This window comes from Halomonas sp. SpR8 (assembly GCF_031010195.1).
GTDB lineage: Bacteria > Pseudomonadota > Gammaproteobacteria > Pseudomonadales > Halomonadaceae > Vreelandella.
In genome coordinates this window covers 518,447-576,117 of sequence record NZ_JAUAMC010000001.1, presented here as the reverse complement: position 1 = coordinate 576,117, position 57,671 = coordinate 518,447, and the positions used below count along the sequence as shown (strand labels likewise).

Genomic DNA, 57,671 nt, shown 5'->3' with positions numbered 1-57,671 from the left:
AGCGCTCGGCAAGCTCTCGCAGCATTCCAAGCTGCTGAGAGCCCTGCCCGGGAAAAATGAGGGCAAGGGGTTGAGACATGTCGTTCACCTTTGCTCTTGTAGGCATTTGCTCATATGAGCGATAGGCGAGATTATTGGCACATCCTGATGCCACCTATAACCCGCAAACAAAATCCAATTGCTTATTATCTACTTATGGCTGATCCGCACCATCACTTTCATATGATGGCGCTCGCCAGCGGCCTGCGATCCGCGCAGGTAAGTCATGCTCCACTTCTTGTAGAGCGCGTTGAATAGCGTAATAGAAACCATCGGCATGGGTACTGCCATGACTCTTTACGACTATCCCGCGCAGCCCTAGCAAACTGGCCCCGTTATAGCGTACGGGATCAAGCTCTTGCTTTAATCGCTTTAACACAGGTTTGGCCAGTAGGCTTGCCAAACGGCCGCTAAGGCGTGACTCAAATGCCATCTGCACCCGCTCAACCAACATACTTGTCAAACCTTCGCTTGCCTTGAGAACAGCGTTGCCTACAAAGCCGTCGCATACCACCACATCAAACTGACCTTTAAAAAGATCCCCCCCCTCCGCGTAGCCCTGATAAGCGAAAGCACTACCACTGGCGTACTCGCGCAGCAGACGATCAGCCTCACGCACGCTAGCACTGCCCTTAGTGGCCTCTGCGCCAACATTAAGCAGTGCCACACGCGGCACCGCCGTGCCATCGACACACTGCGCCATCGCTGCCCCCATCTGCGCAAAATCGACCAACCGGTGGGCAGGCGAATCCACATTGGCGCCTAAATCCAATAGATAACAGCGGCGCCCTTGCCGCGCGGGGATTGCGGTGCTGATCGCCGGGCGAGAGATCCCCTCGACCATACCCAGCTCGCGCCTGGCCAAAGCCACAAGCGCCGCCGTATTGCCCGCGCTTACACCAGCCACTGCTTCGCCCTGGGCGACACAACGCAGCATGCGCGCCATACTGGTCGCCTGGCCTCTACGCAACGCCCAGGCAGCCGTTGCCCCTGGCAACACACTATCGGGGGAATCACGCGCCACCAAACGTGACGCTGCCGCAGCCAGAGGCTGCGGCAAGCGCGAAAGCTCAGCAGTAATCTGCTGACGCGGGCCAAACAGAATCAGTTCAAGGCTGGGGTGTTCTACCACTGCCCTAGCAGAGCCTGCGATAATCGCATGAGGGCCTTGGTCACCCCCCATCACATCAATCGCTAAGCGCATACCACACTGAGCCCGTTTAGCCGCTTAATAATGCAATTGAGGCTTATACCTCAACCACTTTACGGCCACGGTAAAAACCGTCTGGTGAAACGTGGTGACGCAGGTGAGTGGTACCTGTTTCTTTGTCCTGAGACAGCGTCGGAGCGGTCAGCGCATCGTGGCTACGACGCATGCCGCGCTTGGAACGGGTTTTACGGTTCTGTTGAACTGCCATGGGTGTTTACTCCAGGGTATGTAAGTAAAGGGTGCTATTTTTTGCCTTTTAAGACATTCAGCACCGCGAAAGGATTCGTCGCTGGCGTTGTTTCTGACACCGCGCCTTCTGTTTTGCTGACCAACTGCTCCGCCGAGACATGACATTCGGCTTCGTCGTGATAGACCACCTGGGGCAGGCTGAGAATCAATTCATCCTCAACCACCGTCAGAAGATCCAGCTGTTCCTTTTCCACCAGCACCGGTTCATGACTAGCAGGCAGCTCGGCCGCTAAAGCTTCGTCAGTGACCATTCCAAGCAAAAAGTCACTGCTTACCTCTTGAGGCAGCGGCACCAGGCAGCGTCGGCAGGCAAGCGCCAACGTCGCTTGCAAGTGGCCACGAATTTCACGACGGCCTTGAGAATCGACGCCAAACTCAAGCACGACATGACAGTCGCCGGTTTGGACACCCGCTTCTTCGGCAAGACGTGGCAACTTATCAAGCGCTACCAAGCCTTCGATTCGTTCGTGGCGGGCTGCAAGCTTATAAGGCTCAACCCGGCTGGGGAGTTGTGAGGTCAACATAGGCGCGCAATGATAGGCACTCCCCCTGCTGGTGTCAAAGCTGTCGGTGCATTTCTTCATATCTTCCTCGATAATTAAAACCCGCACGGGCCTTAATAAACAGCCAACATAGGCACTTCTACCCGCTTTCGCTACACTCTACTGCTTCTATTAGCCTCCAAGCCGTCAGGAGCTTTTGTGTCCTCATTATCAACGACCGAGCCATCAAACACTCAGTCATCAACCCCCCAGCCATCGACTAGCGAGCTGGTGCTTGCTTCCAGTTCACGTTCACGACGGGAGCTGCTGAATCGCCTACAGCTCCCCTACCAGTGTCATGCGCCGGATATTGATGAAACCCCTCATCCTGGCGAAACACCTAAAGCACTGGTGCATCGGCTAGCGCTTAGTAAAGCCAACGCCGTCGTGGCCCTCTTCCCCCATCACTGTATTATTGGCTCCGACCAAGTGGCGGTGTTTGAGGGCGATATTCTTGGCAAACCGCACACAGCTGAGAAAGCATGCGCCAACCTTGCCCGCTTTTCTGGTCAACGCGTCACTTTTTTGACCGGCTTAGCGTTATTGGATACACGCCACCAGCGCCATCAGGTTCACGTGGAGTCTTTTGAAGTGGTATTTCGAACGTTAAGCGCGCAAGAGATTGAGAACTACGTCGCTAAAGAGCAACCACTGGACAGCGCGGGCAGCTTTCGCATGGAAGGCTTAGGTATTGCGCTGTTTGAAAAACTAGAGGGGCGCGACCCCAATGCGCTCATTGGACTACCGCTGATTGCGCTCTGCGACATGCTGCGCCAAGTGGGCCTGGACCCACTCGGCGCAGGCTAGCCAAGAGAAGCGATAACCGACTAGAAACGCAGCGGGGTGTTGGGCGCACTAATGCCCAACACTTCGGCCGTAACCTGGGTAAAACGCCGCGTCAAGCGATCAAACGGGTCAAGACTCGGCGTATAGTCTACCCAGTCGGTGTTACCGACCCGATCTCGAGACAGCTGCTCGAGACTAGCCAATTGATCAACCAAACCTAGCTCGATGCTCTGTTCGCCACTCCAGATGAGCCCGGAGAAAATTTCCGAGCTATCGCTGAGCCTTTCGCCACGACCCGCGCGCACATCATCAATAAACTGACGATGGGTCTGGCTCAGCACGTTTTGCCAAAATGCCTCGGCGTCGTTATCCAAGGGTAGAAATGGGTCTAGAAAGGCTTTATTTTCACCCGCTGTGAGTACGCGCCTTTCAACGCCAATGCGCTCAATTGCCTCTTCGAAGCCAAACCCCGCATAGATCACGCCAATCGAGCCCACCAGACTCACTGGCGAGGCGACTATTTCATCGGCCGCTGCAGCAATATAGTAAGCACCGCTGGCACCGAGATCCTCAATGACCGCAATAATCGGCTTATCGCCCTGCTCACGCAGACGCATGATTTCTGCATAGATACGCTGAGACTGCACCGGGCTGCCGCCCGGGCTGTTAATGTGCAGCACCACTGCCGCCGTACTTTCCGCATCCCAGGCCCGATTCAAGCCCTGAATAATGCGCTCGGCGTTAGCCGGGGAGTCGCTGGCGATGACGCCATTAACCTCAACAAGCCCCAAGTGCTGTTGAGTGGGCGCTGCGCTGCCCTTATCATCCCAAAAAACGCTGTATAGCGTCGTTAGCACCAAGACCAGCGCAATCAGCAGCAGCATGAACCGGAAAAACAGCTTCCACCGGCGAGTGCGACGCTGCTCGGTCAACACGCCACCTATCCAGTGGTCCATCATTTCCATTTGGGCAAGGCGCTGGCGCTCGCGCAGCGTTTCGGCATCGTCACCTGGCGCGCCCGGCACGGGGTCGACGCTGCTTTCTGTCACTTCGGGCCCTTCTGTCCAGCGGTCGTCACTCATAACACATCCTTATATAGAGGCAGTCGAATCAACCATTCAACCCATCAAAAAGCTCATCGACGCTATGAGCTACCCACTTGGGCCGGCTCAACGCTAAACGCTCCGGCGTGTGAACGCCGTAGGTTACGCCGATACGATCCATACCAATCGCTCGCGCCATTTCAAGATCATACTCTGTATCGCCGACCATCACTGCCCGCTCGACGGGCACTTTAAGCTCCGTCAGCAGCTCAGACAACATCTGCGGATGCGGCTTGGAACGCGTTTCATCTGCCGTGCGACTAGCATGAAACCAGCCACCGCTGCCGGTCTCGGCAAAAATGCGATCCAGTCCGCGCCGGCTTTTACCCGTGGCTACCGCAAGTTGCTGCTGCGCATTTTCACGCAGACGCGCTAACCGAGCTTCAATGCCTGGGAAAAACAGCATCGGCGTGGTATCCACCGTCACAAAATGGTGTGAATAGCGCTCGCGAAGTCGTTCGGCCTGGGCGGGCAAAATACCCGGGCAGAGTTTGGCAATCGCTTCGGGCAGCCCCAGACCAATAATATCTGCTACCTCAGCCGCCGAAAGCTCGCCCCATTCGACTTCCAAAGCAGCCGCCTGCATACATGACACAATCCTCGGCACGGAGTCCATCAGAGTACCGTCCCAATCAAATATAATCAGCTCGTACTGCATGGCAGTTCCTTATTGAGAGGGCGTAAAGTGAAAGGCGCTTATCGTCGAGCGCGCTTAAGCGTCTCTTCCAAGGCTTCTGGCAGCGGCGCCTTGACGGTAACCGGACGGCCGTTACCAGGCTCTGGAAAAGTCAGCGCGCGGGCGTGCAGAAAAAGGCGCCCTAACCCTAGCTGCTTAGTCAGCAGGCCGCTTTCACGGGTAGCATATTTATCATCACCCAGTAGCGCGTGGCCTGCATGGGCAGCATGCACACGAATTTGATGGGTGCGCCCGGTGACCGGCTCGGCTTCGATCAGAGTGACTTTTTCGAAGGTTTCGACCACCGAAAAATGGGTGCGAGACACTTTCCCGTTGGGATCGACGCGTACACGGCGTTCGCCGTTACCCGCATCGAAGCGATCTAGCCGAGCACTTTCGTAGGTTTTTCGCGTTGGCCAACGCCCGCTCACCAGCGCTAAATAGCGCTTATCCATGCCGTGTTTTTTCAGCGACTCATTGAGCGTCACCAGCGCATCGCGAGACTTGGCTAGCAGCAGGCAGCCCGAAGTGTCGCGATCCAAGCGGTGAACCAGCTCCAGGAAGCTCAAATCGTCGCGCACCTGACGTAGTGCTTCGATCAAGCCAATTTTAACGCCGCTACCGCCATGAACCGCCAAGCCTGAGGGCTTATTAAGTACCATCCAATCGGGCCCTTCCATAATAACGCTGCCCACTAACACATCACGCAGATTATCGCTGACTTCCTTAACGGCTTCGCGGGGCGTCAAGCGTAACGGTGGAACGCGGACTAAATCGCCCGCCTGTAAGCGGTAATCGACCTTTACGCGCTTTTTATTAACGCGCACTTCGCCTTTACGCACGATGCGATAGATAAGCGCACGTGGCGCCCCCTTAAGACGCGTCATGAGAAAATTATCAATTCGCTGCCCAGCCTGTTCCGGGGCGATATCCACCCACTGCACTTCACGCCCTTCGGACATTACCGCTTACTCCTGCTCTGCTGTGACGCTAAAAACGGCATTCTAACGTAGACCCAAGGGCATTGCGTCAATTGCTGGTCGTACTCTTTACTGTTATATTCCAAGTTGTTCACCAGCTAAGCGCAAAAAGCTTCCTTGTCTAGCGCTAGTGACTAGCTGAATGATAGCTAATTGATTAAATTTGTTAGCAAAGAGCATCAACGCTGAGCTTGGTCAATGCGCCTGCCCGACTAACACGCAGGCCAGAACACAAAACGGCACCAGTGTACGCATTGGCCGTTTTCCAGGATTAAAAATTGATCTTAAAAATGCAGTAACTCTGCCGCCCGTTTTATGCCGGCAGATTAAAGTAAGCCTAGCCCTCAACGGCAGGCAGTAACTAAACAACGCCACTCCCTGAGCAGCCCCTCCTTATTCGTCACAAGGCGCTGGCTGACTCTGGGCGAAAAGTTCAACGCTGTGCCGGTGGCAGGCGTTGGTGAATCGATGAATGCCAGGTGTTGGCGGTGTCAGCAGGGCCGGATGGACGTGACAGAGCCACCGGAACACGTCCTGCCTCCGCCACGTACTCAACGCCCTATTGGCCGGGTCGGCGATGACGCCCTCCCGGCTTGACGCGTCAGCATAGCAATGCGCCGAGCACAAGCACGCAGCACCCAGCGGTTCGCCTACGTCACCCCATAGGCCGTTCGCCGGTACGCAACGCTATGCGAGACACTATGAAACGGATGCTTATTAATGCGACCCAGCCCGAAGAGCTGCGTGTCGCTTTAGTTGATGGACAACGCCTTTACGATTTAGACATCGAATCCGGCGCAAGAGAACAGAAAAAAGCCAATATCTATCGCGGTAAAATCACCCGCGTTGAGCCCTCCCTGGAAGCCGCCTTTGTTGATTACGGTGCGGATCGCCACGGCTTCTTGCCGCTGAAAGAAATTTCCCGTGAGTACTTTGTCAAAGACGTCTCCGGGCGCCCAAGCATTAAAGAAGTGCTTAAAGAGGGCCAAGAGGTCATCGTCCAGGTTGATAAAGAGGAGCGTGGCAATAAAGGCGCCGCGCTGACTACCTTTGTTAGTCTGGCGGGCCGATTTTTGGTGCTAATGCCCAACAATCCGCGGGCGGGTGGCATTTCGCGCCGTATCGAAGGCGATGAGCGCAGCCAGCTCAAAGACGCCATGAGCCAACTGACCGTGCCCGACAAAATGGGCCTGATCGTGCGCACCGCTGGCATCGGCCGTAACCCTGAAGAGCTGCAGTGGGATCTGGATTATCTGGTTCAGGTGTGGGAATCGATTACCACCGAGGCTGCCAAGCGCCCTGCCCCGTTCCTGATTTATCGTGAATCCAACGTCATTATTCGCGCCATGCGCGACTACCTGCGCCAGGATATCGGCGAAGTACTGATCGACAGCCCCGAGATTCATGCCGAGGCGCTGGGCTTTATTCGTCAGGTCATGCCCTCGTATCAGCAGAAGATCAAACTCTACGCGGACGAAGTGCCGCTATTTTCGCGCTTCCAGATTGAATCACAGATCGAGACTGCCTATCAGCGCGAAGTGAAGCTACCTTCTGGCGGCTCGATTGTGATCGATCACACCGAGGCGCTGGTCTCCATCGATATCAACTCCGCCCGCGCCACTCGTGGCAGCGATATCGAAGAGACGGCCTTGCAGACCAACTCTGAAGCCGCCGACGAGATTGCTCGCCAGCTACGCCTGCGCGATATCGGCGGCCTAGTGGTTATCGACTTTATCGATATGGGGCCCGCGCGCAACCAACGTGAAGTTGAAAACCGCATGCGCGACGCGCTTAAATTAGACCGTGCGCGGGTCCAGATTGGCCGCATCTCACGCTTCGGCCTAATGGAAATGTCCCGTCAGCGCCTGCGCCCCTCGCTGGGCGAAACCAGCGGCGTGGTTTGCCCGCGCTGTAATGGCCAGGGCACCATTCGCGATGTACGCTCGCTGTCGCTCTCCATCATGCGCCTGATTGAAGAAGAGGCCATGAAAGAGAACAGCGCGCAGATTCGCGCCATTCTGCCGGTACCGGTCGCCACCTACCTGCTGAACGAAAAACGCAGCGTCTTGGCTGATTTAGAGTCACGCCAGGGTGTACGCGTCGTATTGCTGCCTAACCCTGAAATGGATACGCCCCACTACGACGTTCAACGCTTGCGCGACGACCACTTGGATGAGGACGACACCCAGAGCCTATCGAGCTTTGAGCTATCGACCGATACCGAAGTGGGCAAAGAGCCGACCCCAAGCTTTGTACCACCCTCACTGCGGGCGGAAGCAGCAGTGAAAAGTGTTGCGCATAACGCGCCCGCGCCCGCCTCGCTGCAAACGGAAGAGAAAGCGCCAGCTGCGTCTCCAGCCCCTGCGGCTAAAGCAGCACCCGCGAGCAGCGAGCAGCCCAGCGTGATTGGTCGCTTTATCCGTGGCTTCGCCAAATTATTGGGTAGCGACGAAAGTGCCGCCGAAGCGACTCCTGCACCGAAGGCTGAAACGCCTACGCCACGCAGGATAAACGAGCGTAAAACTACTCAACGCAACAACGATTCGCGCCAGAAATCATCACGCGGTGAGCGCGGCGACAACGCCAGCCGTAACGAGTCGCGCGGCGCCAGAACGGAACAAAAAGCTGAACCAAGAACCGAGCAAAAGGCTGAACCCAAAGCCGAGCAGCGCAGCAGCACCCCGCGCGCCAACGGTGACGAGAGCAGCGACAAGCGCAGCGGCCCCAGCCGTACCCGCAACCGCCGTCGTCATCCTCAGCAAGAAGAGGCCAATGGACAAGATGTAGCCAACAAGGCGCCTCGCAAAGAGACCCAGGCTGATCGCTCTGCCAATGATAGCGCCAGCAAGGACAACTCAGCCAAAGAGAGCGCTAAAGATAACGCGAGAGATAGTGCTAAGGAGAGCAATCGCAACAAGGACACAGCGCCGAAAGCGTCGCGTGGCGACAATCAAAATGATGAAACGGCTAAACCGGATGACGGCACGCCGAAGCGTACCCGCAACAACCCGCGTAATCGCACCCGCACCCAGGCGATTAACCCCCAGGCAGAAGCCGAGCAGTTAAAACTGCAGGCTGAAGCACCGGTTGAAGCGCCAGAAACCTCAGCGCAACCAAACGAAACGGCGACTGCGGAAAGCCTAACGACTGAAGCTCCGGTTGCCGAGGCAGCGGCTGTTGAAAACGTTGAGCCAACCTCTGAAGCTGCTCAGCCAGATGTGGCGGAAGCGCCAAAAGCAGTTGAAACGACTAGCGCCACTGAAATTGCCAGCACTGTTGAAACCACTGGTAGCGATGCATTGGACACGCCTACTACGGCTGACCGGCCCGCGGAGACAAACGCCAAAGCGCGTAAGTCGACCCACCAGCGCAGGCAGCCCAAAGCGGCTCCATCTGAAGAGGCCAACACTGCCGAGCAGCAAACGGCCGCTGTGGCACCGGCAGAACCGGTAGTAGAAGCCGGCAACCAGCCAGCGCTGGCCATTGAAACGGCGGATACGAGCGAGGTTGAAGCCTCACAAAGCGAGAATCAGCCCGCGTTGTCCGAAGCTAAGCCTGAATCGGCAGAAGCAAATGTCGCCATTCAGTCAGAAGCTCAACCGGAAGTTCCGACAGAAACTCAACAGAAAGTTCAGCCAGCGCTAGACGACGAGTTCAAGCCCACTAGCGAACCGTCAAAAGCAAGCGACGATGCGCCAACCCCCGCTGCCGAAAGCGAGCTGCCCGTTTCAGCGGAGCCTACGGTTGCGGCTGATGTCGATCAAAGTAGCAACGAGCGCCAGCCCGCCGAGACACCTGAAGCGGATAAGTCAGTGCAAGCAGCTGCTACTGAAACAACAGCCGAACCCCAAGCGAGCCCTTCGTTTGAAGAGCCGCAACCTGTTGAGCCAGTCGTCAGTGAAGCACCTACTGAAGATGAGGCCCCGAAACCACGCCGCCGTACCCGGGCCCACAATGACCCGCGTGAAAAGCGTAAACAGGCGCAGCAAGACAGCCGCTCCGAGTAACAACGGACGTATGTTGTAACAGCAAAACCCCGCCTCGGCGGGGTTTTTGCGTTATAGCGCCAGCAAAACGGTAAGCAGCGTTATGGATTGATGAACCGCGGCTCCGGCTCCAGTCGAACGCCAAAGCGTGCCTCAACCTGGGAGGCGACATCATTCGCGGTTTTGGTAAGCCCCTGGCGATCCCCGCCACCAAAGTGAACCAGCACCAGCGCTTGATGCTGGTGTAAGCCAAAGGCGCCATCGCGCATACCCTTTAAGCCACATTGGTCTATCAACCAGCCTGCCGCGAGCTTGGTCTGTCCTTTTTGAAGTGGAAAATGTGGCATTTTAGGATGCGCAATCAATAGCTGTGCAGCCAAAGCGTCGCTGACAACGGGGTTTTTAAAGAAGCTCCCCGCATTAGCTAGCACTTGAGGGTCGGGCAGCTTCTCGCGACGAATGGCACATACCGCATCGGCAACCTCAAGCGGCGTGGGGGAGCCGGCTACTCGCTTAGATAAGTCGCCATACCCAAGCTTCGCTGCCGGCGTGCGCGACAGGCGCAATATCAGTTGAGTAATCACCACCTTATCGGCCAACTCACCTTTAAACACACTGTCACGGTAGCCGAAGGCACACTGCTGAGTGTTTAACCATTCAACACGGCCTGATGCAATCTCCATGATTTGCACCGCCTGCAGCGTATCGGCAAGTTCAACACCGTAGGCACCGATGTTCTGCACCGGCGCTGCGCCACAACTACCGGGGATCAGCGCTAGATTCTCGATACCCCAAAGTCCGCGAGCGGCACTCTCCATCACCAAGGCGTGCCAATTAACGCCCGCACCTACCTGGACAAATATCTGCTCTTTATGGGCCTGCTGTTGATGCCCGGCGGGGCGGCTTAGCCACCAATGATTCAACGCTGGCTGAACGACTAATCCCGGCAATTTTTCAGGCAGTAGTACGTTGCTACCGCCACCTAACAGCGTAACTGGCCACCCCTGAAGGCACGCATCTGCGAGAACAGCTCGCAGCGCTGACAATGTGCGCGGCGCTGAAAAGTACTCGGCTTGGCAAGGCAGTTGCAGTGTATTGGAGGTCGTCAAATCGACGTTGCTGAGAATATTCATCAGCTTAGCATCCCATCTGCGCCATCAGAGCTCACGCTTAAGGTGTTGAATCAGCCCTTCTGATGCCGCTTCGATCATATTCAGGACGTTCTCAAAGCCCTCTTCACCGCCATAGTAAGGATCGGGGACTTCGCCATCCGGAGTACCGGCAAACGCCAAAAAAAGGCCCACATGAGTCTGACTATTAGAGGGTTTCATAGCGCGAATGGCGCGTAAGTTGTCTTGATCCATGCCCAGCACATAGTCAAAGTCGCTGAAATCCTGCTTGCTTAGCTGGCGAGCACGCAGGCTACTTAAATCGATACCACGGCTAAGCGCTGCCTGCTGCGCCCTTGAATCCGGCGCTTCGCCCATATGCCAAACGCCCACACCGCACGAGTCAATCTCAACCTGATCAGCTATTCCAGCCCGCTCAAGAGCACGGCGGAAAACACCTTCTGCAGTAGGTGAACGACAAATATTGCCAAGACACACAAATAACACTTTCACCAAAGCTCTCCTTAACGTTTGGGCTTATTCTGTAGCACCCGCGCCAGCGCTAGTCATGAGCAGCGCCCTTACCCGCGCTATGTTAACAGCGCCCGAACCCGCGCTAGATCCTCAGCCGTATCGACACCGGCTGGATTTACTTCACAGGCTAAGGCCACTTGAATAATGTGGCCGTTCTGCAGTGCGCGCAGCTGTTCAAGCTGTTCGAGCTGCTCAAGACTTGAGGCTGGCCAGTCGCGGTAGGCGGCTAAAAAGCTTGCGCGGTAGGCATATAGGCCGATATGACGCAGCCAAGCATCCGTCGCCAGCAGCGTGGGCGGCTGCTTAAATTGCTCACGGTCCCAGGGAATTGGCGCCCGTGAAAAGTACAGCGCCCGGCCCTGAAGCGTGCGCACTACCTTAACCGCATTGGGATTGAACAGCGTTGCAACATCGTTAATCGGTTCAGCCAACGTGGCGATTGAAGCATCCTGATCTTCAGCCAGGCGGAGGGCCACTTGGTCAATCAGCGCGGGCGGGATTAACGGCTCGTCGCCCTGAACATTGACCAACAGCGCGTCATCCGCCAACGCCAAGATATCAGCCACTTCTGCTAAGCGGTCGGTGCCTGAAGGATGATCCGCGCGGGTCATGATCACTTCGGCACCGTATGGCAGCATGGCGTCGCGAATGCGGACATCGTCGGTGGCAACAACTACGCGACTTGCATGGCTTTGACAGGCGCGTCGCCACACGTGGGCGACCATCGGCTCCCCGGCGATTTCAAGCAGTGGTTTGCCCGGTAGTCGAGTGGAGCCATAGCGTGCAGGCACGACAACGGTAAATTCAGGGAAAGCCATTAAGCGCCTCCGGCACGTCCTGAAGAGCGTCCTGAAGAGCTGTGCAGTTTCTCATCTGCATCCATAACACGAGCCTCTTCAGGCAACATCACCGGAATTCCCTCTTGAATGGGATAGGCCAAGCCATCGTAGTGACAGCGCAGCTCTTGAGCCTCGCGGTCATATTTCAGCTTGCCGTTACACAACGGGCAGACCAGCATTGCCAGCAGTTCCTTATCCATGCGCGTATCTCCTTTGGGAAAGTGCCGACAGCCGTGCTGCCAGCCAATGCTCAAATTCGGATGGAAGCGTGGCTTCCACGTCTAATACCCAGCTATTAGTCGGCGCTATGGCGTAGCACTTAACAGCGTCTTTGGCGGTCATAATAACGGGGCGTATATCGGTAAAGCTTAGCGCGTCAGCGCTATATTGCTGGTGATCAGCGAGCGGGTGCCAGTCGCCTTCGACACCCAAAGTGGTCAGCGTGCGAAAAAAACGCTCAGGATGGCCGATACCCGCCACCGCGTGCACCGGCAACGTAAACGGCAGTGGCGTTAGCGGGAAGCGCTCGCCATCTTCAAGGCGGCGCCAGCACAACGGGGCTAACTGCATAGTGGTGGCAGAAGCAACAGGCAGCGTCTGCTGAGAGCCTCCATTGACGATCACCGCATCCACCCGCTGCAGGCGGCTGGGCGATTCGCGTAACGGCCCAGCGGGCAGACAGCGGCCATTGCCTAGCCCGCGAGCGCCATCGATAACCACCAGCTCAATATCCCGGGCCAGCGCTAGATGCTGCAAACCGTCGTCGCTAAGGATAATATCGCAGCCCGCCGCCACTAATGCCTGGGCACCCCGCGCACGCTGAGGGTCGGCTACCACCGGCAACCCCGTTTGCTGTGCCAGCATCAGCGGCTCATCGCCACTCTCGATAACGTTGGTGCTGGCGGTGACGAATAAGGGATAATACCGCGCTTTTCCGCCATAGCCACGGCTAACGATTCCCGGCGACCAGCCTTGGGCCACCAGCCAGTTGGCTAACCACGCCACCAGCGGCGACTTCCCGGTGCCGCCTAGCGTAATATTGCCTACTACGATAACCGGTACTGCTGCCTTCCAGGCGTCTTTTGTTCCGCTACGGTAGGCGTTTTCACGCCGCGCCATGCCCCACTGATACAGCGCGCCTAGGGGAGCCAACGGCGATAACCAACGGCTGCCTTGGTAAGCGCCCTTCAGCCAGCGCTGTGCCAGCGTCATAGCGCCTCTTGAAACTGAAGCTGATGCAGTGCTGCATAAGCGCCATTGGCATCCAGCAGCACTTGGTGCGGCCCTTCTTCGATAATGCACCCTTGATCCATCACCACAATTCGGTCGGCCCGCTCAATGGTCGACAGGCGGTGGGCAATTACCAGCGTGGTACGCCCTTCACAAACCCGCTCAAGGGCTTTTTGAATATAGCGCTCAGACTCTGTGTCCAGTGCAGAGGTGGCTTCATCCAACACCAGCAACGGGGCATCTTTAAATATCGCACGGGCAATCGCCAGTCGCTGGCGCTGACCTCCAGAGAGCATCACGCCGTTTTCGCCCACTATAGTGGCATAGCCATCTGGCAGTTTATCAATAAACTCATGGGCATAGGCGGCTTCAGCAGCGGCTTTGATGGCTTGAAGGTTTGCATTTTTCACGCCATAAGCAATATTATCGGCAATAGAGGCATTAAATAGCGTCACCTGCTGAGACACCAAGGCAATTTGTTGACGCAGCGGCCCAAGCGCGTACTCATCAACATTAATGCCATCAATGCTTATACTCCCTTCGCTGGGTCGATAAAAGCGCGGCAGCAGGCTGACCAGCGTTGACTTACCGCTTCCCGACCGACCCACAATAGCGACTAACTCTCCCGGCGCTAAGCGCAGATTAATGTTATGCAGCACTTCAGGCTGATCCTCTGCATAACGGAAACTGACATTATCGATCATCACATCACCGCTTAAGCGGTTGGCAACGTGCTTGCCGTTATTCTGTTCGGGCGTCATGTCCAGCAACCCAAAAAGCTCAGACGCTGCCGCCAGCCCCTTCTGAATTTCACCATTGATCTCGGTTAATTGGCGCACCGGTTTTATCATCAGAGCCGCAGCGGTGATAAAGGCGACAAACTCACCGGGCGTCATGTTCTCCATCAGCGAGGGCGCCATCGCCAGCCAGACCAGTATGGCCATGGAGATCGCTACCAGCATTAGAATCACCGGGGAACTGACGGCCCGGGTCATGGCTTCCTTCATGCTCTGACGGCGATTCTCTTCACTCACCCGCTCAAAACGCTGCTTTTCATACTCTTCAGCGCCGTGGGTACGCACCACGCGGTATCCCGACAGCGCTTCCGAAGCGATATGAGTCACATCGCCCATAGAGTGCTGAATGCGCTTTGAAATGCGCCTAAAACGCTTGCTGACGTAGCTAACCACCACGGCAATGATCGGCGTCACGCCCAAAAACAGCAGCGTTAGCATCCAGTTAGTCCAGAGCAGATAGAGTACCAGGCCGACCACGAACAGGCCTTCACGGAGAATAATCGTTACCGCCTTGGTAGCCGCCCCCGCGACTTGTTCAACGTGGTAGGTCACCCGCGACACCAGTTGACCGCTGGAGTGGTGGTCAAAAAACCAGCCGGGCAGATGGAGTAGATGGGCAAACACGTCGCAGCGCAGGGTATGAATCACGTAGCGGCCCACATAAGCCATAAAATAGGTGCTTAAAAAAGTACCTAGCCCCCGAGCGGAAAACATAATAATCACAAACAGCGGTAGAAATAGCCGAAAGGCCGCATCCGGGTTTTGAATGCCATCAATTAAACGCTTCATCATTTCTGCCAGCGCGGTACTCGATGCGGCGTAAACCACAAATCCCACCACTGCCAGCGCAAAAGCACGCCAATGCGGCTTTACATAGCCCAACAACCGTTTATAGATAACCCAACCTGAATCAGTCACACGCGCTCCTGGCCGAAGACCCAAGGGCCTATAGTATGCAATGCGGGGAATTCTACCTGATGGCGACGCGCTTCAACACTGGTTGCCTCGTCCTATCAGTGGGCGCGTCGTTTTAACGTTAATGGGTTGAGCCGCGTTGAGCCAAAAACGCAGCGCACCGTCGTGGGCCGTGCTCCATAGGCAACTGCCTTGTTGACGAAAACGTCGTACAACGGAGTCGACCGGATGCTGAAAGGGGTTATTCCGCCCGGCGCTAAAAATAACCTGCTCAGGCGCGCTGCGACGAACAAACTGAATACCCGAGCTAGTGCCGCTACCGTGATGCCCCGCCACAAGAACTGAAACAGGTGACTCAACGTCGCGCAAAAAGCGTCTTTCTATATCCGTGCTCACATCCCCGGTGATCAGCAGTCGCTGATCACCAACGCTTACCTCTAACACGCAGGAGCGATCATTCGCCGAGAGCGTATTTTCACCCGCAGGCGGCCATAAGATGCGATAGCTTATGCCATCACGCCGCCACGCTTGGCCGCGCTGGCAGGCAACGCTAGAAATGGGCAGCGTCTCACCTGCTGGTGCCATCCACTGGTCAACCTGATGATCAGTTTTTAAGGCGCTAACGCCACCCGCATGGTCATTATCGGCGTGGCTAACGATCACCTGATCAAACTGCTGGCCCGGCGACCATAGGGTTTCTAACGGCATAAAGCCGCCACGAAATCGCGGTCCGGTATCGTACAGAAGGCGGTAATTTTGGCTGCGCAGTTCTATTAACTGTCCCTGCCCCACATCGTACACGCTAACTTTGAGCGCATTCTGGGAAGTCGATGACGAAATCGTCCACCACGGCAGCGCTACAACCAGGGCAGTGGCAGCAAGCCGCAGCCCCGAAAGCACTGCAGGTAAACCCCAGCATAACGACAGCAGTAACAGTGCGAAGGCGAGCGGATACGTTAGCGGCCGATCAGGTTCCCATAATGGCCAGTGTTGAACGGCAAGCGTCAGCAACAGCTGGAAAACGCTAAGTGCCTGTTCAAACAGCCACCACACCAACTCTCCCACCAGGGGAACAGGAGACAGCAGCCACCCCAATAGCGCCGTGGGCACCATCACCGAGCTTACCCAGGGCACAGCAACTAAATTGATCAGCGGTGCAGCTGGTGCCACGCGACCAAAGGCGACGAGCACAGCAGCGGCCATCAGAGGTGCTAATAACAACTGCGATCTAACCAGCGCCCAGCACCAACCTTTTATCCCAGTTGGTCGCTGACGCCCCTGCCAAATAATGATTAACCACGCTACCGCTACAAATGACAGCCACATGCCGGGCCGCCATAACGCCAGTGGATCAACCATTAATACCAGCGCAAGCGCCAGCCACCACGCTTGCCAAGGCCCAGGCGCATGACGCCCGCTGAGCACCCACAGCCCAATCAGCGTCATCACCATCGCCCGCATGGCCGGCGGCGCCATCCCAGCAAGCGCGGCATATCCGATGCAGGCAACCGCCGCTGACCACCACGGCCAAGTGCGCATCCGCCAGTTGCTCGGCGTGGTTAATCGCGCAACCAGCTTGGCCAGCAGCAACACAAACGATGCCACCAGCCCCACATGCAGCCCTGAAATCACGACCAAGTGTGTCGTACCCGTTGCATTGAGCAGCGACCAATCGTCTTGGGTTAGCTGCTCGCTATCACCCAATGTCAACGCCGCCAACCAGCGTTTAGTCTGCTCTTCAAGCGCCTGGCGAGCTAGAAAGTCCAGCCCAAGCTGACGAAGCGAAGGGCCAGCCGAGGATAACCGGGCAGGAGCTGGGTCTTGACGCAGGTAGCCGGTGGCGTGAATACCTTCTCGCCATAGCCACTGTTCATAGTTAAAAGTATCAGGGTTGGCAAAGCCACTGGGTGGGCGTAGACGTAGCGTCAACTGCCACTGCTCGCCGGGCTTAAACACATCATCGCTATAGGCGGTGACGCGCACCTTACCAAGCGCTGAACAGCTGGGGCGTTGGGGAGGGTTAATGGAAACGCTATTTGAAGAACTCTTTAAATAGCTGTGGCAGTTGTTAACGGCTAACAGCAGACGCGTTGCATCGCCCACCGGCTGAGCGGTCAAAATAGTGGCCTCAACGGCAACATCTTCACCACTTAATCCTGCCGGTAAGCGGCTCGACCATTCACGTTGAACACCTGCAAACACCCACAGGCCAACCAAAAGCCAAATACTCAAGCGGGGCCGCCATGCTAATAGCAGTAACGCGGCCACCAAAACACCACCATATGTGTTTGAAGTTAACCCGGAGAGGTGGCTATACCACGCAAACAGCCCGCCCATGAGCGCCGCTATAGCGGCTGGCATAGCAACCCCTAAACGCATAGAACCCTCCTGGCGAATGTTCGTTGATGGCCTAAACCTACTCTGTATAGCCGAAGGGCAGCTCTATATGGATAATGGCCCCATCGATAGGTAAGAGTATCCGTAATGCCGCGCCGGTTCCTGCAGCGCTACATGCCCAAACCCGACACTATCAGGAAACAGCGCTCGCTTCGCTTTATGGCGCCGCTGATTGCCGATCCTGGTTTGTGGCTTCTAACACGCCGAAGCGTTTCGAATGCGTTTAGCGTAGGCGTATTCTGCGCCATGCTGCCCATCCCTTTTCAGATGGTGGTCGCCGCGCTGGGCGCTCGTCTAACCCGCTGCAACTTAGCCCTGTCCGTGGGTTTGGTATGGATCACTAACCCATTAACCATGCCACTGATCTTTTACGGTAACTACTGGCTTGGCACCGTTATACTGGGCAAGCCCGTGCGGGACGCGCCTTCGCGCATTTCGACGCACTGGATAGCCGAACAGATGCACGACATTATGCCGCCACTGATCGTCGGCTCGCTGGCTACGGCGATAGTGTTGGCCATCGTCGCCAATATTGCCATTCGTTTAATCTGGCGCTGGCACGTCTCCCATAACTGGAAACGCCGCAGCCAGAAACGTCGGCAGCGGCGCGCACAGGTTAAAGCAGAACTTGATGACTAAGTTTGATGACTCAGCTTGATGACCAAGTTTAAGAACCAAGCTTGATGAGTTAGCTGGTTAAGACAGCTTAACGAACAGGCATGTCGATTAAAGCGCTGGCGCTTGTTCTACCAACTTACCTGCATCCAGCTTAAGCACCCTGTCTTGATGGGCCGCCAGGCTAACGTCGTGAGTCACAATAACAAAGGCGCAGGCGCTCTGCTGGGCCAGTTCGTCCATCAGCGCCAAAATAGTCGCCGCCGTGGTCTGGTCAAGGTTACCCGTGGGCTCATCCATAAGCACCAGACTGGGATCGGTGACCAGCGCCCGCGCGATGGCCACGCGCTGGCGCTCCCCGCCGGAAAGCTCGCCCGGCTTATGATCCGCACGCGGCCGCATGCCTACCCGCTCGAGTATCTGCATCGCCCGCTGCTCGGCTGCCTTTTTCGACTGGCCGCGAATAATCAGCGGCAACGCTGCATTTTCGACAGCGGTAAATTCCGCCAACAGATGATGAAACTGATACACAAAACCAATGTAGCGGTTACGGAAGCTACCCAGCGCCGCTTCATTCAACCCTGACAACGGCTCACCGGCGATCACTACACTGCCTTCACTGGGACGATCTAGCCCCCCCAGCAAATTTAGCAGTGTCGTCTTACCCGACCCCGAGCTACCTACGATGGCCACCCGCTCCCCGGCCCGCACCTGCAAATTGAGCTTATCGAGTACAGTGAGATCCTGGGGACCTTCACTGTAGGTACGTGTCAACGCTTGGCAATCGAGCATCACCGCAGCGTTTTGCCCTGTATTCATCGACATCGTGTCATCCTTATTCCTGAAGCCGTTATTCATAGCGCAACACATCCGCTGGCTGAACTTTTGCCGCCCGCCAAGCGGGATAAAGTGTCGACAGGAACGTCAGGCCAAAGGCTGCCAAAACGATCCGAATAACATCGCCCCACTGCAACTGAGAGGGTAAATCGCTAATGAAATAGACCCCGGCATCCAAGAACTGGATACCCAGCGTGCCTTCCACCCAGCCAATCAAATCAGCAATCGTGAGCGCCAGTAACACACCCACAGCCACCCCGATGGCAATACCAATCAACCCAATGGCCATGCCCTGAACAATGAAAATGCCCATAATTGAGCTCGGCTTAGCGCCGATTGTACGCAGAATGGCAATATCCGCGCGCTTGTCGGTGACCACCATGACCAGCGTTGAGACGATATTAAACGCCGCCACGGCGATAATCACGGTTAACAGCAGCGCGATCATACGCTTTTCCATTTGTATCGCCTGGAAAAGATTGCCTTGGGAGAATGTCCAGTCACTGCCCCGATACTCCGGGCCAAGCTCATTAAGAATCGCCTGGGTTTCGCTGCTAGCGGCAAACAGATCATCCAACTCTAGGCGAAGTCCGCCGACCGCATCGCCAAGACGGGCAAGCGTTTGCATATCTTCAATATTGGCGTAGGCCAAATTAGCGTCTAGCTCGGCGCCGACGCTAAAAATACCGCTGACGGTGAAGCGCTTTAAACGCGGGAAGACGCCAGCGGGCGTAATGGATGCTTCGGGCACTAACAGCGTCACCCGATCTCCCACGCCAACGCCCAAGTTGCGTGCCAGCATCGACCCCAACACCACATTCCACTCACCGGGCACCAGATCGGCCAGCTCACCTTGGCGCATATGCTCGCCGACAATAGACACCCTACCTTCCCAGTCAGGGTTAATACCGTTGACCATAGCGCCCTGATTGCGTCCACCCACCGAGAACATGCCTTGCTGCTCAACGTAGGGTGCCGCACCGATGACGTGCTCGCGCTGCATTAACTCTTCAGCCAAGGACTCCCATTCGACCATCCCCACCCGGGACTCGATTTTAGCGTGGGGCACCATGCCTAAAATACGCGTGCGTAGCTCATGGTCGAAGCCGTTCATCACTGACAATACCAATATCAGGACAGCGACCCCCAGCATTAACCCCAGCATAGAGGTGAGCGAAATAAACGAAATAAAATGGTTCCGGCGTTTAGCGCGCACGTAGCGCAGCCCCACCAGAAAAGGCAAACGATCAAGCATGGCGTCATTCCTTATCAATAAGCGCTCATGGTACGGTTTTTTAAGTCTCTCTGCATGTTCAAACGGCCATTAGAGCGGTCTGCGCCATGAGCGTTCAGATTAAAACGTTACGCTTGCAACTTGCCCCGCCACGCCCTACATTGCGCCGATTTACTGTTGACCGTGGGGCTGCGCTTTTATGACTTTTCGTTTGCTACCCGAATGGTATCCCCAAGATGGGATACAACTGACCTGGCCACGCCATGACGGCGATTGGGCGCCACTGATCGAGCGCATCGAAGCCACTCTCGAGCGCATTGTGATGGCCACTACACGCTATCAACGCGTGCTTATTTGCGTACCCGACGAGGCCACCAAACGGCGCTTGGCCAATACGCTTGACGCCTACGGCGTGCCCGCTGAACGCCTGCAGCTTATTGTCGCACCCACTGACGATACCTGGGCACGGGATCATGGGCCGATCAGCGTGATCGATGAAGAGGGCCAATGTGTCATGCTCGATTACACCTTTACCGGCTGGGGCGGTAAATTTCCCGCCGAGCGCGACGATCGTCTCACTCAATGGCTTGCGGATGCGGGCGTATGGGCCTGCCCGGTGGCAAAGCGGGAGTTTGTACTGGAGGGCGGTGCCATCGAAACCGACGGTGAAGGCACCCTGCTGACCACCGAAGCATGCCTGCTAAACCCCAACCGTAATCCCACGCTATCCCGAGCAGAGGTGGAGGCGCAGCTAGCCCAAGATTTCGGCGTTGAGCGCATATTGTGGCTGACCAACGGCCATTTGGAAGGCGACGATACCGACAGCCATATTGATACCCTCGCACGCTTCTGCGATCCATCCACCATTGCCTACGTGCGCTGTGATGACCCCAACGACCCCCACTACCCGGCCTTGGCGGCCATGGAGCAGGAACTGCAAGCTTTCCGGCAGCGCAATGGCGAACCCTATCGGCTTATCGCCCTGCCCTGGCCCCAGGCTTGCTTTGACCCGGAAGATGGACACCGCCTGCCCGCCACCTACGCTAACTTTTTAATTATTAACCACGCTGTCCTGGTTCCCACCTACGGCGACCCGGCGGATCGGATCGCACTGCACTCGCTAGCGGCTGCTTTTCCCGAGCATACGCTTATCCCTATTGAGTGCGTCAGCGTTATTCGCCAGCATGGCAGCCTACACTGTTTAACCATGCAATTGCCCCAGGGAACGTTTGCTGCTGCCAATCATTCGCGTATTAAACCTGAGTAAAGGAGCCATTATGGCGAACACATTAACCGTGGGTATCGTGCAGCAGTCCGCCTGGCCGGATAAAGCCAAAAGCCTTGCCATCAGCGAAGAAGGCATTCGCCATGCGGTGAAACAAGGTGCGCAGTTGGTACTGCTCCAGGAACTGCACGCTACTCACTATTTCTGCCAGTTTGAGGATCCGGCTCTGTTTGACCTAGCGGAGCCGCTTGACGGCCCTACCGGCCAGCGATTGGCCGCGCTCGCTAAAGAGCTGGATATTGTATTGATCGGATCGCTGTTTGAGCGGCGTGCACCGGGGCTGTATCACAATACGGCGGTGGTCTATGACCGTACGAAGGGAAGGATTGGCCAGTATCGCAAAATGCACATTCCCGATGACCCCGGGTTCTATGAGAAGTTTTATTTTACCCCCGGTGATCACGATAGCGCTCGTGCAGAGGGCTTCACGCCCATCGACACCTCGGTGGGTCGCTTGGGTGTGCTGGTCTGCTGGGATCAGTGGTATCCCGAAGCTGCTCGCCTAATGGCGCTGGCCGGTGCCGATTTACTGCTCTATCCCACCGCGATTGGCTGGGATCCCAACGATGACAGCGCTGAAAAAGTTCGCCAAAAAGATGCTTGGACGGTGATCCAGCGCGCCCATGGCGTAGCGAATGGCTTACCCGTTCTGGTAGCCAATCGAGTAGGCTTTGAGACCGATCACTCTGGGGTCGGCGATGGCATTCAGTTTTGGGGCGGTAGTTTTGTCTGCGGGCCGCAAGGTGAACTACTAGCCCATGCGGGAGAAGAGACAGAACAGCTCGTTGTCAAACTTGATATGGCGCGCAGTGAAAATACCCGGCGCATCTGGCCCTATCTGCGCGACCGTAGAATTGATGCCTATGGGGACCTAACCCGCCGCTACCGCGACTAGATAGCCTTCGATTGCTTGCTAAACAAAAACACCTGCCTTGGATAACGACCCAGGCAGGCGTTTTTCATTACAAACTAATTAGCTGATTTATTTCCAGAAATCGCGGATTGAAGCGATCCCTTGAGCACCCACGGCACGGGCGTGATTGGCATCAAAGCGGGTCATACCACCAAGTGCGAATACAGGCATGCCTGCACGCTCGACCAGTTGCTGGAAATCGTGCCAGCCGAGCGGAAACACTTCAGGGTGCGACGGCGTGGTGCGCAGTGGTGAAAGGCTGACGAAATCGCAGCCTAATACCGCTGCTTGGGTAAGCTGCTTTTGGTTGTGTGTTGACGCCGAGAGCCACTTGTTTTCAGCAATTGGACGGCGTTCAAGTTGCATTAAACGCTCACTGGTCAAATGGATACCATCGGCATCAATGCGATCAAGCAGCGTTGGCTCACCATTTAACAATAGCCGCGCGCCATGCTCACGACACAGGCTTAGCGCTCGCTGGGCACGCGCAAGGTAAGCGGCCTCGTCCAGCTGTTTAGCACGCAGTTGCACCAGGCGAATGTGGTCTTCACGCAGCGCACGCTCCAAAAAAGCATCAAAGCGCGCCTCATCCAACTCTTCACCGGTGATTAGATACTCGGTGGGCAATCTCACCGCGCGTAAAATCGGTAAATTAGCTGCCGGAAAGGGGTAGTTGGAGAGCTCGCTCATGGGCACCCAGCGCACCGCTTGCCCTTCTCGGCCAAAGGGCTCGCCAGCAAACTCGTGCACCTGCCAGACGTCGAGCAGGATATGTTTATCGGGATACTCGTGATGCACGCGGATCAACGGCTGGGCGCAGACAATTTCTACGCCCAACTCTTCGTGCAGCTCACGTTTTAAACCTTCAAGACCGGTTTCATAAGGAGCCAGCTTACCGCCTGGAAACTCCCACAGTCCGCCTTGATCAACGTTCGACGGCCGACGAGCGATAAGTACCTGCTGTTGATCGGCGCTAATAATCGCAGCCGCCGCGACGTGAACCCGCCGTTTTACCTTTATGCTCATATACTCATCCACTCACTACGTCTTTATTCACTGTGTGCACACTGATATTGATGATGACGGTGCCATCTCGCTGCGTATGCCCTGTACTGCTGCCAGTTAAATGCTCCGTCGAGGGGGAACAACTGACTAGCTGCGGTAATCCGCGTTGATAGATACATAGTCATGGGAGAGATCAGAGGTCCACACCGTGGCGCTCTCTTCACCGCGTCCCAAGTTAATACGAATGGTAATGTCTGATTGCGCCATCACGGCGCTACCCGCTGCTTCGGTATAACCAGCGGCACGCCCGCCATGCTCGACTAAACGCACATCACCCAACTCAATCACCACGCGATTAACGTCAAAGTCACTCACGGGCGCCCGACCAACGGCTGCCAAAATACGCCCCCAATTAGCATCTGACGCATAGAGCGCGGTCTTAACCAGCGGTGAATGAGCAACGGTGAACGCTACATCAAGCGCTTCTTGACGGCTTTTTGCTTCGCCTACCTGAAGGGTTACGAACTTAGTCGCGCCTTCGCCGTCGCGAATAATCGCTTGCGCAAGCTCGGTCATCACCCGCTGCAACGCATTACGGAAAATCGATACCTGCTCTTCATCGACTATCTGCGGACCAGTGCCAGTCGCCGCTATCATGCAGGCGTCATTGGTCGAGGTATCGCTGTCCACCGTAATGCAGTTAAAAGAGCGATCCACGGTTTCCCGCAAGAGGCGATCTAGAAGTGGTGCCTCAATCGCCGCATCGGTGACGACAAATCCCAGCATGGTCGCCATGTTGGGTTTGATCATGCCTGACCCTTTAGCGATGCCGTTGATCGTCACCGTCTGGTCGCCAATGTCCAATGTGACGGTTGAGCCTTTGGCGCGGGTATCAGTGGTTAATATACCCAGCCCTGCGTGTTGCCACGCAGGGCCGTCGCTGGCCAGAGTTTCCAGCGCAGGCCCCAGTCCCGCCAATAGCCTTTCCATCGGTAGCAGCTCGCCAATCACGCCGGTTGAGAACGGCAACACGTCGTGCTCGTTTACCCCGGCTTGCTTGGCAAGCTCGGCACAGCTTGTGCGCGCATCGCGCAAGCCTGCTTCTCCCGTGCCTGCGTTGGCATTGCCGGTATTTATCAGCCAAAAGCGCGGTGCGCGGTTATCAGCACGGCACATCTCAAGGTGCTGCTTTGCCACTATCACCGGCGCGGCGCAAAACGCATTTTGGGTAAACACACCTGACACAGTGGCAGTTTCGGGCAGCTCAATGACCACCATATCGCGACGGTTAGGCTTCTTGATGCCTGCCATTGCTACACCCAGACGCACCCCGTCAAGGGGCGGCATATCTGGAAAAGACGTATTTCCTACCGCCATGTGTTTCTCCTTTTGGCAGACGCTATCTCAGCCGCTGTTTCAGAACTTGGCACCGTTAACTCAACTTTCCACAGCACTGCTTATACTTCTTACCCGAGCCACAAATACACGGATCATTACGGCCAACCTTCGGCCCTTCACGACGTACCGGACGACCATCAACGCTGGGCGCTTCCTCGGAGGTGCCCGACTGCTCGCTGGCTGGATCGTCGTGACGGCTGGCAGCAGCCGTAGCGGTTTCACGCTCCAACGCTTCACGGCGCTGACGCTCCAGGGCGTCGACTTCCTCAGGCTGACGTACTTGAACGTGGCTAAGAATACGCGTCACATCGGCCTTAATATGTTCGAGCAACTGCTGGAAGAGCGTAAAGGATTCACGCTTGTACTCCTGCTTGGGATTTTTCTGAGCATAGCCGCGCAGGTGGATGCCGCGACGTAGATGATCCATCGACTGAAGGTGCTCTTTCCAGCGCGTATCCAGCACTTGCAGCATTACCTGCTTTTCAAAACGGCGGATTAACTTCTCACCGGCAGCATCAATTTTGGCTGCATAGGCCTCGCGATGCATGGCTTGCAGCCGCTCGCGCAACTGCTCCTCGCTGAAACGATCATCTTCAGCGGCCCACTGAACGACAGGGGCATCAAGGTTAAATTCCGTCTTGAGATGCGCTTCCAAACCGGGCAAATCCCACTGCTCGGGCAGACTCTGAGGCGGCACGTAGTCGCTGATCGCCGTTTCCATAACCTCTTCACGGATACCAATAACGGCATCCGCAACGTTGTCCGCAGCCAGAATCTCATTGCGCTGGTCGTAGATCACCCGGCGCTGATCGTTGGCGACATCATCGTATTCAAGCAGCTGTTTACGAATATCGAAGTTGCGCCCTTCAACTTTTTTCTGAGCCCGCTCAACGGCATTGGAAACCATTTTATGCTCGATGGCTTCGCCATGCTCAAGACCCAGCGCCTGCATCAAACGTTTAACGCGATCTGAGCCAAATAGGCGCATCAGGCTATCTTCAAGCGACAGGAAGAAGCGCGTCGAACCTGGGTCGCCTTGGCGACCGGCACGGCCCCGCAGCTGGTTATCAATACGCCGGGATTCGTGGCGCTCAGAGCCAACGACGTGGAGGCCGCCAGCGGCCAACACACCATCGTGACGCGCTTGCCACTCGGCTTTGAGTGCATCAACCTGCGCTTGAGTGGGGTTTTGCAGCTTCGCGGCTTCGGCCTCCCAGTTGCCCCCCAGAACGATATCGGTACCGCGACCGGCCATATTAGTGGCGATAGTGATTGCCCCTGGGCGACCAGCCTGGGCAATGATCTCGGCTTCACTCTGGTGCTGCTTGGCATTCAGCACGTTAAACGCTAAGCCAGCCTCGCGCATCAGGCTGGCAAGATACTCAGATGTCTCAATTGAAGCGGTACCCACCAAGACCGGTCGGCCAGCTTCCGTTTCAGCCCTGACATCTTTGATGATCGCTTCGTATTTCTCTTCAGCGCTCAAATAAACCAAATCATTCAAGTCTTTACGTGCCAGCGGGCGATTGGTTGGAATAACCACTACGTCAAGGCCATAAATCTGCCGAAACTCGAAGGCTTCAGTATCTGCCGTACCGGTCATCCCCGCTAACTTTTCATACAGACGGAAATAGTTCTGGAAAGTGGTGGAAGCTAGCGTTTGGCTTTCACGCTGCACTGTGACGCCTTCTTTAGCTTCAACGGCTTGGTGTAAGCCTTCCGACCAGCGACGCCCCGGCATTGAGCGACCGGTATGCTCGTCAACGATGACGACTTGGCCTTCGGAGACGATATAGTCAACGTCCCGGTTGTAGAGATAGCGGGCGCGCAGGGCCGAGTGCATATGCTGGAGCAAGTTGAGATTTTGTGCGGCATAAAGCGATTCATCATCGCCTAACAAGCCTTCAGAGCGCATCAGCTCTTCAACTTTATTATGCCCTTGCTCGGTCAGCTCAACCTGCTTCTGTTTCTCATCAACTAAGAAGTCACCGACGACGGTGGCCTCTTCATCTTCAATCTCTTCACCCTTCTCAAGCTGCTGAGCAAGTTGGTTAACGACTTTATAGAGATCGGTATTTTCATCGACAGCGCCTGAAATAATCAGCGGCGTACGCGCTTCATCGATAAGAATCGAGTCAACCTCATCGACAATCGCATAATGCAGCCCACGCTGGACTTTATCTTCTAACGAGAACGCCATGTTATCGCGCAGATAGTCGAAGCCGAACTCGTTATTAGTGCCGTAAGTAATATCGCAATGGTAGGCATGACGCTTCTCTTCACCGGTTTGCCCAGAGAAGATGACGCCAATGGTCAGGCCTAGAAACTCATACAGCGGGCGCATCCACTCGGCATCACGCCGGGCCAAGTAGTCATTCACCGTGACCACGTGCACACCTTTACCCGGCAGCGCATTTAGGTAAACCGCCAGCGTCGCGACCAGCGTTTTACCCTCACCGGTTTTCATCTCCGCAATACGACCACGATGCAACGTCATACCACCGACCATCTGTACGTCGAAATGACGCATGCTCATGACCCGCTTACTGGCTTCACGAACAATCGCAAAAGCAGGGGTTAGCAACGCATCCAGGGATTCGCCCGACGCCAGGCGCTCGCGAAGCTCAGCCGTTTTGCCCTGTAGCTCAGCATCGCTAATAGCCTCAAACTCTGCTTCTAGCGCGTTAATCTGCGGCACATTTTTGTGCATGCGTTTGACATCGCGATCATTTTTAGAGCCCACGACTTTACGTAATAAATTATTAAGCATGAAATATCCAAATATTCGCGAGCGACCCATCGAGACTCGCCCTATTTCTTCAAGCCCTTCTCCGAAACGAGAAGGGACAAAGTAGCTGTATTAGTCAACTCGACGGGAAAGGAGGACCGCGCTGAGTCAAAACATCGCGCGCCGCGACCAGCATGGTCATTGGGGGCAGCCAATTATATAGACATCTTGCTGGCGCAAATCGCCGCGGGCTTTGCGCAAAGCGGCGTACTGCACGCCGTCTTTTGGCAATCCAGTGCGACTGAGCGCGTAAAATCGCGGGTACCCAGAAACAGATTATGACGCTACGTTCACCGCCGCGAAAAGCATCCGCAGGACCTAAACTAGCAGGCAGGAGGCAACTCACTAACAGACCGGCCAGCCACCAACGTGCAATACCGTAGCGACGCTGGCGCCGCGGCAAAGCAGATTGAATATCAAGCGTGGATGACATGCTGTAGACCGGCTCCTGAGCGTGGTAGTATCGGCTAATAGTTGCTCGGCAAAAGCGCCGACATCCCCATTAGCGGTGCCCTAGGATAGCGGTACCCTAGGAATTAAGCGTATGAGTATAAAGGTTAAGCGTTCTCGCGCACAGCCCATCGCCCGTTTGCTCTCAACGTCCGGCGATATTAACCAGTTAATGCGCCTGTCTCGCTTAATCGACCAGGCGCAGCGGCATCTGCGCGCCCACTTGCCCGAAGAGATGCGTGAGCATATTTTTGTCGGCGGTTTTCGCGAAGGTCGTTTAACACTTATTAGTGGCCAAGCAGCTTGGTTAACGTGGCTACGCTTCGAACAACGTCGCCTGCTAGAACTACTTCATCAATTGCCCGGCTTTGAAGGCGTGAATGGTTTTACGTTTAAAGTACGTCCCGTGCGCCCTATTGTGGCCCCGCCGCGCAACACGCGCTGTCTTTCAGCAGATGCAGGTAAAACACTTGCAGAGTGCGCTGAGGATACGACCAACCCTGCTTTAAAGCGTGCGCTTGAACGTCTTGCGTCACACGCACGCCCCCATGAGTAATCCACAAACTTAAAGTGCCGTTAAATCATCAGCCGCTTAAAACGCAAAAAGCACCGCCTGGGCGATACTTTTTGCGTGAATTTCTAACAGTCTTGCGCTTGCCAAGTGCAACTTACCAGCAGCGAAACGCGATATAGTCAGCCTGGCTGTTACGCCATGGCAGGAGCAACGTAGGAGATGGGCGCCACCGCCTTATCTTCTTCAAACGTGACGATTTCGTAAGCTTCTGGCTGCGCCATTAATTCACGGCACAGCTGATTATTGAGCGCATGGCCTGACTTAACACCGCGGAACTCGCCAATTAAGCTATAACCAAGCTGGTATAAGTCGCCGATAGCATCAAGCACTTTATGCTTAACAAATTCATCTTCGTAACGCAGACCACCCTCGTTAACGATGCGGTAGTCGTCTACCACGATAGCGTTATCGAGACTGCCGCCAAGGGCCAAGTTATTTGAACGCAAAAACTCAAGATCACGCATAAAACCAAAGGTACGCGCGCGCGACACTTCTTTCACGAAGGAAGTGGTCGAAAAATCAATCAGCGCCGTCTGTTTCTGCTGCTCAAACACCGGGTGATCGAAGTCAATGGCAAAAGAGACTTTGAAACCTTGATGGGGCAAGAAAACCGCTTCTTTATCGCCATCGGTAACCGCCACACGATGTTTAATACGGATAAATTTCTTTGCTGCATCCTGCTCTAAAATACCCGCAGACTGAATCAAAAACACAAATGGGCTCGCGCTGCCGTCCATAATAGGAACTTCAGGCTCACTAACATCCACGTAAGCGTTATCAATACCCAGTCCGGCAAAGGCTGACATCAGGTGTTCAACGGTCGCTACTTTAACCCCTTTACATGAAAGCGCGGTGCATAGAGTGGTGTCTTCCACCAATTCTGCACGGGCCGGCACATGAACAACGGGGTCCAGATCGGTTCTGACAAACACAATCCCTGTATTGGCCGGTGCCGGACGCAAAGCCAAATGGACTTTTTTGCCAGAGTGCAGGCCCACGCCGGTAGCGCGAATGACATTTTGTAGGGTGCGTTGTCTGATCATGGGTAGTAATCGAACTCTAATGACGGTGATTGCCGTAGGAAAAAGTTATCAAACAGTGTTCACTTTAACAGCAAGCAAGCGTTTTAGCCAATAAAACGCTTGCTTGCCGCGAAAGTGAGTCTGATAAAAGATCAATCCGCCTGGCGGCGTAGAAATGCGGGGATATCAAGATAATCGTCGGCTTCACTAGCACGACGCTTTTCAGGGCGTGGTTTAGCGGCGGCTTCAGGCGCTTCAGCGCGTGCAGTCGCTTGTTGACGCATTACCGTCGGCTGCTGAAGCTTGCGGTAATCAGATGAAGATTCCGCTGCGGAGCGACGTGCCGGCTCGCGCGCTGTCGTTTTGGATTTTTGCCCATCCAGGCCCGCGGCCACAACAGTAACACGTAGTTCGTCGGACATTTCCATGTCAATGGAGGTACCCACTACGATAGTTGCATCTGGCGATGCAAACTCTTGCACAGTGGCGCCCACATCATTGAACTCGCCAATCGACAGATCGGGACCAGCAGTGATGTTGACCAGAATACCGCGCGCGCCATGAAGATCGATATCTTCCAGCAGCGGACTACGGATAGCCTTCTCAGCTGCTTCACGAGCACGATTTTCGCCTGTCGCTCCGCCGGTACCCATCATCGCCATGCCCATTTCCGACATAACGGTACGCACATCGGCAAAATCGACGTTGATGATACCTGGGCTGGTAATCAGCTCAGCAATACCCTGAACGGCACCCAACAGCACATCGTTCGCGGCACTAAAGGCCGTTAGCAGCGTGGCGTTTTTACCCAATACTGAGAGCAGCTTTTCATTGGGGATAGTAATCAATGAATCGACATGCTCGGAGAGCTCTTTCATGCCCTCTTCAGCAGCGCGCATGCGCTTCGGCCCTTCAAACGGGAAGGGACGGGTTACAACCGCAACGGTAAGAATACCGAGTTCTTTCGCAACCTGTGCAACCACAGGTGCGCCACCGGTACCGGTACCACCGCCCATACCGGCAGTGATGAACACCATATCGGCACCAACCAGCAATTCGGCAATGCGCTCGCGGTCTTCCATCGCCGCCTGACGCCCTACATCGGGATTGGCACCTGCGCCTAATCCTTTTGTAATTTCACTGCCTAGTTGCAATACGGTTTTTGCCGAAACGCGCTTAAGCGCCTGGGCATCCGTGTTAGCGCAGATAAACTCAACGCCTTCAATATTGCTTTCGACCATGTGGTTTACAGCATTGCCGCCACCGCCGCCAACACCAACCACTTTGATGACCGCACTGCTCGAGGGTGCGTTATCTACCAATTCGAACATAAGCCCCGTCTCCTGAACCGCGATTGCGGCCCTGTCAGAAATTTCCTTTGAACCAGCCTTTAATTCTTGCTAGCGCCGAATGGTCTTCCGTGATATCACGCCGGGCAAGCTCGTTACGACCTTTATGAGCTGCAACAACTCCCCCGTGGCTTTTTAAACCTTGCCCATGACGCGTTTCCTGCAAGGCATAATGCAGCAGGCCAACGCCTGTCGCATAAATAGGATTACGAACGACATCCGCCAAACCTCGTACGTTTTGCGGACATGCGATGCGAACGGGCATATGAAAAATCTCTTCCGCCAATTCGCTGACACCTTCCATGCGCGAGGTACCGCCAGTAAGCACTATCCCAGCCGCCACCATGTCTTCATAGCCACTACGACGTAACTCATCTCTTACTAACGTAAACAGCTCTTCGTAACGCGGCTCTACCACTTCAGCAAGCGCTTGACGTGATAGGTCACGCGCAGGACGATCACCTACGCTAGGTACTTTAATCATTTCATCGCTTGCCGCTAAATGCGTTAACGCACAAGCATATTTCACTTTAATCTCTTCAGCGTGCTGCGTTGGTGTTCGCAACGCCATGGCAATATCGTTAGTCACTTGGTCGCCTGCTATAGGAATAACCGCCGTATGGCGAATAGCCCCTTCGCTGAAAATCGCCATATCAGTGGTACCGCCACCAATATCCACCATGCAAACACCCAACTCACGCTCATCTTCGGTCAGCACTGCCATACTTGAAGCTAGCTGTTCCAAAATAATAGCGTCAACTTCTAAACCACATCGGCGCACGCACTTTTCGATATTTTGCACCGCGTTTAAAGCAGCCGTTACTAAGTGCACCTGCGCCTCTAAACGTACACCGGACATTCCCAATGGCTCACGAATACCGCCTTGAGCATCAATCGAGAACTCTTGAGGCAGCACATGCAGCACGCGTTGCCCTTCTGAAATAGCGCGAGCGCGTGCCGAATCAATAACGCGCTCAATATCGGATGGCGTTACTTCACGCTCTTTAATAGCCACAACGCCATCAGAATTCATTGAGCTAATATGACTACCAGCCACGCCAACATAAACCGAGTGAATATCGCAGCCAGCCATCAACTCAGCTTCTTCAACCGCCCGTTGGATAGACTGCACCGTTGATTCAATATTGATTACCACACCGCGTTTCATACCACGCGAAGGGTGAGAGCCAATACCGGCAATTTCAATTCCGCCATCATCGGTAGGTTGACCGACTATCGCGACGACCTTGGACGTTCCAATGTCCAGCCCGACCACCATATTGGATGCGTTGGGTGAGCCTGCCATGAGTCGGGAAATCTCCTTGCGTCAATTTTTAAAAGTGAATATAAATAAGGGGGCGCTTTATCCAATACTTAACATTGAAAGCACACAACCCGAAATAACCAGTGCTGTTTTAAGGCGCTCTATTCGCTGACACTCTCTAAGTACAAATAGTCGAGATTAAACACCATTTAATCAGCGTCTAGCCCATAGTATAGAAACAATAACCACAATACGACTAGTACAAATACACAATAATAGGCTTTGATAGCAATTTAAAGCCGAATATTGGCTTTTTCAGCGTTGGCAACCACTCACTTTTACACCTTATTTGCAGCAAGTAATAGCTCTGTTACTCATCTTGCACTGTAAATTCACTTTCCCCATGCCAAGCAACGGCGATACCGTTAGGATAACGCAGGTCAATATAGCGAATCTGCTCGCCAAGAAGATACAACTCCCGCTGCCATGAAGCCGACAACCGGGCTAAGCGCACTTCATGCTGGCGCCGGCCTAACATTACCCAGGCACCATCATTTAACTGTAGCCGCCAAGCTCCGCGCGGCTCTAAGCGCAATTGGGTTAAATCAAGCGATAACTGTTCGAAATGGGGTTTAAGCCGGTGATAGTAGTCCAATACCTCTTCACTACTGCCGGCAGGACCAGCTAAGTCAGGCAACCCAGTCGGTGGTGTTAACGGCGCAAAGGCAAACGGCTCGCCTTCTGAGTTAACTAAGAAATCATCATTCCAGCGCGCCACCGGCTGTTGCTCAATAAGTTCAAACACCAGTGCATTAGGCCACTCACGTGAAATGCGCACTTCGTGCAACCAACCAACCTGCAGTGCTCGGTCACGCAACTCCCCCAGATCTGCCGACAGCCAAGTAGCGTCAACGACCAGTGGCGCAAGCTGGGTACGCAAATAGTCGGCACTGACATACTCCCACTCGCCGCGAATAGATACCCGTTCAATTGGACGGTCCAGCCACAGCCAAAGCGCACGCCCACCGGCACCCATGAGCAGTGCCAGCAGAATAATCCCCAGCCAAGCGTTACGCCTTTTCATAACGCACTCTTATTAGCGCACTCTTCATGACGTCAACTGCCCGCCTGCGGTTTGCAGAATATTAACCACCAAGTCATCAAACGACATACCGGCATGCGCTGCCGCCTGGGGCACCAAGCTGTGATCGGTCATGCCAGGCACGGTATTAACTTCTAATAACCAAAAGCGCCCTTCGCAATCGCGCATGACATCAACCCGCCCCCAACCTACCCCACCAATCGCCGTAAACGCCTGCTGGCAGAGGGTAGCGAGTGCTGCTTCTTGCTCAGTGGTAAGACCACAAGGTAGGTGGTACTGGGTGGTATTAGCGATATATTTTGCTTCGTAGTCGTAAAACCCACCCGGCACTTCTACGCGAATAGCGGGCAATGCCTGATCACCCAATAGCGCAACGGTGTACTCCTCTCCAACAACGAAACGCTCCGCCATTACCCGCGCATCAAACTCGGCTGCCTCGTAGTACGCCGCCTCAAGTGCCGCCTGACTTTTCACGATGCTAATACCTAGGGTTGAGCCCTCATGCACGGGTTTAACCATCAGCGGCAAGCCAAGCTGAGCCACTACGCTGGACCAGTCAGCGCCTGCATCCAGCATAATACTTTCCGGCGTAGGCAAGCCTACGGCGCTCCACACCTGCTTGGTGCGCTCCTTATCCATCCCCAGCGCAGAAGCGAGCACCCCACTGCCAGTGTAAGGAATATCGAGCAGTTCTAGCGCCCCCTGAAGAGTGCCGTCTTCACCGCCACGACCGTGCAATGCAACAAACACTACCGAGGGAGCCAACTGCTCTAGACCGACCAAGCCATTGTCACGAGGGTCATAGCCACAAGCGTTTACGCCTTTACGCTGAAGCGCCTCTAGCACCGCCGTTCCGCTCTTAAGCGATACCTCGCGTTCAGCAGAGGTACCACCGTAAACAACGACGACCTTCTCTGATGGTTGGGTTGATGCTACTTCCGCGCTCACAGCTCCACCTCACTCATTGCTAACTGCGCTTGAGCCAAGCGCAGGGAAATCCCCCCCACATCGCCAGCGCCCTGGGTAATTAAGATATCGTCGGGACGTAATACATTGGCTAATAGCGCGGGAAGCTCGTGCTTAGACTCAACAAATAGCGGGTCTACTTCGCCGCGCTGACGAATAGATCCTGCCAATGTTCTGCCTTCTGCACCAGGAATAACCGCTTCACCCGCGCTGTAAACATCCAGCAACACTAGCGTATCGACTTGAGAAAGCACGCGGACAAAGTCTTCGTATAGATCGCGAGTACGGCTATAGCGATGCGGCTGATAGAGCATTACCAGGCGTCGCTCGGGCCAGCCCGCACGAATGGCCTGGATGACCATGTCAACTTCCCTCGGGTGGTGACCATAGTCGTCCACCAACATGATCTCACCCTCCCCTTTGGGCGCGGGGAAATGACCATGCACCTGAAAACGGCGGCCAACGCCTGCAAAGCCCGCCAAGCCGCTTAAAATAGCGCTATCGCTAACACCCGCATCGGTAGCAACGACAATAGCCGCCATGGCGTTTAAGGCGTTATGCCGGCCTGGCATCGCTAAACGCACCTCTAGCGGAGCGACGTTACCTGGCCGCAATGCGGTAAACGAGACGTCTCCGCCTTGCTGGGTAAAATCAACGATGCGGTAATCGGCGTCGTTATCAAAGCCATAGGTGACGAACTGACGCTTAACCTGTTCACACAACACACGCACGTGAGGGTCATCAATGCACAGCACCGCCAAACCATAGAACGGCAGATTGTGCAGAAATTCGATAAAGGTGCTTTTCAAGCGCTCAAAATCACCGCCGTAGGTCGCCATATGATCCGCATCAATATTGGTAACAATCGATACCATTGGCTGTAGGTGTAGAAACGAGGCATCAGACTCATCAGCTTCAGCCACTAAGTAGTCGCCCTCCCCCAGACGCGCATTGGCCCCAGCACTGGTCAGTTTGCCACCAATGACAAAGGTAGGATCCAAGCCACCTTCTGCCAGCAGGGTCGCCGTTAAGCTGGTCGTCGTGGTTTTACCATGAGTGCCCGCCACGGCGATTCCATGTCGAAAACGCATCAATTCTGCCAGCATTTCAGCTCGGCGCACTACCGGCACCCGATGCTCATGAGCCCAACGTATCTCGGGATTGGTTTCATCAATCGCACTTGAAACCACTACCACGTCGGCGCTCTCCACGTTAGCTTCGGCATGTCCGACCGCTACACAGACACCGCACTGGCGCAACCGCTCCACAACAGAAGAGGTTTTCATATCACTACCGCTAACGGTGTAGCCCTGGTTAGCCAGCACCTCTGCGATACCACACATCCCTGCGCCGCCAATGCCGACAAAATGAATTCGACGAATTCGACGCATTCCTGGGCCAGTGGTAGTGACACGCGAGGGGGGTATAATTTGGTCAGAATCGGTCACGCAGTGTCTCCTAACGGCACCATCGCCAAACACCCTTCAGCCAAGCGTTTTGTGGCGTCTAAATGGGCGGCCTGACGTGCATTCGCCGCCATTGCCGCCAGAGTATTTGGGACGAGCAATTGGTTTAAAAATTCGCTTAACCGCTCAGCGGTCAGTTCAGACTGAATAACGCACTTCGCGGCCCCCGCCTTGACGAGCACCTGAGCGTTGATGCGTTGATGGTCATCGACAGCAAACGGGAACGGCACCAGTAGCGCTGGCTTAGCCGCCGCTGCCAACTCCGCGACTGTCAGCGCCCCCGAGCGGCACACCACTAAATCGGCCCACTCATAGGCAGCGGCCATATCATCAATAAAGGGGCTCACCTCAGCGCTCACGCCGTGCTGCTGATAATTTTCTGCAGTAACCTGCTCACGATTCTTACCCGCCTGATGGCGAACCTGGGGGCGTTGCTCAATGGGCAGTGCAGCCAGCGCAGGGGCCAAACGTTCGTTAAGGGCCACAGCCCCGAGCGAACCACCCACTACCAACAAACGCAGAGGTCGGGAAGCGAGTGTTTCCTCGTCCCGCGGCGAACTCCCCAAGGCGGCAATGTCGTCACGCACTGGGTTGCCAATGACATGGGCACGCGCCCCAAAGGCCTCAGGAAAAGCGGCATAGGTTCGTTTAGCCAGGCGCGACAAGACGCGATTGGTCAGACCTGCCACAGCGTTCTGCTCATGGATAATCAGCGGAATGCGCGACAACCATGCCGCCAAGCCGCCGGGGCCACTGGCAAAACCACCCAAGCCGACCACCACTTGAGGTTTGAAGTCGCGAATGATGGTACGTGCCTGCAAGATCGCACGGCTAAGGTTCAGCGGTGCTTTGAGCCATCCCGTCACACCATTGCCGCGCAGCCCACTAACGGCAATCGTATGCAATCTAATACCCGCTTCAGGCACCAGGCGATTTTCAATACCTCTAGGGCTACCCAACCACTCAACGTCGACCTGCTCAGCCTGCAAAGCTTTGGCGAGTGACAATGCTGGAAACACATGGCCGCCTGTGCCACCCGCCATAATCAGTACTCGTCGGCTAACGTTAGTTGTCACATCAAACTCCTGATAACACCACGCGGCATAGCGTTACGATAAACGCGGCTCATGGCGGGATTTATACGGGGTGGACGCACGCCTAGGCCGGTGACGTGTTTCGGCATCTATGCGCAGCAGCAAACCGACCATGATGCCCGTGACTAGCAGGCTGGAGCCGCCATAGCTCATCAGCGGCAGCGTTAGGCCCTTGGTCGGCAATAGTCCAGAACTCACCGCCATGTTAATAAATGCCTGCGCGGCTACCACAAAGCCGATGCCATAGCTTACATAAGCGCCAAATAGATGCCCTGCCAGCTCAGCCTTACGTCCGATCCACATGGTGCGGGCAATAAATAGTGTGAACAACAACACAACGATAATCGCACCGATCATGCCCAGCTCTTCCGCGATCACCGCAAAGATAAAGTCGGTATGTGCTTCGGGCAGGTAATGGAGTTTTTGCACACTATTGCCCAGGCCGGTACCCGTGACGTGCCCCCGCCCGAAGGCTATTAACGCTTGGGTTAACTGGTAGCCGGTTGCAAACTGGTCGGCCCAGGGATCTAGAAAACTTGTCCAGCGTGCCAGTCGGTAGGGCTCAATCACCACCATCATGACCGCACCGGAGCCAAGCAGCAGCCCGCTGCCACCCAACAGCACCAGCGATGCACCGCTCATCATCAGCATGCCAATCACGCAAACAGTAAAGACCACCATGCCGCCGAAATCAGGCGCTAAAAAAAGCAGCCCAGCGGGTACCGCCAGAACGGCCAGAGGACGCCACATGCTGAACGCTCGACGACGTAAGTCATACGTGAAACGCGACATAAACGCCGCCATATAAAAAATCAGCCCGACTTTGGCAAATTCAGACACCTGCAAACTTGGCAAGGGACCTGGCAGCGCTATCCAGCGCTTACTGCCGTTGATCTCTTGACCAACCATCAACACCACAACCAACAAAAAGATACTGGCAAGCAGAATCAGCGCTGCATTCTGGCGCCATACTTCAAGCGGAACACAGAGCATAAATACACAGGCCATCACGGCGAGCACCAGGAAAATACCGTGTTGGCGTGAATAGTGGTAGGTATCTTCCAGCAAACCAATCGACGCCGAACTGACCATGACCCACCCCAAACCCGCCAAGGCAACCGCAGCCACGATTAGCCAAACATCGCAGGGTAATTCACGGGTGGAAAGCGTCGTGCGCAGCCGCTGAAGTCGACTCATAGCGCCTCCCCGGCTTTAGTCGATGCTTTATCCAGCACCCAGCGACGAAACGCCTCGCCACGCGCTGGGTAATTGGCAAACTGATCTAGGCTTGAACAGGCGGGCGATAGCAGCACGCAGTCACCCGGCTGGGCAAGCTCAAAGGCTGTCTGCATCGCCTGAGTTAAGTCCTCGACCTGCTGAATGCTAACGTGTTCAATCAATGCGTCGGCTAGCCGCGGAGCATCTAAACCGAATAGCAGCACATGCCGTGCACACTTAGAAAGAGGCGCGGCCAAAGGGGTGAAATCAGCGCCCTTACCTATTCCACCGGCCAGTAGAATCAAACGTCCTTCCAACGTTGCGCCAATACCATTAATCGCCGCTAGGGTAGCGCCTACATTGGTGCCCTTGGTGTCATTGACCCAGGTGACGCCGTTGATTTGCGCAATGACTTCGCTGCGGTGTTCCAAGCCTTTAAATTCGCGCAGCGCGTTGCACATGGGCGCAGCCGCAAAACCCAACGTCTGCCCCATGGCCAGTGCCGCCAATGCATTGAGGTAGTTGTGCTGACCGGCTATTTTTAACTCATCGATGGCCAACCAAGGGCTGGAGCCCTGCATTAACGTCAGCTTGTCGTGGTGAAACGCCAGCCCCCACTCATTAGCCTCCGGAGCACGCTGAGAAAAGTACGCTACTTGGTCAACAGGGTACGTCGGCCAGGTGGGGGGCTCATCAGCATTCACCACAGCGCTCTCTGCACCGATAAAAATACGCTGCTTTGCGGCGCGATAGCTGTGCATATCCCCATGCCGATCCAAGTGATCTTCACTTAAATTCAAGAAAGCCGCACAGCGCGCGCCCAGTCGGGGAGTTGTCTCAAGCTGAAAGCTGGAAAGTTCAAGAATGTAGAGCTGCGCATCAGGGTGGCTGGCCAATAGATCCAGCGCAGGTGTCCCCAGATTGCCGCCAACAGCGGCATCGACACCGGCGGCCGTGGCCATATCGCCCAGCAGGGTCGTTACCGTCGATTTCGCATTCGAGCCGGTGATCGCCGCAACAGGGGCCTTCGCAGAACGGACAAACAGGGCAATTTCGCCCACCACCATAGGCTCGCCTGTGTGCGGATTAAGCTGATCAGCCAGCTCTTTCAAACCCGGCATACGTGGGTCAAGCCCAGGGCTAACGACTACCTCGGCTACGCCGGTAAGATCCAGTGCCGCCAGCGAACCACAATGAACATCAATGGCGGGATGTGCCGCACGAAAATCGTCAAGGCCCGGCGGCTCAGCACGCGTGTCTGCCACCATATAGGGCACATTTAAGCGGCTTAAGTGGCGGCAAATCGCACGGCCAGATACCCCCAGCCCAACAACCAGCGTTAAACCTTTAGCTACTCGATCCATCACAGGCTCCCTTCTCGCATCATGCCCACTTGCATTAACGAATTTTGAGCGTTGCGAGGCCAAGCAGCACCAGCACCACGGTAATAATCCAAAAGCGCACGATTACCCGCGGCTCTGGCCAGCCTTTAAGCTCATAGTGGTGATGCAAAGGCGCCATACGGAAGATGCGTCGCCCGGTGAGTTTGTAGGAGCCCACCTGGAGAATCACCGACACTGTCTCCATGACGAAAATGCCGCCCATAATAAACAGCACGATCTCCTGACGTACAATTACCGCTACCACGCCTAGTGCGGCGCCTAACGCCAGGGCGCCGACATCGCCCATAAAAACCTGAGCGGGGTAAGTGTTAAACCACAGAAATCCCAACCCGGCCCCGGCGATAGTCGCGCAGAAAATCGCCAACTCCCCTGTACCGGCGATAAAGGGAATGTGTAGATAGGTGGCAAAAACCGTATTACCGCTTGCGTAGGCAAATACCGACAAGCCCATGGCCACCAGCACTGTGGGCATAATTGCCAGACCATCAAGACCATCGGTCAAATTAACCGCGTTCGAGCTGCCCACGATCACAAAATACGTTAGGACGATATAAAACACACCAAGCGGCAGCGCAATTTCTTTGAAAAGCGGTACTAATAAACTAGTTTCGACGGGTGACGATGCCGTTAGATAGAGCAGCACAGCCGCACCAAGACCGACGACCGATTGCCAAAAATATTTCCACTTTGCAGGTAAACCACGCGGATTTTTCTCAACCACCTTGCGGTAGTCATCGACCCAGCCAATGGCGCCAAAGCCTACGGTTACTCCCAACACCACCCAGATATAAAGATTGGTCAAGTCACCCCAGAGCAAGGTACTAATGGCAATAGCCAATATAATCATCGCCCCACCCATGGTGGGTGTACCTGCTTTTGAAAGATGAGACTGAGGGCCATCGTCACGCACTGACTGACCAATTTGACCTTCAACCAGACGCCGAATCATCCATGGCCCCAACCACAGGCACAGCAGCAAGGAAGTGAGCGCACCTAAAATCACGCGCAGGGTTAAATAGTTAACTACCTGAAAATCAGTTTGGTACTGGGACAGAAAATTCGCCAAGTGAAGTAACATGAACGGCGTTTACCCTATTTCATCCGTACGCAGTGCGTTGACAACATGTTCCATGCCCGCACTGCGTGACCCTTTCACCAACAAAGTGGTGTCGGGCGGCAAGTTATTAGTGACATGACGCGTTAGCGCCTCGTGATCGTTAAAATGCAGCCCACGACCAAAGGCTTCGCTGGCTGCGCGGGCACCCTCACCCAACGTCAGCAGCTCATCGATACCCAGCTTTGCAGCGTAGCGACCAATATCCGCGTGTAACGCTGCCGACTCGCTACCCAATTCACCCATCGCCCCTAGTGCGCACCAGCGTGGCGCAGGGAAGCTCGCCAATGTCTCCAGGGCGGCTTTTACCGCCCCGGGGTTGGCATTGTAAGTATCATCGAGCACGTTGGCGCCGCGTAAACCGGGCACCACGGTTAGTCGGCCCGCTAACGCCTGTAACGTTTCTAGCCGCGCGATGACCTGCTCTGCCGTCATGCCCAAGGCCAATGCCGCAGCGGCGGCGGCCAAGGCATTACTGACATTATGCTTACCCAAAAGCGGCAAACGCACTTCGCCTAGCGTTTGGCCATGCTGCAATAGCGTGAAAGCATACCGCCCTTGAGGATCACAGGAAAGCGCTGAGGCACTTACATCGGCCTGCGGGTGAAAGCCAAAACTGACGACTCGTCTTGGGGCCGCACGAGAGGCCCAAAAAGAGTAGTAGTGATCATCACGGTTCAATATCGCCGTACCCTGATCGCTCAACCCGGCAAGTAGTTCACTTTTCGCCTGGGCGATCTGCCCCATACCGCCAAACTCGCCAACGTGGGCGCCGGTTACATTAGTAATAATCGCAATGTCAGGCTGTGCCAGCGGTGCCGTCCAGGCAATCTCGCCTAAATGGTTCGCGCCAAGCTCTATCACAGCGGCTTTATGCTGCTGACTCAATCTCAATAAGGTCAGCGGCGCGCCAAAATCGTTGTTCAGATTACCCTGCGTGGCTAACACCTCACCCAACGGCGTCAACAGTGAGGCACACATCTCTTTTACCGTGGTTTTACCGCTATTACCGGTGACTGCCACCAAAGCACCCTGCCAGTCACGCCGGTGCGCTCCGGCCAATAGCCCTAAAGCCAGCCGCGTATCGGGACATACCAATTGCGGTAAAACGCTCGCAGCAGGTGCTTCAACCAGCGCTGCCGCAGCACCAAGCTCGTGGGCGCGTGCGACAAAGTCATGGCCATCAAAGTTCGGGCCTTTTAAGGCAATAAACAGGCAGCCAGGTTCGATTTTACGACTATCGGTGACGATCGTGCTAACCGCCAACTGAGCATTTTGCAGCGGCGTATCGATGCTTAACGCGGCAGCGATCTGACCAAGCGTCCAGGCCATTAGCGGGCTCTCCGCGTAGCAAATGCCCGCTGAATCTCTTCGCTATCGGTATAAGCGTGGCGCACCCCTTTTATTTCTTGGTACGCCTCGTGGCCTTTGCCGGCGATCAATACCACGTCCTGACTGGCTGCTTGACGAATGGCCGACGCGACAGCCTCGCGACGACCCGCAATTTCAATGGGATGGGCTGCGCCTGAAAAACCCGACAATATCTGCAGCCGAATCTGCTCGGCAGATTCATGACGCGGGTTATCATCGGTGACCACGACATAATCCGCTAACTGCTCGGCAGCACTGGCCATTTCGGCCCGTTTACCGGTATCACGCTCACCGCCACAGCCAAATACGCACCACAGTTTGCCAGCATCGCCCAGGTGGGCGCGCAGCGCTTGCAGAGCGCTACGTAGGGCATCCGGCGTGTGGGCATAATCCACCACTACGCTAGGCACATCGCCCCCCCCGTAAAGCTCCATACGGCCAGGAACCGGCGCCAGCGCCTTAGCGGCAGCAAAGAGCGCATCAAGTGGCTCGCCCAAGCCATAGAGCACGGCCATTGCTAACAGCACGTTATCTAGATTAAAGCGGCCCATTAAACTTAAGCTGAGCATTTTCTCGCCGTCGGGGGTCGCAATCATTGCCTGCTGACCCCGCCCAAACGGCTGCCAATCCATTACCCGCAATGTAACGGCTTCGTCTTGACCCGTCGCTAGCACACGCACACTGCTATCACAGCCAGCGAGCATTAAGCGCGCCAGCGGGTCATCGCCGTTCACTACCGCCAACGTAAGCTCCGAACGCCGAAAAAGCTTCGCTTTCGCCGCGGCATAAGCCGCCATACTGCCGTGGTAATCAAGGTGATCGCGCGTCAGGTTGGTAAACACACCCACGCCCACGTTGACCGCCGCTAAGCGATGCTGATCTAGCGCGTGGGACGAGGCCTCCAAAGCAACTCGCCTCACCCCCTGGTGCGCTAACTTCCCCAGCGTTGCCTGCAGCGCCAGCGAGCCAGGCGTGGTCAAGCCGCTCTCGCTTAACTCTCCAGGCCGCCCCACTCCCAGGGTGCCAACAAGGCCCGCAGGTGTTCCCAGCGCTTCGCTGAGAGCAGCAATATAGTGTGTAACTGAGCTTTTACCGTTGGTACCGGTGACGCCAATCACTTCCAAGTCACCCGGCACCTTAAACAGTGCTCGCCCCAGCTCTCCCAAACGTGCCGAGAGATGCGGCAGACTCAGCACTCGCCCCTCGAGCTGTACATCGCTATGCGCCCCTTGCGCCAAGATAAGCGCGGCGCCAGCTGCTAATGCCGGCTCGATAAAGTCACGACCATCACTCTGACTACCTGGCACAGCTACAAAGATGTCACCCGCCTGGAGCTTGCGGGAATCCATTTCAATGCGAGTTTGGTCCGGAAGCTCGGGCCAATCAGTGGGCATTGGTGAGTCGGGCCAAACTTGCTTGAGCGCCGTCAACACATCGCTGGGACTCAGCCTCATGCAATCTCCTTAAAAAAACTACTCCGCATCATGATCTGGCGGAACGTCCAACAAGCGTAAGGCATTCCCTGTCACACTGGAAAATACTGGCGCGGCAACGGCACCGCCGTAAAACTCGCCCGCTTTGGGGTGGTCAATCATCACTACCGTGACAATTCGGGGGTCTGAAATCGGCGCAATACCGGCAAAAACACTGCGGTAAGCATCGGTGGTATAGCCTTGCTGGCCAATTTTACGCACCGTGCCTGTTTTACCCCCAACGCGATAGCCTTCAACCCGTGCTCGCCGACCGCCGGTATAGGCCGCGACCGAGGTTTCGAGAATATTCAGTAGATCATTGGCAACTGTCGGCTCAATCGCAGAGATGCCCTGGGGGGGCTCAGAAAGACGCAGCAACGAGGGCGGCAAACGCACGCCATCATTGGCTAATGCCGTATAAGCACTGGCCAGTTGTACCGCTGACACAGACAAACCGTAACCATAGGCGAGGGTCGCTCGCTCGCTGCGAGACCAGCGAACCGGTGCCGGCAAGCTGCCCGTGGACTCACCAGGAAAGCCTGTACCGGGAGCTTGACCCAACCCTAGCTGATTATACTTTTCCCAAATCGCCGTATCGCTTAATCGCAGCGCCAGGCGAGACATACCCACATTCGAAGAGTGCTCCAGAATGCCAGCCAAATCCAGATCGCCATAGTTACGGAAATCACGGATGGTGAACTGATCCAACCGCATCCAACCCGGTGAGGTGTCCACCACAGCGTCACGATCCACCACGCCACTTTCCAATACAGCGGACATAGCGAGTGGTTTCATCACCGAGCCTGGTTCGAATACATCCACCAGCGCTTGGTTACGTAACCCGCGTGGATCAAGCCCCGCCCGATTATTCGGGTTATAGGAGGGTAAGTTAGCCATGGCCAATACCTCCCCAGTACGGGCGTCCATCATTACCAGCACGCCGCCATCAGCCTCATTCTCAGCCACCGCGGCACGCAGTTCACGGTAGGCCATATATTGAATACGCTGATCAATTGAGAGCGTCAGCTCACCCCCTGGCTGAGCTTCGTTTATCACGCCTAGCTCGCGCACCAGCCGTCCACGGCGATCTTTTATTACCCGCCGCTGACCTGGGCGACCTGCTAGGTAAGGCTGGTAGGCGAGCTCTAGCCCCTCCTGGCCGACATCATCCACATTGGTCACTCCCAACAACTGAGCGGCGACCTCACCGGCAGGATAGTAGCGTTTATATTCACGCTGGGGGTATACGCCGGGCGTGCGCAGGTTAAGAATCTGCTGGGCTGCCGCAGGGGTCATCTGGCGGCGCAAATACATGAACTCATGTTCGCTGAAACGCGCCACCCGCGCCTCGAAGTCACTCAGCGTCATACCCAGCGCCTGGGCCAGCATTACACGTTGAATAGCATCTTCGGGAAGTTCTTGCGGGTTGGCCCAAATGGTCACCACCGGCGTGGAAATCGCTAACGGTTCGCCATTACGGTCTGTAATCATGCCGCGGTGGGCGGGAATTGTTTCGTGACGCAGAGTGCGCGCGTCGCCCTGGCTTTGCAGAAAGGGGCGGTCGATGACCTGAAGCAAGGTAATGCGACCAATCAAAATAATAGATGCTAAGCCAATCGCGATCAGAATAAACAAGAAGCGCCCGCCGCCAAGCGGGGGCGCAATGGGAGCCTGGCGCGAGGTACCGCCTCGGCGTTCGCTTCTCATGGCCGAATCACCTCAACATCATGGACATCGGGGATTCGCATGCCCAAACGTTCAGTGGCAATTTTTTCAATGCGCGCAGGCGTTGACCATGCGCCCTCCTCAAGCAGAAGCTGCCCCCACTCCGTTTGCAACTGATTCTCCTCTTGCTCGAGCTGTTGCAGCTGAGCAAATTGGACGCGTGTCATATGAGTAGTGATGACCACGCCCAGACCAGAGGCCATGCAGACTAAAAAAAGCAGGCTAATCACCACCGGCCATACACGCAGGCGCAGCTTAAAAGGCCATTCGGTGCGTAGCGTGGTTGCCCACTGCTCAATCCGATCCATGCTCATATGCAAATCCGTGATAACACCGTGATTACATCCGTTTGCGTGCAGCCCGCATGACGGCACTTCGTGAACGTGGGTTAGCATCCACTTCTTGCTCACTCGGCCGCTGACCTTTGCCGAGCGCCTCAAGACGTCGATTCAACTGATCGTCGCGGATAGGCACACCGCGCGGCAGATGGGTATCACCGCGGACATGATGACGAATAAAGCGCTTCACGCGGCGATCTTCCAGCGAGTGGAAACTGATGACAACTAAATGCCCACCCGGGGCCAGGGCTTCAAGCGCCGCATCGAGCGCACTATCTAATTGCTCTAACTCACCGTTGACAAAAATACGTAACCCTTGGAACGCTTTAGTTGCCGGGTGACGCCCCTTCTCCCAGGCCGGATGAGCTACTTTCAAAACTTCCGCCAAGTCCACGGTATGGGTAAACGGCTTTTCGACCCGACGGGTAACCACGGCGCGAGCTAGACGCTTGGCATAGCGCTCTTCGCCATAGGTTTTAAATACGTAGGCAATATCCGCCTCACTAGCCCGCGCCAGAAAATCAGCTACGCTCTGTCCTTGCGTGGGATCCATACGCATATCCAGCGGACCATCGCGCATAAAACTAAAACCGCGCTCGGGGTCATCAAGCTGAGGGGAAGAAACGCCTATATCCAACAGTACCCCTGAAAGCTTACCGAATACGCCCAACTCGCGAGCATAGTCGGCGAGCTGGGCAAATTCACGCTGAGTAATCTGGAAGCGTGGGTCGTCAATTGCTGCTGCCGCAGCAATCGCCTGAGGATCACGATCCATCGCAAGTAGCTGGCCTTGCTTACCAAGCCGATCAAGAATTACCCGTGAGTGACCACCTCTCCCGAAAGTGCCGTCCAGATAGACGCCCTGGTCATCGTGAACCAAGGCATCGACAGCCCCCTCCAGTAGTACGCTGGTATGGCGAAAGGGGAAAGCAACCTGTTCAGCGTCAGGAGAAGACATTTTTTTCTCACACAAGATAATAGAGACAACATAGTAAAGAGCGTGCAAGCACGCCCTGATATGGAAATGGGGGAGTCGGCCGATAAGCCGGGTTCTGTCGTGGACAGCCATTCCTCTAGGCGCTGCGTTACCACAGCGCTCAAGCAACCTACCCGGATCCAGCGCGGGCCACGCCATTGGATCCCTATTTGGTCTTGCTCCGAGTGGGGTTTACCATGCCACGCACTGTTACCAGACGCGCGGTGCGCTCTTACCGCACCCTTTCACCCTTACCGGCCCCAGAGGTTTATTTCAGGGGCTTAGGCGGTCTACTCTCTGCTGCACTTTCCGTCGGCTCGCGCCGCCCAGGCGTTACCTGGCACTCTGCCCTACGGAGCCCGGACTTTCCTCCCCCAACACCTTTTAAGGGGTATCAGCGGCGACTGTCTGGCCAACTCCGGCGGCAAGCATACCAGCGCCCATGATTTGCCTCAATGCTCGCTTTTAATTGCTTGCAAACGAGCGTACCAGACCTGCTTCCGCCCGCCGAGCATTCGCGCCGCCACTGCCGCTCCCTGCTTCACGCCCACGCCCTCCGCCAGCAGAGCCGTTAGCAAGCCATCCGCGGATATATCCTGATGCTCACTCTGCTCAACCGGCGGGGCGCCGGACACGATCACCACAAACTCACCTCGCGCTTGATTGGGATCGGCAGCTAACTGCTCAAGCAACGACGCAGGCGTGCCATACAGAAAGGTTTCAAACGTTTTAGTGAGTTCGCGGGCCAACACCACATCACGTCCGGCCATTTGCTCCTGAAGCGCTTCTAGGGTATGTGCAATGCGGTGAGGAGACTCGTAAAACACCAGCGTCTCTTCGCGCGTTTTCCAACCCTCAAGCGCTTGTCGTCGAGCCCCTGGCTTAGCCGGTAAAAATCCACCAAACACAAAACGGTCGGTCGGCAAGCCTGCGCCTGAAAGCGCAGCAATCAACGCGCAGGGGCCGGGGATCGGTACAATATGGCGATCGCGCGCCCGTAACTCGCGAACCAACACGAACCCCGGATCACTAATCAGCGGTGTTCCTGCATCGCTGATCAGCGCAATATCTTCGCCAGAGGCAAGATAGCTATCCAAGGTATCCACACGCCGCGCTTCATTATGCTCATGCAATGAGAGCATGGGTTTATTAATCCCCAAGTGCGCCAACAGGCGCCCGCTGTGGCGAGTATCCTCCGCCGCGATTCGCGTTACTTGCCCCAATACCCGAGCGGCACGCGCGGTTAAGTCGTCCAAATTCCCAATTGGTGTGGCAACCACGTACAATGTGCCCGGACTCTGATCTGTCATTATTGACTCTCGATTCGTTGATGGCTTGCTTTGCTGTTGCACTATGCTTGTTTTGCTGTTGCGCTATGCTTGTGTAGTGGCCTCGTCAATCGCTGGCAAGCAGCGACAGCGCAAATGGAAACTAAAGGAAGGATACATGAAACAGTCATTACGTGGCTTACTCGCCGCTGCCCTAGTGGCATTTCTGGTTGCGGGATGTGCGACTCAGTCGCCTAGCGTGGTAGATCGCGTACCCGATGAAGACCCTGGACAACTGCTGAGCCAAGCGGAGCAACAAGCCCCAGAGCAGGCCGCTAAAACGCGCTTGGAAGCCGCCGACATTCTGGCCCGCCAAGGCGAGCGTGAAGACGCTTTTGAAGCGGCCGATGCGATTGATGAAAGCCTTTTATCAGAAGAGGATCGCGTACGCTGGGCACTGCTGTTTTCAGAACTCGCCCGTGCGCTAGACGAGCCGCGTGCTGTACTGCGCGCCACGCAGGTGCTGGATGATGAACTGCCCATGCAGGCCAACCAACAAGAAACGTTAGCAGAGCGCCAACGCTGGGCCCGCGAAGCGCTTGATCAACCCCGCGCGATAAGTGTCGCACTGCCGGAACTTGAGGGTCAGCAAATACGCCGGATCGTGGTCGCGTTACCTGAATCAGGCCCGCTCAGTAGCGTTGCTGACACAATCGCCACTGCCATGCGTCAGCACCATGATGTTAAAGGCGACAACGTTGAATTAAGCTTCCTGGATGCCTCGCGTTATTCGATGGATGAGCTCTATGACCGCGCCCAGCAGATGAATGCTCAGCTAGTCATCGGTCCGCTTGATAAAGACCAAGTCACCCAACTAGAGCAACGCAACAGCGTGCCACTGCCTACTCTGGCGCTCAATTATGGTAGCAGCGCTAGCAACCAGGCTCAGCGCCTGCTCCAGTACGGACTCTCGGCTGAAGATGAAGCGCGCCAAGCCGCTCGTCGCGCCTGGCAGGATGGTCACCGCCAAATGTCGATGATGGTTCCGGATAACGGCTGGGGTCGCCGTGTTGGTGAAGCGTTCTGGAATGAGTGGCAGGGCCAAGGCGGAGACATTACTAACGCCGTACGCTACAACCCTGACAGCTCTGTCTCCAATGCCGTTAAAACCGCTCTAAACGTCAGCGGGGAGCGCGCTCGGTTAAGCAATATTGACGCGCTCTTCCTGCTCGCTTTACCAGAATACGCGCGCCAAGTACCGCCGACGATGGATTACTACTATGCGCCCAACCTGCCTATCTACGCCACGTCACACTTACACGAAGGGCGCCTGCAAACTCGTCTTGATCAAGACCTCAACGAGGTGATGTTTGTGGATATTCCCTGGCAAATCCCTGATGCCGCCGTCGGTGGCGAAGAGATCCTGCCGTTCGCATCGACTTACCAGAATTTACGCGATGAGTCCGACGCCTCCATGTTTCGCCTGATGGCAATGGGCGTTGATGCTTACGAGCTGGCGATCCGCTTCTCCAACCTCGCCGAACTTGACGGTTTGAATGGCAGTACCGGTACGCTTTATTTAGGAGACGATGGACGCATTTACCGTGAACTACCTTGGGCAAAATTCCAGAATGGCGTTCCATCACCCATTCTAATGCCTAACCTGAGCAACAGTGACGAATAACGCTCAAACCGCGCGCGCGCGTGGCGCCGCCATTGAGCACATCGCTGCTCAATGGCTTGTCCAGCAAGGGCTTACCCTCATCACGCAGAACCATCATGTGAAGGGCGGTGAGCTTGACCTGGTGATGCGCGATGGCGATATTCTCGTCTTTATTGAGGTCAAACATCGCACCACAATGCGCTATGGACATCCTCTAGAAACCGTCACCTACCAAAAGCAGCAGCGTTTGGTGCGTGCAGCGAGGCTATATTTAGCCCGCGGCGGGCTTTCATCGCCCTGTCGCTTTGATATTCTGGCGATTACTGGCAAGCCGCCCAACCTTGATTTTCAATGGGCGAAAGCTGCTTTTGATGCCTTTTGACTGTTTTTGTAAAAACCGTCTTCAACACTCTAATTTAACCAGGAAGCCCTGATGGACTTTCAAGCTCGGATACTCGGTCATTTCAACGCTAGCATCGACACTAAGACTTACGCCAGCGAAGTCCTGCCGCCCTTTATTGAAGTGGCGAGCCAAATGATGGTGCAGTGCCTTGTCAGCGATGGGAAAATTCTTACCTGTGGTAATGGTGGAAGCGCTGGAGATAGCCAGCACTTCTCCTCAGAACTGCTCAACCGTTTCGAGCGTGAGCGGCCCAGCCTACCTGCCCTGGCATTAACAACCGATACGTCCACGTTAACGTCAATTGCTAACGATTACAGTTATAACGAAGTATTCTCCAAGCAGATACGCGCTTTGGGACAACCGGGCGATGTGCTGCTGGCGATATCGACCAGCGGCAACTCAGGCAATATCGTGCAAGCCATTCAAGCCGCACATGATCGTGACATGACCGTGGTTGCGCTTACTGGTCGCGATGGCGGTGATATGGCGTCGTTGTTGGGACAAGATGACTGTGAAATTCGCGTTCCCGCCACCTCCACGGCCCGCATACAAGAGGTTCATCTCTTGGTGATTCACTGCTTATGCGATCTTATCGATGAACAGCTGTTTGGCAGCGCCTAATAACTTTATTAAAACGTTATCAAGCATTATGTTCTTAAACTGAACTTTAACTGCTAGCACCAAGGAGCCATACCGATGACCCAACCCCCCTCCTCTCGTGGCCTAATGGCCGCCGCCCTCTGTGCGGTCATTTTTATCAGCGGCTGCGCCAACAACTCAGCCTCCAATCAGTCTAACTATGCCCAGCGCAGCGACGATGTTGAAGCCGTTGACAACACAATCGAACGTGAAGCTGAAAACGCCCTTGAGCGCGCCGATGCTCGCCTAGGCGATGCACGCATTCGGGCGCATAGCTTTAACGGCGCTGTACTATTAGTGGGTCAAGTGCCAAGCGAAGAGTTGCATGACTTGGCTGGGGAAGTCGTTGGCAATTTGCGTGGCGTTAACGAAGTTCATAATGAACTCACCATTGCCGCCCGCCTTCCAGCCAGCCAGCGCCTCACTGACACGTGGCTAACCACTAACGTCATCAGCCAATTGGCAACCAATGACCACATCGATTCATCAAAAATAAAGGTAACTACCGAAAACGCTAGCGTTTACCTAATGGGTATTGTTACCCGAGCGGAGGCTGATCGCATTGTCAACGCAGCTTCCGCCGTTGGCGGCGTACAGCGAATTGTCAAAGTATTCGAATATCTCGATTAAACGGCGCAGCACAAACTAACTTCAGCGACGAACCGCACTAGCAAAACGTGCTGACTAAAAAGCCTCGCTCAATGAGCGAGGCTTTTGTATAAAACAGCCAAGATAATTACTTAATCAAAATAATTATTTAACCACTCGCAGAGTTGGCTTTTTCTTCGCCTTACCCTCTGCTTGAGCGTCTTTCTCAGCAGCTTCCTTCGACGCCTGCGTCTTTTTACCTTGCTCAGGAACCGGCTCAGTGACCGTTAGCTCTGGCTTGACTGAAGACCCTGACTTGGACTCCCCCTGAGGTGACGACAAATCTTCGTCCTCGATATTCCCAAAGGAGCCATCAGCGGCATCACTCAGATCAGGCTCATGACCAAAGACCATTCCAGCGCCGTTCTCCCGGGCATAAATAGCAATGAGGGCCGGGGTGGGAATCATCACCTGCATAGGCTGCCCGCCAAAGCGTGCATTAAAGCCTATCGCCTGATTCTCCATGAATAGATCGCGCACGGCGGTCGGCGCCACGTTCAAAACGATCTGGCCATTTTGAACAAACTGACGAGGCACTTCGACTCCTGGCAAGGTGGCATCCACCACCAGATAAGGCGTTAGTTCGTTATCCAATAGCCACTCATAAAGTGCTCGGGCGAGATAGGGGCGACTCGATTTCATCTAGACTCCCTCCTCCTAACAAGTAAGGCTCCCTGCCTTTATTAAGCGCACAGGAGCCAAATGAATATTTAAGCGCGCATCTCTTTTTCACGCTCACTTAAAGAGGCCTTAAATGCTTCACGCTCGAATACTCGTGCCATATAGGCCAACAGCGGCTTCACCTGTTTTTCAGGCAGCTCGATGTTGAGCTCCGGCAAACGCCACAAAACGGGCGCTAAACAGCAGTCTACTAAGGTAAACTCTTCGCTCATGAAGTACGGCATATCCTCGAAAATCGGCGATATACCAATCAGACTTTCACGCAGTTCTTTACGCGCCTTATCTGCTTCCTTTTTTCCACCACTACGAATCAGATCGACCATTGGGCACCACTCGCGCTCAATGCGATGCATCCAAAGGCGGCTTTGCGCACGCGCTACTGGATAAACAGGCAACAGCGGAGGATGCGGGAAACGCTCATCCAAGTACTCCATCATGACCTTGGATTCATACAGCACCAAGTCACGATCTAACAGCGTCGGTACGCTATTGTACGGGTTAAGGTCTGCCAGCTCTTCCGGTGGTTTTTCGTCAAGCACATCGACAATATCGACGGCAACCCCCTTCTCGGCCAACACAATGCGCACACGATGACTGAAATGATCATCACTACCAGAGTAAAAGATCATCGACGACCGCTTGGCCACAACACCCATGAAAGCATCCTCACATCAAAACAATCTTGGATAATAACACGCCAGCGCTACCTTAGGGGAAGCTAGCCTGCTTTGCTTTTATTGCAGCTTTTACTGCAATACTGACAAGCAAAAGGCGCACGGCTTACGCCGTGCGCCCAACTGATCATCAGCCACTGCTAATTTAGTGGATATCTCGCCAGTACTCACGCTTGAGCAGATAAGCAATCACACCAAAAATGAAAATAAAGATCAGTACCTTAGGCGCCAGCGCCTGGGCCTGAAGTTTGGAGGGCTCGCCTACGTAAGCCAGGAAGTTAGTAAGATCATATATCGCTTCCTCAAACTCTGCAGGCTCGAGCTCACCAGGCTCCGTGACCTGTAACACGTCACAGGATTGATATTTGCCCGATAGCGCATCCGGCTCTTGCCCCTCAACAGGATGGTCGGTTTCAGCACACACAAGCTCTTGCACACCTTGCAGTGGCTCCAACACGTTAGGCATCGCTACCAAATCAAACACCGTGTTGTTGACGCCCGTAGGACGACTAGGATCTTTATAGAAACCGAGCAGATACGAATAGATCCAATCGGTTCCGCGCACACGCGTTTTCAGCGATAGGTCAGGCGGCGGCGCGCCAAACCAGCTTTCAGCGTTACCACTGTCCATCGCAATGTGCATTTGGTCGTTATACGCCAGATCTGATGAGAAAATCAGATTTTCTTCGACCAAATCCTGGGGCATCCCAAGGTCGTCCGCAGCACGGGAGAAGCGCTGATACTGAAGCGAATGGCAGCCCATGCAGTAGTTAACATAGAGCTTCATGCCATTTTGCAGCGAGGCTTGATCGTGTAGATCAGGTTCCATCGAGTGAGGCACGCTTGCGCCCCCTGCAGCCATCGCGGTTACTGGCACTAAAGCGAAAAGGAGTCCAAATAGATACTTTTTCATTAGCCAGTCACCCTTTCCGGAACGGGTTTAGTCTTCTCCAGCTTGGTATAGAACGGCATCAAGACAAAGAAGGCGAAATAAATCACGGTGCACGCTTGGGCCAGGAGCGTCCTGCCCTCTGTCGATGGCAATACACCCAGCACACCCAGGATGACAAAGCTGATGGCAAATAGCAGCAGCATCACTTTCGACATCCAGCCTTTGTAACGCATAGAGCGTACCGGACTACGATCCAACCAGGGTAGAACAAACAGTATGGCAATCGCCGCGCCCATAAATATAACCCCCAGGAACTTAGCGTCTAAGCCAAATACCGAGAAGGTTATCGCGCGTAGAATGGCGTAAAACGGCGTCATATACCAAACGGGCGCAATGTGATCGGGCGTCTGCAGCGGGTTCGCCTGGTCAAAGTTTGGCTTTTCAATAAAGTAGCCGCCGCCTTCTGGGAAGTAGAACACCACCACACAGAAAACGAATAGGAAAACGGCCACACCTACAAGGTCTTTCACCGTGTAGTAGGGATGGAACGGAATCCCATCCAGCGGCACCCCTGCCTCATCCTTCTTCTGCTTGATATCAATGCCATCCGGGTTGTTAGAACCCACCTCGTGCAGTGCAATAATATGCAGCACAACGAGCGCCAGGATAACAATTGGCAACGCCACCACATGCAAGGCAAAGAATCGGTTTAGGGTAATACCAGAAATCAGGTAGTCACCACGTATCCACTGTGCCAAGTCCGGTCCGATTGCCGGAATAGCCGAAAACAGCGAGATAATAACCTGTGCGCCCCAGTAGGACATTTGCCCCCATGGGAGCAAATAGCCCATAAAGGCTTCCGCCATGAGCACCAGGTAAATCGTCATACCAAAGACCCACACCAGTTCGCGAGGGGCTTTATAAGAACCGTACAGGAGACCACGGAACATATGCAGATAGACAACAAGGAAGAACGCAGAGGCACCCGTGGTGTGCATATAGCGAATCAGCCATCCCCACTCTACATCGCGCATTATGTATTCGACGGAATCGAACGCGCCTTCCGCAGAGGGGTTAAAGCTCATGGTCAGCCAAACCCCGGTCAGGATCTGGTTAACCAGCGCCAGTAGCGCTAACGAGCCAAAGAAGTACCAAAAGTTGAAGTTTTTCGGCGCGTAATATTTGGAGAGATGCTCTTGCCACATCTGAGTAGCAGGGAAGCGGTCATCCACCCAACGCATGAGGCCTTTTTCCGCCTTGGCTTTATTCGGATTACCCATTAGGCAGTCTCCTCATCTTCGCCGACGATAATGATATCGTCATTTTCAAAGCGGTAGGGTGGCACCTCAAGGTTGGTCGGTGCGGGGACGTTGCTGAACACGCGACCTGCCAAGTCAAAACGAGAACCGTGGCATGGACAGAAGAAACCACCCGGCCAGTTATCGACACCTACGCCCTCTGCATCGGGCTCGGGCCGGAATAGCGGCGAACAGCCTAAATGGGTACAAATACCGATCAGCACCCCAATCTCTGGCTTAATCGAACGCATATGCCCTTCTATATAAGGCGGCTGCTGAGGCACTGTTGATTCTGGATCAGCGAGCACCCCCTCCCCAAGCGATTCAGTGCGCTCGATCATTTCCGGCGTACGATTGATAATCCAGACTGGACGACCACGCCACTCAACAGTCATACGCTGCCCAGGCTCAAGCTTGGATATATCTGCTTGAACGGGAGCACCCGCCGCTCTTGCCCTGGCACTAGGCTGCCAAGAAGCCACAAAGGGGACCGCAACCCCGACAGCACCTACCGCACCTACTACGGAGGTGGCGCCTACGAGGAAACGGCGTCGGCCTTTGTTTACGCCGTTATCTGCCATTTCAGGTTTCTCCCATCAGCTTACCCGTTCCGCCGCAAAGAGATCCCGCGGCGACGAATATTAATTACGCTCTATGGTAAAAAAACAAAGCGCCGGGCACAAGAACAACCGCTCGTGACCATAGTGGTACAAGTAATATAATTTTTTGATATTCCAATAAAAAGCGCCCAGGCCATTGACCTGGGCGCTTTACCGCATCGCGTTGAAAAATTAACGCTTAGAGAACTGCGGGCGACGACGCGCTTTGCGCAGACCGACTTTCTTACGCTCAACTTGACGTGCATCACGCGTTACGTAGCCAGCGGAACGTAGCGAAGGACGCAGGTCTTCGTTGTAATTCATCAGGGCGCGGGTGATACCGTGACGAATGGCGCCCGCTTGCGAAGAACCACCACCGCCAGCGACAGTCACGAAGATGTCAAACTGGTTAAGGGTTTCAGTCAATTCAAGCGGCTGGCGAACAACCATACGACCGGTAACACGACCAAAGTAGAGGTCGAGATCTTGGTTATTGACCGTAATTTTGCCAGAGCCCGGCTTCATAAACACGCGAGCGGTGGAAGTCTTGCGGCGCCCGGTACCGTAATACTGCTGTGTCATGGCGAAGATTTCCTCAGATGTCTAGTTCAAGCGGCTGTTGGGCTGCATGCGGATGCTCGGCACCAGCGTACACTTTTAACTTGGTGTACATGGCACGACCCAAAGGACCTTTCGGCAACATGCCTTTAACGGCTGACTCAATGATGCGCTCGGGCGCATGATCAAGCATCTTGTCGAAGGTCATAGAGCGCAGACCGCCCGGATAACCAGTGTGGCGGTAGTAGGTTTTAGCCTTCGCCTTATTACCAGTTACGTGGACTTTCTCTGCGTTGATAACAACAATGTAGTCACCGGTATCAACGTGAGGGGTAAATTCGGGCTTATGCTTGCCGCGTAGGCGACGAGCGATCTCGGTTGCCAAGCGACCGAGCGTTTTGTCCTTAGCGTCGACAACATACCAGTCGCGCTGGACGGACTGCGGCTTAGCACTGAACGTCTTCATGGATAAAATCACCAGATTAAGTGTATTGGGTGGCTCACACCGCTACACGGCGGAGCACCATCCCTATTCTTTTTGGTTGCTTATTTTCACAAGCAACATGCAGCGAGGCGGCATTCTACAGTAAGCCTACTGACAAGTTAAGCCGTATCGTGACTTTTTTACTTAACCGACGCCCCTACGCACTAAGGTTTATGCGCCAGCGCCAGGTACTCCTTGGACTGCATCTCCTGCAGGCGAGAGAGAGTTCGCTGGAACTCAAACGTCAGCTTGCCATCGCTATACAGCTCTTCAATCGGCGCTTCTGCTGACATCAGCAGCTTCACACCACGATCATAAAACTCATCGACCATATTAATGAAGCGGCGCGCCTGATCATCTTGCCTGACATTCATACATATAACGTTGGAGACCAGCACAGTATGAAACTCTCGAGCCAACTCAATATAGTCATTTTGACTGCGCGGCCCGTCGCACAACTCAAGAAACTCAAACCAGGCAACATCTTCGTGCAATCGACGTACTTTTAATACCCGGTGATTGACCTCAAGAGAGGCATCTGTTTCGCCCCCATGCCCCGCTATTGCTCGAAAGCTGCGCGCCAGCTCATGCTCTGCTGCCTCATCAAGAGGAGAGTGAAAAATCTCGGCGCGCTCTAGCGCACGCAACCGGTAATCAACGCCCGAATCGACATTGATCACGTCACAGTGGCGATTGACAAGCTCGATGGCAGGCAAAAAGCGTGTGCGCTGCAGACCATTTTTATACAGCTCATCTGGCACAATATTGGAGGTAGCCACTAGCACCACGCCGCGCTCAAACAGGGCTTCAAGCAAGTTGGCAAGAATCATGGCATCGGTAATATCTTTGACGAAAAACTCATCAAAGCAGATGACCCGAGCCTCGGTGGCAAACTTACCAGCAATCAGCGTTAACGGATTTTTTTCGCCCTTATAGTGCGTTAGCTCGTTATGAACGCGCTGCATAAAACGGTGAAAATGCGTGCGCATTTTGTCTGGAAAGGGCAGCGCCTCATAAAATGTGTCAACCAAGTAGGTTTTACCACGCCCTACTCCACCCCAGAAATAGAGCCCTTTAACCTGAGGTAACTCAGGCTCACTGGAAGATGAGGGTTTCATGCCCATTAGCCCCGCCATTTTAGCTTTCAAGCCTTTATGGGCAACCAGGGCTTTGGGAACAGTCGTTGGCGCTGCTATCAGCTCATCATAGAGCCGCTGCAGGTGCTCGACCGCCGCCTCTTGAGCTTCATCGTATTGAAAATCATCGCGCTGCAGATCCGCACGATAGCGCTCTATGGGCGATACAGGGCGCGCTTTAGACGCCGCCCTACTCGCAGATGATGATGCCATGCAAACGCCTCCAACAGCATGTAAGGCAGTCATCAGCAAGCCTACTGACAACCTTAAGAAGACTGTGATTATACCCGCAGCGCTGTCTAAGCGCATGAGTGGATTGACCCAACCGGCTTACTGACGCCTATAATAACAGCCTGT

General features: G+C 55.0%; 54 protein-coding genes and 1 other RNA gene (1 of these 55 cut by a window edge). 10 read left to right on the top strand and 45 right to left on the bottom strand.

Annotated features, from left to right (window positions below; genetic code table 11):
* The 4 genes from fabD to QT230_RS02580 all read right to left on the bottom strand — a co-directional run.
* Positions 1-79 carry the start of an ACP S-malonyltransferase gene (gene fabD / locus QT230_RS02595; RefSeq protein WP_308319921.1) on the bottom strand. It extends 881 nt beyond the left edge of the window, so only the first 79 of its 960 coding nucleotides appear in the window; the start codon lies at positions 77-79; its stop codon lies off the left edge, out of view.
* A 114-nt stretch (positions 80-193) separates the two neighbouring features.
* Positions 194-1,243 (bottom strand): phosphate acyltransferase PlsX, encoded by a 1,050-nt coding sequence (gene plsX, locus QT230_RS02590; RefSeq protein ID WP_308319920.1) that lies wholly within the window; start codon positions 1,241-1,243, stop codon positions 194-196.
* Between the two features lie 43 nt (positions 1,244-1,286).
* Positions 1,287-1,457: a 50S ribosomal protein L32 gene (gene rpmF / locus QT230_RS02585; RefSeq protein ID WP_007114757.1), complete on the bottom strand. Its 171-nt coding sequence runs from the start codon at positions 1,455-1,457 to the stop codon at positions 1,287-1,289.
* A gap of 34 nt (positions 1,458-1,491) precedes the next feature.
* Positions 1,492-2,022: a YceD family protein gene (locus QT230_RS02580; protein ID WP_308319919.1), complete on the bottom strand. Its 531-nt coding sequence runs from the start codon at positions 2,020-2,022 to the stop codon at positions 1,492-1,494.
* Between the two features lie 249 nt (positions 2,023-2,271).
* On the opposite strand from QT230_RS02580, the gene QT230_RS02575 reads away from it, so the two are divergent.
* Positions 2,272-2,847, top strand: coding sequence for a nucleoside triphosphate pyrophosphatase (locus QT230_RS02575; protein ID WP_308320115.1), 576 nt, complete (start codon positions 2,272-2,274; stop codon positions 2,845-2,847).
* Between the two features lie 20 nt (positions 2,848-2,867).
* Here the strand turns inward: QT230_RS02575 and sppA are convergent, their stop codons facing one another.
* The 3 genes from sppA to QT230_RS02560 are packed head-to-tail and all read right to left on the bottom strand — an operon-like array spanning position 2,868 to position 5,567.
* Positions 2,868-3,908 carry a signal peptide peptidase SppA gene (sppA, locus tag QT230_RS02570; protein ID WP_308319918.1) on the bottom strand — a complete coding sequence of 347 codons (1,041 nt, stop codon included), beginning with the start codon at positions 3,906-3,908 and terminating at the stop codon, positions 2,868-2,870.
* A gap of 28 nt (positions 3,909-3,936) precedes the next feature.
* A complete protein-coding gene (locus QT230_RS02565) occupies positions 3,937-4,587 on the bottom strand; it encodes an HAD-IA family hydrolase (RefSeq protein ID WP_308319917.1) in 651 nt (216 codons plus the stop codon).
* 38 nt (positions 4,588-4,625) lie between these two features.
* Complete coding sequence (locus QT230_RS02560) at positions 4,626-5,567, bottom strand: RluA family pseudouridine synthase (protein WP_308319916.1); 942 nt, start codon at positions 5,565-5,567, stop codon at positions 4,626-4,628.
* Positions 5,568-6,286: 719 nt separating this feature from the next.
* On the opposite strand from QT230_RS02560, the gene rne reads away from it, so the two are divergent.
* The gene (gene rne / locus QT230_RS02555; protein ID WP_308319915.1) at positions 6,287-9,592 is read left to right on the top strand and encodes a ribonuclease E; all 3,306 of its coding nucleotides are present in this window, start codon (positions 6,287-6,289) and stop codon (positions 9,590-9,592) included.
* A gap of 80 nt (positions 9,593-9,672) precedes the next feature.
* Here rne and murB read toward each other — a convergent pair whose 3' ends face one another.
* The 7 genes from murB to QT230_RS02520 form a co-directional block, all read right to left on the bottom strand.
* The gene (gene murB / locus QT230_RS02550; RefSeq protein ID WP_308319914.1) at positions 9,673-10,704 is read right to left on the bottom strand and encodes a UDP-N-acetylmuramate dehydrogenase; all 1,032 of its coding nucleotides are present in this window, start codon (positions 10,702-10,704) and stop codon (positions 9,673-9,675) included.
* Between the two features lie 24 nt (positions 10,705-10,728).
* Entirely contained in the window at positions 10,729-11,193 is a 465-nt protein-coding gene (locus QT230_RS02545) for a low molecular weight protein-tyrosine-phosphatase (protein WP_308319913.1), read from the bottom strand.
* A 77-nt stretch (positions 11,194-11,270) separates the two neighbouring features.
* Entirely contained in the window at positions 11,271-12,032 is a 762-nt protein-coding gene (gene kdsB / locus QT230_RS02540; RefSeq protein ID WP_308319912.1) for a 3-deoxy-manno-octulosonate cytidylyltransferase, read from the bottom strand.
* Positions 12,032-12,253 (bottom strand): Trm112 family protein, encoded by a 222-nt coding sequence (locus tag QT230_RS02535; protein WP_308319911.1) that lies wholly within the window; start codon positions 12,251-12,253, stop codon positions 12,032-12,034. The genes kdsB and QT230_RS02535 overlap by 1 nt, the downstream gene beginning before the upstream one ends.
* Positions 12,246-13,265, bottom strand: coding sequence for a tetraacyldisaccharide 4'-kinase (gene lpxK / locus QT230_RS02530; protein WP_308319910.1), 1,020 nt, complete (start codon positions 13,263-13,265; stop codon positions 12,246-12,248). The genes QT230_RS02535 and lpxK overlap by 8 nt, the downstream gene beginning before the upstream one ends.
* Positions 13,262-14,998, bottom strand: coding sequence for a lipid A export permease/ATP-binding protein MsbA (gene msbA / locus QT230_RS02525; RefSeq protein WP_308319908.1), 1,737 nt, complete (start codon positions 14,996-14,998; stop codon positions 13,262-13,264). Before msbA ends, lpxK begins: the two co-directional genes overlap by 4 nt.
* A 72-nt stretch (positions 14,999-15,070) precedes the next feature.
* Complete coding sequence (locus tag QT230_RS02520; RefSeq protein ID WP_308319907.1) at positions 15,071-17,374, bottom strand: DNA internalization-related competence protein ComEC/Rec2; 2,304 nt, start codon at positions 17,372-17,374, stop codon at positions 15,071-15,073.
* A gap of 105 nt (positions 17,375-17,479) precedes the next feature.
* Between QT230_RS02520 and QT230_RS02515 the strand changes: the two genes are divergently transcribed.
* The gene (locus QT230_RS02515; RefSeq protein ID WP_308319906.1) at positions 17,480-18,031 is read left to right on the top strand and encodes a DUF2062 domain-containing protein; all 552 of its coding nucleotides are present in this window, start codon (positions 17,480-17,482) and stop codon (positions 18,029-18,031) included.
* A gap of 87 nt (positions 18,032-18,118) precedes the next feature.
* Here the strand turns inward: QT230_RS02515 and QT230_RS02510 are convergent, their stop codons facing one another.
* Positions 18,119-18,832, bottom strand: a complete 714-nt coding sequence (locus QT230_RS02510; protein WP_308319905.1) for an ATP-binding cassette domain-containing protein — start codon at positions 18,830-18,832, stop codon at positions 18,119-18,121.
* 25 nt (positions 18,833-18,857) lie between these two features.
* On the bottom strand, positions 18,858-20,099 hold the full coding sequence (locus QT230_RS02505) for a lipoprotein-releasing ABC transporter permease subunit (protein ID WP_308319904.1): 1,242 nt from the start codon (positions 20,097-20,099) through the stop codon (positions 18,858-18,860).
* A gap of 178 nt (positions 20,100-20,277) precedes the next feature.
* Here QT230_RS02505 and QT230_RS02500 point away from each other — a divergent pair, with 178 nt between their 5' ends.
* Positions 20,278-21,345 (top strand): agmatine deiminase family protein, encoded by a 1,068-nt coding sequence (locus tag QT230_RS02500; protein WP_308319903.1) that lies wholly within the window; start codon positions 20,278-20,280, stop codon positions 21,343-21,345.
* Between the two features lie 10 nt (positions 21,346-21,355).
* A complete protein-coding gene (locus tag QT230_RS02495; RefSeq protein WP_308319902.1) occupies positions 21,356-22,258 on the top strand; it encodes a carbon-nitrogen hydrolase in 903 nt (300 codons plus the stop codon).
* Between the two features lie 87 nt (positions 22,259-22,345).
* Here QT230_RS02495 and QT230_RS02490 read toward each other — a convergent pair whose 3' ends face one another.
* From QT230_RS02490 to QT230_RS02475, 4 genes are all read right to left on the bottom strand, one after another.
* Positions 22,346-23,302, bottom strand: a complete 957-nt coding sequence (locus QT230_RS02490) for a Nudix family hydrolase (protein WP_308319901.1) — start codon at positions 23,300-23,302, stop codon at positions 22,346-22,348.
* A gap of 126 nt (positions 23,303-23,428) precedes the next feature.
* Entirely contained in the window at positions 23,429-24,658 is a 1,230-nt protein-coding gene (argJ, locus tag QT230_RS02485; RefSeq protein ID WP_308319900.1) for a bifunctional glutamate N-acetyltransferase/amino-acid acetyltransferase ArgJ, read from the bottom strand.
* A gap of 55 nt (positions 24,659-24,713) precedes the next feature.
* On the bottom strand, positions 24,714-27,449 hold the full coding sequence (gene secA / locus QT230_RS02480) for a preprotein translocase subunit SecA (protein WP_308319899.1): 2,736 nt from the start codon (positions 27,447-27,449) through the stop codon (positions 24,714-24,716).
* A 94-nt stretch (positions 27,450-27,543) separates the two neighbouring features.
* Entirely contained in the window at positions 27,544-27,900 is a 357-nt protein-coding gene (locus tag QT230_RS02475) for a hypothetical protein (protein WP_308319898.1), read from the bottom strand.
* Positions 27,901-28,011: 111 nt separating this feature from the next.
* On the opposite strand from QT230_RS02475, the gene QT230_RS02470 reads away from it, so the two are divergent.
* Positions 28,012-28,473 carry a DciA family protein gene (locus QT230_RS02470; protein ID WP_308319897.1) on the top strand — a complete coding sequence of 154 codons (462 nt, stop codon included), beginning with the start codon at positions 28,012-28,014 and terminating at the stop codon, positions 28,471-28,473.
* Positions 28,474-28,622: 149 nt separating this feature from the next.
* On the opposite strand, the gene lpxC is transcribed toward QT230_RS02470, so the two are convergent.
* The 17 genes from lpxC to rsmI all read right to left on the bottom strand — a co-directional run bounded on the left by lpxC (position 28,623) and on the right by rsmI (position 47,681).
* Entirely contained in the window at positions 28,623-29,534 is a 912-nt protein-coding gene (gene lpxC, locus QT230_RS02465) for a UDP-3-O-acyl-N-acetylglucosamine deacetylase (protein ID WP_308319896.1), read from the bottom strand.
* Between the two features lie 131 nt (positions 29,535-29,665).
* Positions 29,666-30,844 carry a cell division protein FtsZ gene (gene ftsZ, locus QT230_RS02460; protein ID WP_308319895.1) on the bottom strand — a complete coding sequence of 393 codons (1,179 nt, stop codon included), beginning with the start codon at positions 30,842-30,844 and terminating at the stop codon, positions 29,666-29,668.
* A gap of 34 nt (positions 30,845-30,878) precedes the next feature.
* On the bottom strand, positions 30,879-32,168 hold the full coding sequence (gene ftsA, locus QT230_RS02455; protein WP_308319894.1) for a cell division protein FtsA: 1,290 nt from the start codon (positions 32,166-32,168) through the stop codon (positions 30,879-30,881).
* A 328-nt stretch (positions 32,169-32,496) separates the two neighbouring features.
* Complete coding sequence (locus QT230_RS02450; protein ID WP_308319893.1) at positions 32,497-33,210, bottom strand: cell division protein FtsQ/DivIB; 714 nt, start codon at positions 33,208-33,210, stop codon at positions 32,497-32,499.
* Between the two features lie 24 nt (positions 33,211-33,234).
* The gene (locus tag QT230_RS02445; protein ID WP_308319892.1) at positions 33,235-34,176 is read right to left on the bottom strand and encodes a D-alanine--D-alanine ligase; all 942 of its coding nucleotides are present in this window, start codon (positions 34,174-34,176) and stop codon (positions 33,235-33,237) included.
* Positions 34,173-35,585 carry a UDP-N-acetylmuramate--L-alanine ligase gene (murC, locus tag QT230_RS02440; RefSeq protein WP_308320114.1) on the bottom strand — a complete coding sequence of 471 codons (1,413 nt, stop codon included), beginning with the start codon at positions 35,583-35,585 and terminating at the stop codon, positions 34,173-34,175. Before murC ends, QT230_RS02445 begins: the two co-directional genes overlap by 4 nt.
* A gap of 53 nt (positions 35,586-35,638) precedes the next feature.
* On the bottom strand, positions 35,639-36,736 hold the full coding sequence (gene murG, locus QT230_RS02435) for an undecaprenyldiphospho-muramoylpentapeptide beta-N-acetylglucosaminyltransferase (protein WP_308319891.1): 1,098 nt from the start codon (positions 36,734-36,736) through the stop codon (positions 35,639-35,641).
* Between the two features lie 33 nt (positions 36,737-36,769).
* On the bottom strand, positions 36,770-37,951 hold the full coding sequence (gene ftsW, locus QT230_RS02430) for a putative lipid II flippase FtsW (protein WP_308319890.1): 1,182 nt from the start codon (positions 37,949-37,951) through the stop codon (positions 36,770-36,772).
* On the bottom strand, positions 37,948-39,336 hold the full coding sequence (gene murD / locus QT230_RS02425) for a UDP-N-acetylmuramoyl-L-alanine--D-glutamate ligase (RefSeq protein ID WP_308319889.1): 1,389 nt from the start codon (positions 39,334-39,336) through the stop codon (positions 37,948-37,950). The genes ftsW and murD overlap by 4 nt, the downstream gene beginning before the upstream one ends.
* 34 nt (positions 39,337-39,370) lie before the next feature.
* A complete protein-coding gene (gene mraY / locus QT230_RS02420; protein WP_308319888.1) occupies positions 39,371-40,453 on the bottom strand; it encodes a phospho-N-acetylmuramoyl-pentapeptide-transferase in 1,083 nt (360 codons plus the stop codon).
* 9 nt (positions 40,454-40,462) lie between these two features.
* Positions 40,463-41,821: a UDP-N-acetylmuramoyl-tripeptide--D-alanyl-D-alanine ligase gene (gene murF, locus QT230_RS02415; protein ID WP_308319887.1), complete on the bottom strand. Its 1,359-nt coding sequence runs from the start codon at positions 41,819-41,821 to the stop codon at positions 40,463-40,465.
* Positions 41,821-43,314 carry a UDP-N-acetylmuramoyl-L-alanyl-D-glutamate--2,6-diaminopimelate ligase gene (locus tag QT230_RS02410; protein WP_308319886.1) on the bottom strand — a complete coding sequence of 498 codons (1,494 nt, stop codon included), beginning with the start codon at positions 43,312-43,314 and terminating at the stop codon, positions 41,821-41,823. The genes murF and QT230_RS02410 overlap by 1 nt, the downstream gene beginning before the upstream one ends.
* 18 nt (positions 43,315-43,332) lie before the next feature.
* Positions 43,333-45,039: a penicillin-binding transpeptidase domain-containing protein gene (locus QT230_RS02405; protein WP_308319885.1), complete on the bottom strand. Its 1,707-nt coding sequence runs from the start codon at positions 45,037-45,039 to the stop codon at positions 43,333-43,335.
* Entirely contained in the window at positions 45,036-45,371 is a 336-nt protein-coding gene (gene ftsL, locus QT230_RS02400; protein ID WP_308319884.1) for a cell division protein FtsL, read from the bottom strand. The genes QT230_RS02405 and ftsL overlap by 4 nt, the downstream gene beginning before the upstream one ends.
* 25 nt (positions 45,372-45,396) lie before the next feature.
* Entirely contained in the window at positions 45,397-46,353 is a 957-nt protein-coding gene (gene rsmH / locus QT230_RS02395) for a 16S rRNA (cytosine(1402)-N(4))-methyltransferase RsmH (protein ID WP_308319883.1), read from the bottom strand.
* 67 nt (positions 46,354-46,420) lie between these two features.
* An RNA gene (gene rnpB / locus QT230_RS02390) (RNase P RNA component class A) lies at positions 46,421-46,791 on the bottom strand.
* A gap of 32 nt (positions 46,792-46,823) precedes the next feature.
* On the bottom strand, positions 46,824-47,681 hold the full coding sequence (gene rsmI, locus QT230_RS02385) for a 16S rRNA (cytidine(1402)-2'-O)-methyltransferase (protein WP_308319882.1): 858 nt from the start codon (positions 47,679-47,681) through the stop codon (positions 46,824-46,826).
* Positions 47,682-47,817: 136 nt separating this feature from the next.
* On the opposite strand from rsmI, the gene QT230_RS02380 reads away from it, so the two are divergent.
* The 4 genes from QT230_RS02380 (at position 47,818) to QT230_RS02365 (ending at position 50,974) form a co-directional block, all read left to right on the top strand.
* The gene (locus QT230_RS02380) at positions 47,818-49,323 is read left to right on the top strand and encodes a penicillin-binding protein activator (RefSeq protein WP_308319881.1); all 1,506 of its coding nucleotides are present in this window, start codon (positions 47,818-47,820) and stop codon (positions 49,321-49,323) included.
* Positions 49,313-49,684, top strand: a complete 372-nt coding sequence (locus QT230_RS02375) for a YraN family protein (RefSeq protein ID WP_308319880.1) — start codon at positions 49,313-49,315, stop codon at positions 49,682-49,684. Before QT230_RS02380 ends, QT230_RS02375 begins: the two co-directional genes overlap by 11 nt.
* A 51-nt stretch (positions 49,685-49,735) precedes the next feature.
* Positions 49,736-50,326, top strand: a complete 591-nt coding sequence (locus QT230_RS02370; RefSeq protein ID WP_308319879.1) for a phosphoheptose isomerase — start codon at positions 49,736-49,738, stop codon at positions 50,324-50,326.
* 75 nt (positions 50,327-50,401) lie between these two features.
* Positions 50,402-50,974 (top strand): BON domain-containing protein, encoded by a 573-nt coding sequence (locus QT230_RS02365; RefSeq protein WP_308319878.1) that lies wholly within the window; start codon positions 50,402-50,404, stop codon positions 50,972-50,974.
* A 123-nt stretch (positions 50,975-51,097) separates the two neighbouring features.
* Here the strand turns inward: QT230_RS02365 and QT230_RS02360 are convergent, their stop codons facing one another.
* The 8 genes from QT230_RS02360 to zapE form a co-directional block, all read right to left on the bottom strand.
* Entirely contained in the window at positions 51,098-51,634 is a 537-nt protein-coding gene (locus QT230_RS02360; RefSeq protein WP_308319877.1) for a ClpXP protease specificity-enhancing factor, read from the bottom strand.
* Positions 51,635-51,702: 68 nt separating this feature from the next.
* Positions 51,703-52,329 carry a stringent starvation protein SspA gene (gene sspA, locus QT230_RS02355; RefSeq protein ID WP_308319876.1) on the bottom strand — a complete coding sequence of 209 codons (627 nt, stop codon included), beginning with the start codon at positions 52,327-52,329 and terminating at the stop codon, positions 51,703-51,705.
* Positions 52,330-52,492: 163 nt separating this feature from the next.
* Positions 52,493-53,260 (bottom strand): cytochrome c1, encoded by a 768-nt coding sequence (locus tag QT230_RS02350; RefSeq protein ID WP_308319875.1) that lies wholly within the window; start codon positions 53,258-53,260, stop codon positions 52,493-52,495.
* Positions 53,260-54,519 (bottom strand): cytochrome bc complex cytochrome b subunit, encoded by a 1,260-nt coding sequence (locus QT230_RS02345; protein ID WP_308319874.1) that lies wholly within the window; start codon positions 54,517-54,519, stop codon positions 53,260-53,262. Before QT230_RS02345 ends, QT230_RS02350 begins: the two co-directional genes overlap by 1 nt.
* On the bottom strand, positions 54,519-55,118 hold the full coding sequence (gene petA, locus QT230_RS02340; protein ID WP_308319873.1) for a ubiquinol-cytochrome c reductase iron-sulfur subunit: 600 nt from the start codon (positions 55,116-55,118) through the stop codon (positions 54,519-54,521). The genes QT230_RS02345 and petA overlap by 1 nt, the downstream gene beginning before the upstream one ends.
* 210 nt (positions 55,119-55,328) lie before the next feature.
* Positions 55,329-55,718, bottom strand: coding sequence for a 30S ribosomal protein S9 (rpsI, locus tag QT230_RS02335; RefSeq protein WP_308319872.1), 390 nt, complete (start codon positions 55,716-55,718; stop codon positions 55,329-55,331).
* Positions 55,719-55,731: 13 nt separating this feature from the next.
* On the bottom strand, positions 55,732-56,160 hold the full coding sequence (gene rplM, locus QT230_RS02330) for a 50S ribosomal protein L13 (RefSeq protein ID WP_008958668.1): 429 nt from the start codon (positions 56,158-56,160) through the stop codon (positions 55,732-55,734).
* Between the two features lie 182 nt (positions 56,161-56,342).
* The gene (gene zapE, locus QT230_RS02325; RefSeq protein WP_308319871.1) at positions 56,343-57,527 is read right to left on the bottom strand and encodes a cell division protein ZapE; all 1,185 of its coding nucleotides are present in this window, start codon (positions 57,525-57,527) and stop codon (positions 56,343-56,345) included.
* Between the last annotated feature and the right edge of the window lie 144 nt (positions 57,528-57,671).

Excerpts from the sequence above, each read along its gene's own strand:
- plsX (WP_308319920.1), bottom strand. The coding sequence starts at position 1,243 with ATGCGCTTAGCGATTGATGTGATGGGGGGTGACCAAGGCCCTCATGCG.
- rpmF (WP_007114757.1), bottom strand. The coding sequence starts at position 1,457 with ATGGCAGTTCAACAGAACCGTAAAACCCGTTCCAAGCGCGGCATGCGT.
- QT230_RS02580 (WP_308319919.1), bottom strand. The coding sequence starts at position 2,022 with ATGTTGACCTCACAACTCCCCAGCCGGGTTGAGCCTTATAAGCTTGCA.
- sppA (WP_308319918.1), bottom strand. The coding sequence starts at position 3,908 with ATGAGTGACGACCGCTGGACAGAAGGGCCCGAAGTGACAGAAAGCAGC.
- QT230_RS02565 (WP_308319917.1), bottom strand. The coding sequence starts at position 4,587 with ATGCAGTACGAGCTGATTATATTTGATTGGGACGGTACTCTGATGGAC.
- QT230_RS02560 (WP_308319916.1), bottom strand. The coding sequence starts at position 5,567 with ATGTCCGAAGGGCGTGAAGTGCAGTGGGTGGATATCGCCCCGGAACAG.
- rne (WP_308319915.1), top strand. The coding sequence starts at position 6,287 with ATGAAACGGATGCTTATTAATGCGACCCAGCCCGAAGAGCTGCGTGTC.
- murB (WP_308319914.1), bottom strand. The coding sequence starts at position 10,704 with ATGAATATTCTCAGCAACGTCGATTTGACGACCTCCAATACACTGCAA.
- kdsB (WP_308319912.1), bottom strand. The coding sequence starts at position 12,032 with ATGGCTTTCCCTGAATTTACCGTTGTCGTGCCTGCACGCTATGGCTCC.
- QT230_RS02535 (WP_308319911.1), bottom strand. The coding sequence starts at position 12,253 with ATGGATAAGGAACTGCTGGCAATGCTGGTCTGCCCGTTGTGTAACGGC.
- lpxK (WP_308319910.1), bottom strand. The coding sequence starts at position 13,265 with ATGACGCTGGCACAGCGCTGGCTGAAGGGCGCTTACCAAGGCAGCCGT.
- QT230_RS02520 (WP_308319907.1), bottom strand. The coding sequence starts at position 17,374 with ATGCGTTTAGGGGTTGCTATGCCAGCCGCTATAGCGGCGCTCATGGGC.
- QT230_RS02515 (WP_308319906.1), top strand. The coding sequence starts at position 17,480 with ATGCCGCGCCGGTTCCTGCAGCGCTACATGCCCAAACCCGACACTATC.
- QT230_RS02510 (WP_308319905.1), bottom strand. The coding sequence starts at position 18,832 with ATGTCGATGAATACAGGGCAAAACGCTGCGGTGATGCTCGATTGCCAA.
- QT230_RS02505 (WP_308319904.1), bottom strand. The coding sequence starts at position 20,099 with ATGCTTGATCGTTTGCCTTTTCTGGTGGGGCTGCGCTACGTGCGCGCT.
- QT230_RS02500 (WP_308319903.1), top strand. The coding sequence starts at position 20,278 with ATGACTTTTCGTTTGCTACCCGAATGGTATCCCCAAGATGGGATACAA.
- QT230_RS02495 (WP_308319902.1), top strand. The coding sequence starts at position 21,356 with ATGGCGAACACATTAACCGTGGGTATCGTGCAGCAGTCCGCCTGGCCG.
- QT230_RS02490 (WP_308319901.1), bottom strand. The coding sequence starts at position 23,302 with ATGAGCATAAAGGTAAAACGGCGGGTTCACGTCGCGGCGGCTGCGATT.
- argJ (WP_308319900.1), bottom strand. The coding sequence starts at position 24,658 with ATGGCGGTAGGAAATACGTCTTTTCCAGATATGCCGCCCCTTGACGGG.
- secA (WP_308319899.1), bottom strand. The coding sequence starts at position 27,449 with ATGCTTAATAATTTATTACGTAAAGTCGTGGGCTCTAAAAATGATCGC.
- QT230_RS02475 (WP_308319898.1), bottom strand. The coding sequence starts at position 27,900 with ATGTCATCCACGCTTGATATTCAATCTGCTTTGCCGCGGCGCCAGCGT.
- QT230_RS02470 (WP_308319897.1), top strand. The coding sequence starts at position 28,012 with ATGAGTATAAAGGTTAAGCGTTCTCGCGCACAGCCCATCGCCCGTTTG.
- lpxC (WP_308319896.1), bottom strand. The coding sequence starts at position 29,534 with ATGATCAGACAACGCACCCTACAAAATGTCATTCGCGCTACCGGCGTG.
- ftsZ (WP_308319895.1), bottom strand. The coding sequence starts at position 30,844 with ATGTTCGAATTGGTAGATAACGCACCCTCGAGCAGTGCGGTCATCAAA.
- ftsA (WP_308319894.1), bottom strand. The coding sequence starts at position 32,168 with ATGGCAGGCTCACCCAACGCATCCAATATGGTGGTCGGGCTGGACATT.
- QT230_RS02450 (WP_308319893.1), bottom strand. The coding sequence starts at position 33,210 with ATGAAAAGGCGTAACGCTTGGCTGGGGATTATTCTGCTGGCACTGCTC.
- murC (WP_308320114.1), bottom strand. The coding sequence starts at position 35,585 with ATGCGTCGAATTCGTCGAATTCATTTTGTCGGCATTGGCGGCGCAGGG.
- ftsW (WP_308319890.1), bottom strand. The coding sequence starts at position 37,951 with ATGAGTCGACTTCAGCGGCTGCGCACGACGCTTTCCACCCGTGAATTA.
- murD (WP_308319889.1), bottom strand. The coding sequence starts at position 39,336 with ATGGATCGAGTAGCTAAAGGTTTAACGCTGGTTGTTGGGCTGGGGGTA.
- mraY (WP_308319888.1), bottom strand. The coding sequence starts at position 40,453 with ATGTTACTTCACTTGGCGAATTTTCTGTCCCAGTACCAAACTGATTTT.
- murF (WP_308319887.1), bottom strand. The coding sequence starts at position 41,821 with ATGGCCTGGACGCTTGGTCAGATCGCTGCCGCGTTAAGCATCGATACG.
- QT230_RS02410 (WP_308319886.1), bottom strand. The coding sequence starts at position 43,314 with ATGAGGCTGAGTCCCAGCGATGTGTTGACGGCGCTCAAGCAAGTTTGG.
- QT230_RS02405 (WP_308319885.1), bottom strand. The coding sequence starts at position 45,039 with ATGAGAAGCGAACGCCGAGGCGGTACCTCGCGCCAGGCTCCCATTGCG.
- ftsL (WP_308319884.1), bottom strand. The coding sequence starts at position 45,371 with ATGAGCATGGATCGGATTGAGCAGTGGGCAACCACGCTACGCACCGAA.
- rsmH (WP_308319883.1), bottom strand. The coding sequence starts at position 46,353 with ATGTCTTCTCCTGACGCTGAACAGGTTGCTTTCCCCTTTCGCCATACC.
- rsmI (WP_308319882.1), bottom strand. The coding sequence starts at position 47,681 with ATGACAGATCAGAGTCCGGGCACATTGTACGTGGTTGCCACACCAATT.
- QT230_RS02380 (WP_308319881.1), top strand. The coding sequence starts at position 47,818 with ATGAAACAGTCATTACGTGGCTTACTCGCCGCTGCCCTAGTGGCATTT.
- QT230_RS02370 (WP_308319879.1), top strand. The coding sequence starts at position 49,736 with ATGGACTTTCAAGCTCGGATACTCGGTCATTTCAACGCTAGCATCGAC.
- QT230_RS02365 (WP_308319878.1), top strand. The coding sequence starts at position 50,402 with ATGACCCAACCCCCCTCCTCTCGTGGCCTAATGGCCGCCGCCCTCTGT.
- QT230_RS02360 (WP_308319877.1), bottom strand. The coding sequence starts at position 51,634 with ATGAAATCGAGTCGCCCCTATCTCGCCCGAGCACTTTATGAGTGGCTA.
- sspA (WP_308319876.1), bottom strand. The coding sequence starts at position 52,329 with ATGGGTGTTGTGGCCAAGCGGTCGTCGATGATCTTTTACTCTGGTAGT.
- QT230_RS02350 (WP_308319875.1), bottom strand. The coding sequence starts at position 53,260 with ATGAAAAAGTATCTATTTGGACTCCTTTTCGCTTTAGTGCCAGTAACC.
- QT230_RS02345 (WP_308319874.1), bottom strand. The coding sequence starts at position 54,519 with ATGGGTAATCCGAATAAAGCCAAGGCGGAAAAAGGCCTCATGCGTTGG.
- petA (WP_308319873.1), bottom strand. The coding sequence starts at position 55,118 with ATGGCAGATAACGGCGTAAACAAAGGCCGACGCCGTTTCCTCGTAGGC.
- rpsI (WP_308319872.1), bottom strand. The coding sequence starts at position 55,718 with ATGACACAGCAGTATTACGGTACCGGGCGCCGCAAGACTTCCACCGCT.
- rplM (WP_008958668.1), bottom strand. The coding sequence starts at position 56,160 with ATGAAGACGTTCAGTGCTAAGCCGCAGTCCGTCCAGCGCGACTGGTAT.
- zapE (WP_308319871.1), bottom strand. The coding sequence starts at position 57,527 with ATGGCATCATCATCTGCGAGTAGGGCGGCGTCTAAAGCGCGCCCTGTA.